Here is a 56518-nt window from a genome sequence, read left to right as displayed (position 1 = left end):
GTGAGACTGGGCAGGGAACGGACCGGCTGGCGCATGCCTTTCTGGAAGCGCATTGGGCGGAGGATGCGGACCTGTCAAAGCGCGAGACGCTGCTCGCCATTGCGGCCTCGGTGGGCATGGATGGGGCGGACCTGTTCGAAACCGCCGGCGCGGAGGAGGTTGCCGCACAGCACCGTGCGAACACCGAGGAGGCTATCGCCCGGGGCTTCTTCGGCTCCCCGACCTATGTGGTCGATGGAGATCCGTTCTATGGCCAGGACCGGCTTGAGCTGGTGGTGCGGGCACTGGAGAAACCATTCGCGAATGACTGGGTTCTGCCGTCTTAGAGGCCGAGACTGGCAGGGAGCCCTGGAGGGACGATGCCGCGATGCATCCGTCAGTCTTTCGCCTGCCCCAACGAAACCGTCGCGTGACCATTTCCATTCTTCGCACCGTCGAGTTGCACCGAGAAACATTTCAAGCTGCCCGGTTTAGTGTTTCCAGCACTTGTCGGCGGGAGTAAAAACCGCCGGGGGCGTTCCTGATTCTTAAAGGACCGGTCCGGGAACATCCCCAACACCGTGAGTGGAGTATCGCTCCGACCATCCGGTCCGGCTTCACGAACCGAGATCTTTCCGCCTCCCGGTATTGGCTCGTAGGCGGTCACCGACAAGACATATCTGTCGTGGCGGCTCTGGACCTCGATGCAAATCTGCTGGGCTACACCCGGCGCAAGCTTGAAGCCCGCGTTTTCGAGGGGGGCTGTCTTGGCTGTAGGGGGGGACGCGGCAAGGCCTGCAACAACCAGGAGGCTCAAGGCCCTGAAGCGCATTTCATACCTCTTCAAAACGCCTTTCGGAAGCGGGATGCGGCCTTTGGCTGGTTCAGATAATAGCGACCTCAATGGAGCGTGGCGTAATCGGCGATACCGTTTTATCGGATCGACTTTCCATTGGTACAGGCTGGACCTGGATCACGAGCTCATCTTTCCGAATTTGACCGAGCCGGGTAAGGCGCTGGAGCGTACCGGTCAGATTGATCAGGAAGGAGGGTGGTTTTCGATCGCCATGCCCTCCGTGACCCTGATGCATTGTCGACGTTCCGAAGAAACCGAGAGTCCCGACATAGTGAGGGTCCGATGTCGGAACGTCCGGGGAGAGATAATCGCAATTCACGAACACCCGGTATTCCGAGGACGTATTTTCCGGAGGTGTCACCTCCCGCAGGATGGCAACGATCTGCTTTTGTGCGCCGGGCCGCTGTCCGGTAACAACGAATGGCAAACTGGAAGTCGCGCCGGACTCGCCCAGCGCGGCTGCAATCTCACTGGACGTGATCTGTAACGGTAGATCGAGTGGCGCCAGAACCTGCGCACTAGCCGCGTTTTCTGTTCTGACGGAGCGAATCTGCGTGTCGCCTGATCTGCCGTCAAAGAGTGCGGCATAGTCGCCTTTATGCCGAGTTTCGGACGTGAGGCTGGAGAAGGCAAGTGCGGACATCTCGGACGGCAGATCGTAGGTGTAGCCCAGAGGCTCTGTCTCCAGCAGATCCCTGACCGAGAAGCTGTAGGCGGTTCCATCGGGATTCACGAAATTGTTCCTGAACACCATGTCGAGCCATAGCGGGTCTGTTCCGTTCGCATTGCCCATCGCGTTCCAGACAGCCCAGACATGGTCGACATTCCCGTGATGCATCATGAAGAGCGGGTCCTGAGCGGTCTGTGGTTGTCGCAACGTGCCGCCGACCTGTGCATGAACAAGATTGTGCGGCGTAGCTTCCAGTATCCCGGATATGCCGACCCCGTTGGTCACCCAGCTTTCGTCGAGACTGTCCTGCTCCGGGTCCCGGGAGGTGCCAAATGCTTCGAAATCTGTCTCGGCATAGATAGATGCCATCACTTCAACGCCGACGGATTCATCCGATAGACTGTCTGTGGGCGTCATTTCGCGGGTCGGGTCGTAAAGGGGGTTCTCCTTTCCGTTATAGGTGGCATCGGAATAGGCCCGTGGGATCTGACGGTCGAAGGTCCAGTCCCAATAGGGAAGCGCAAAGCCGTCATATTGCATCTCCGCCCGGACAAGCCTTTCGAACATTTCCAGATAACCGCGATGCCATGGCAGGAAATACCAATTGTCGTGTGCGCAGCGGTTGAACTGCACTTCGTCGCCGTGAATGTTCGCAAGGGAAATCCAGTTTGTCGGGTCGCTGTCCGGTTTGGATTTCGAGATCCCGACAAAATCGCGCCACGCTTCAAGGTCGGGATGGTCGAGGTCCATACCGCCGAGGCTGCGGCGGACGGGAAGAGCATTTGCGGCGGCCGCTGTGAGCCCCGGCAAGGAGACGGCGGCCTGAAAGAGGGTGGTTGCCAGAATTCCACGCGTCATAAGCTCTCGGCGTGTCAGCATTCTTCCCTCCCTGATTATTCCGAGCGCGGTCTAGTTTTTTGTCTCCTAAAAGAGCATATTTTCCCGTTTAATGCAATTATAAGGTGTTGTTTTGCAGGCGTTGGCCGCGCGAAATTCCGGCGTAGTCATCCGATGCCAAGAATGTGAAACTTGCACTCGGTCCGGGATCTTTTGATGTATGTCAAAGGCCCGTAACGGGAGGTCTGTACACTCCCGGGTCATGACGAAATATCTGTTCGAGCAGAATCTGAATTTCCCGGACGGGCATCATCACGCCGACAGGCAGGTGAAGATGCAATGCCGGGATGTAAGCTTCTGGTACGGTAAAAAGCAGGCGCTGGACCGGGTCAATCTCGATCTTTACGACCGTGAGGTGACGGCTTTCATCGGGCCTTCGGGATGCGGCAAGTCGACCATGCTGCGGTGTCTGAACCGGACGAACGAAATCCTGCCGGGGACCCGTCTCGAAGGCACCATCACCCTGGACGGTCAGGATATCTACGATCCTGCACTGGATCCGACGGAGGTGCGCCGGCGTTTCGGCTGGGTGGCGCAGAAGCCGAACCCGTTCCCATCCTCGATCTTCGATAATATCGCCTATGGCCCCCGGATCCGCGGCATGGCCCGGGATGGTGACGAACTTCGCGACGGCGTGCGGAGTTGCCTGGAGCGGGTGGGCATGTGGGAGGAAGTGAAGGACCGGCTGTCGGAGCCCGGAACCGATCTCTCCGGCGGGCAGCAGCAGCGGCTCTGCATCGCCCGGGCAATCGCCTATGAGCCGGATGTCATCCTGATGGATGAGCCCTGTTCCGCGCTGGACCCCCATGCGACGGACCTGATCGAGCAGTTGATCGGGGAGCTGAAGACCGATTTCACCATCGTCATCATCACCCACAATTTGCGGCAGGCGGCCCAGGTCGCCCAGCGCACCGGATTTTTCCATCTCGGTGAGCTGGTAGAGATTGGCGACACGGAAACGCTGTTCAACGCGCCGGACGACCGCCGTTGCGGGGATTATATTGGCGGCCGCTACGGCTGATTGCTTCGGCTCGCTGTCGCCGGATCACCGCTGCGATTGCTATGGCAAGGCCAGTACCCAGCACCCACCAGGCAGGTCGAATGCCAATCCCAAGATCGAATTGCGACTGAAGCATGACCGAGAGCGGGACGTTATGTTTGAGCGAAATGCCGATACTCTCGCCAATGCCTGTCAGCAGGGCAGCACCGACGGCCAAAAGCACCAGTCCCTTGAGTGCCGGATCGCCCAGACGCCAGCGCCATAGCCGATACAGCATCAGCCAGACAAACAAACCGCTGAACAGGATCGGCTCGGTCACATCGTTCTTGGATTGCAGAAAGAAATGCACCAGAGCGAGCAGGCCGATCGGATAGACCAGCTTGTGCAATGCCTGCCAGCGCTTGCCGCCGAGACGCCGGATCATGCTGTCCGTCGATGTCACGGCGAGGGCGGCGAGGCCGAGCAGGGCAACGAAGCCGATGGTCAGATAAAACCGGACTGCAATCTCGGTGCCGACCTTGAGCAGGTCCCAGGATTGCTGGCCCGCATACAGTGCGAGATGCAGGAGCACTGCGAGGAAGACGGAAACGCCGATCATCCGGCGCACGACGATCAGTCCGCTCCAACGCAGCGTGCGGCGCAGTGGTGTGACGGCCAGCGATGCCAGCAGGAAGACCACGGACCACCAGCCGACCCGGTGGATGGCGACCTCCCACGGGCGCGGGCCAAGGGTGCCGGACAGACTGTCGAAAATCAGCAGCAGGGCCGGTGCCAGCAGGGCGAGGAAGGCGGCAAGCCTCGGCGGACAGATCCGCCCGGCCCGGTTCGTCCAAGGGAGATAGGCCGTAAGGGAACGGTTCAGTCCAGGGCTGCCGGTAACAACACTCATGCGGTACTCTCTTCTTGCCTGCGCCGGAAATTCGCCGGTCCGGTCAAGCTGGGCAGTTTCCGCACAGCCGCAACCCACTATTGCGTGACCGGGCTTCCCGGAGTGGCTGTTTCAGAGACGAAATCGCGCACGGCAGAGATGGTTTCGGCAAGACGGAACACCTCCTCACCCTCATGCCCGATTGGCAGGGTGGCGATGCAATTGTCGTAGAGAGTCCGGAGGCCCGCGCCCAGATCGGCGACCGGGATGCGGCGTCTGTGCACGGCCCAGCAGGCCACGGCGATTTCGAGCCCGATGATTTTCCAGCAGGCATCGATCTGCCGCGCCAGCTCGTGCACGGCGTGGACGGCATTGCTGGCGGTATCCTCGACCCCGTCCGCCACCTGTCCGGACGGATGCAGCAGATGCGGCTGCGCCCAGATCTTGACCGACGTGATCAGCGAGGCGGTGATGTGCCCGAGATTGAGGAACTGGACGCCGCCGACAGCCGAGTCTGCTTCCGCCAGCCCGATTGGCAGGCCGGAGAAGGCGGGCCATTGCTGTTTGTGAACCCGCTCGCCCGCCAGATCGGCCATCTTGGCCAGCGCCTGCCGCATGCCGTCGAGGGCGAGGGTCATCCGGGTGGTGTCCATGTTGCCGTGCGAATAGGCGGGGTTCGGCCCGATATTGACCAAGGGGTTGATCACCGTGCCGGCCAGCTCGTCATTCCAGACCTGTTCCAGCCAGGTCGCGCATTCCAGCCCGGCACCGTTCACCTGGCTGGCATCGCGGAAGCTGAGGGGATCCTGCAGGAAGCGGGCGGCGCCCGGCTGCCAGAGAACACTGTCCGCCAAAGCCTCGCGCATGCGGGCGGCGGAGCGGGACTGGCCTTGACGGCGATGCACGGAATTCACCGGCTCGGAGATCGCATCGAGGTTGCAGCGGAAGCCTTCCATGGTCATCGCGGCGGCGAGATCGAAGCCGCGCATCAGCTCGGAAAGCTCGGTGATGCAAAGCGCGCCGCTTGCCAGGCTGAGCGCGTTGCAATTGATCATCGCAAGCGCGTCCTTGGGGAAGGGAAGCCCCTGCTCGACCGCTTTCGGATGGGACAGCGCCCAGTCCGCGATCTGTGACAGCGGCACAAGGTCGGAGGCACCGATCGACCCGCTGGTATCGATGTTCGGCATCTCGTGCGCGGAGGCCATTTCCGCCATCAGCTCGATCAGCTCCAGAGAAGCACCGGAGGATCCCGAGGCCAGTTCATGCAGCAGCACGATGATCGTTGCCCGAACCACGTCCGGCTCGGCCGTCGGGCCCGGCACGCGGGTGCCGTGCCCCCGTATCAGCCGCCGATTATAGGCGGCGGCCTCGTCCGCGCTGACCTTGTGCTCTTTCTGCGAGCCGACGCCTGTGTTGATGCCGTAGACCGGGGCGTCCCCGGAGAGAATCCGGTCCACCGCCTGCCGGGCTTCGCGGATACGCTCCTGCACGGCGGGCGCAAGGCTGAAGGATGTGGCATTTCGTGCCGCCGCCACCAGCCGCTCGCAGGTCAGCGGCGCTTCGCCGACGACGAAGCCGGATGTCTCTCTCCCGGCGCTCATCAGCGGATGGAAGGCAGGTTGAGGCCATGCTCCTTCGCGCAGTCCACGGCGATCTCGTAGCCCGCATCCGCATGCCGCATGACGCCGGTCGCCGGATCGTTCCAGAGCACCCTCTCCAGCCGGCGGTCCGCATCCTCGGTGCCGTCGCAGACGATGACCATGCCGGCATGCTGGGAGAAGCCCATGCCGACGCCGCCGCCATGATGCAGCGAGACCCAGGTGGCGCCCGAGGCCGTGTTTAGCAGCGCGTTCAGCAGCGGCCAGTCGGATACCGCATCGGAGCCGTCCTTCATGGACTCGGTTTCCCGGTTCGGGGAGGCAACGGAGCCGCTGTCGAGATGGTCGCGGCCGATCACCACCGGGGCCTTCAACTCGCCGTTCCGGACCATCTCGTTGAAGGCGAGCCCGAGCCGGTGCCGATCACCGAGGCCAACCCAGCAGATCCGCGCCGGAAGTCCCTGGAAGGAAATCCGCTCCCGCGCCATGTCGAGCCAGTTGTGCAGGTGCGTGTCGTCCGGCATCAGCTCCTTCACCTTGGCGTCAGTCTTGTAGATATCCTCCGGATCGCCGGAGAGAGCGACCCAGCGGAACGGGCCGACGCCGCGGCAGAACAGCGGACGGATATAGGCAGGCACGAAGCCGGGGAAGGCGAAGGCGTTCTCCAGCCCTTCCTCAAGTGCGACCTGGCGGATGTTGTTGCCGTAATCGACGGTGGGGACGTCCCGTTCCGAGAACGCGACCATCGCCGCGACATGGGTCTTCATGGAAGCGCGGGCGGCCTTTTCGACGGATTTCGGATCGCTTTCCTGCTTCTCCCGCCACTCCGCGACCGTCCAGCCCTGCGGCAGATAGCCGTGCACCGGGTCATGTGCCGATGTCTGGTCGGTGACGATGTCCGGGCGGATGCCGCGCCGCTCGATCTCCGGCACGATGTCGGCCGCATTGCCGAGCAGGCCGACGGATTTCGCCTCACCCGCCGCTGTCCAGCGCTCGATCATTTCAAGCGCCTCATCGAGGCTGGTGGCCTTCTCGTCGACATAGCCGGTGCGCAGGCGGAAATCGATCCGGGTCTCGTCGCATTCGACGGCAAGGCAGCAGGCGCCCGCAAAGACGGCGGCGAGCGGTTGCGCGCCGCCCATACCGCCGAGACCGGCTGTCAGGATCCATTTGCCCTTCAGGCTGCCGCCATAATGCTGCCGGCCAGCTTCAACGAAGGTTTCATACGTGCCCTGCACGATGCCCTGACTGCCGATATAGATCCAGGAGCCGGCCGTCATCTGGCCGTACATCATCAGGCCCTTGCGATCGAGCTCGTTGAAATGCTCCCAAGTGGCCCAGTGCGGCACCAGGTTGGAATTGGCGATCAGCACGCGCGGCGCGTCCTTGTGCGTGCGGAAGACGCCGACCGGCCGTCCGGACTGCACCAGCAGGGTCTCGTCCTCTTCCAGCGCCTTCAGGCTGGCGACGATCCGGTCGAAATCCTCCCAGGTCCGGGCGGCCCGGCCGATGCCGCCATAGACCACCAGCTCATGCGGGTTCTCGGCCACGTCCGGATGCAGGTTGTTCATCAGCATCCGCATCGGCGCTTCGGTGGTCCAGTGCTTGGCGCTCAGCTCCGGGCCGGTCGGCGGGAAGATGTCGCGGGCATTCTTGCGGGGATTTGTCATGGTTTCGGCTCCGGTTTAGTAGCGGGCGGAAAGGCCCATCAGCGGGCCATGTTCGGTGGCCTCCGCGACGGTTTTGTCGAGGATGCGTTCGGCGACCGCTTCGATATCGACGGCGATCTCGCGGTCTTCCGTCAGGGTTGGCGAGACGGTGCGGATGGCGTCGACGGCGCGCTGCAGGGCTGCGCTGGTTTTCAGCGGGGCGCGGAATTCGACCCCTTGTGCGGCGCAGAGCAGTTCGACGGCGATGATCCGGGTCAAATTGTCGTTCATCCGCATCAGCCGCCGGGCGCCGTGGGCGGCCATGGAAACATGATCTTCCTGATTGGCGCTGGTCGGCGTCGAATCCGTCGAGCAGGGATTGGCGAGATGCTTGTTCTCGCTCATCAGCGCGGCGGTGGTGACCTCCGCGATCATCATGCCGGAATTCAGTCCCGGCTCCGGCGTCAGGAAGGCAGGCAGGTCGAAGGACAGCACCGGATCGACCATCAACGCGACGCGGCGCTGGGCGATGGCACCGATCTCGGCGATGGCGATGGCCATCTGGTCGGCGGCGAAGCCGACCGGCTCGGCGTGGAAGTTGCCGCCGGAAATGATCCGGCCGTCCTCGACCAGCACCAGCGGGTTGTCGGTGACCGCGTTGGCCTCGATCTCCAGCGCGCGGGCGGCGTGGCGCATCATGTCGATAGCGGCGCCGGAAACCTGCGGATGGCAGCGGATGCAATAGGGGTCCTGCACGCGGGTGTCGCCGAGCACATGGCTTTCGCGGATCTCGGAGCCGTCCATCAGCGCCCGCATGGCGGCGGCGACATCGATCTGGCCCGGATGGCCGCGCAACGCGTGGATGGCCGGATGCAGGGGCGCGGTGGAGCCCATGATGGCGTCGGTGGAGAGGGCTGCCGCAACCACACCCGCCTCGACATTTCGCCAGGCATGGGACAGGGCGGCCAGCGCGTAGGCAGTGCAGAACTGGGTGCCGTTGATCAGCGCCAGCCCTTCCTTCGGGCCAAGCTCGATCGGTGTCAGCCCGGCGGCGTCCAGCGCCTCCTTGCCCGGCATGATCTGGCCCTTGTACTCGGCCTTGCCCTCGCCGATCAGCACCGCCGCCATGTGGGCGAGCGGGGCAAGGTCGCCGGAGGCACCGACGGAACCCTGGCTCGGCACGATGGGTGTCACTCGGGCGCGCAACATCGCCTCGATCAGCTCGATGACTTCCCAGCGCACGCCGGAGGCGCCACGTCCGAGAGAGAGTAGTTTCAGGATCATCATCGCCCGCACCACCTGCGTCTCTGTCGGCGCGCCGACACCGGCGCAGTGGGAGCGGATCAGGTTGCGTTGCAGGGTCGAGGTGTCTTCCGGCGCGATGCGTACGGTGGCGAGCTTGCCGAAGCCGGTATTCACACCGTAGACGGCTTCATCTCCGTTGGCTGCCTGGGCGACAAGTGCAGCAGCCGCATCGACGGCGGGCTTCGCCGCCCGGTCGAGCCGGAACCGGTGGCCCTGGCCACGCAGGCCTTCGAGATCAAGCAGCGTGGTGCTGCCCGGCGTCAGGATGATGTCGCTCATGAAGTCCCCGCGAAAATGCGCTTGTGAAGAGGATTGAACCCGATGCGGTAGGCCAGCTCCGCCGGCTCGCTGACATTCCAGATGGCGAGGTCGGACCGCTTGCCGGCTTCGATGGTGCCGGCATCGGCGAGGCCAAGCGCCTGAGCGGCGATCCGGGTGGCGCCTGCCAGCGCCTCCTCCGGTGTCATCCGGAACAGCGTGCAGGCCATGTTCATAGCCAACAGCAGGGAGGTCAGTGGCGAAGAGCCGGGATTGCAGTCCGTCGCAATCGCCATTGGCACGCCCGCATCGCGCAGGGCCTGAACCGGTGGCAGCTGCGTCTCGCGCAACGTGTAGAAGGCGCCTGGCAGCAACACGGCGACGGTGCCGCTTTCGGCCATGGCGGCAATGCCGTCCGCGCCGAGATATTCCAGATGATCCGCCGACAGCGCGCCGTACCGGGCGGCCAGTGCCGTGCCGCCGAGATCGGAAAGCTGCTCCGCATGGAGCTTCACCGGCAGGCCGAGGATTTCGGCCCGTTTGAAAACGCGCTCGATCTGCGCCGGGTTGAAAGCGATGCCTTCGCAGAAACCGTCCACTGCATCGACAAGACCTTCGTCCGCCGCTTCCGTCAGGGCAGGCAGGCAGATCTCGTCGATATAGGCGTCCGCCCGGTTCTTGTATTCCGCCGGTACCGCATGGGCGCCGAGAAAGCTCGTGCGGACCTGGACCGGCCGCTCCCGCCCGATCCGCCGGGCGGCGCGGAGCATGCGCAGCTCGGTCTCGATATCGAGGCCATAGCCCGACTTGATTTCGATTGTGGTGACGCCTTCCGCCAGCAGCGCATCGACGCGGGGCAGGGCATCGGAGACCAGTTCGTCCTCGCTCGCCGCGCGGGTGGCCGTCACGGTGGAGACGATGCCGCCGCCTGCACGGGCCACTTCCTCGTAACTCGCGCCTTCGAGGCGCAGCTCGAACTCTCGGGCTCGGTTGCCGCCAAAGACGATATGAGTGTGACAATCCACCAGTGCGGGGGTGATGAGCCGCCCGCCGAGATCCTCGCGCGGCCAGTCCGCATAGCTGGCCGGAAGATCCGTTTCCGGGCCTGCCCAGGCGATCTTCCCCTCCCTCAGCGCGACAGCGCCGTTCTTCACCAGACCATAGGAAACGGTGCTGGGGAGCATGGTGGCGAGCGTGGTATTGCCGAGGATCTGCATGGCCGTCTGGTCCGAATAGAAGCTTGCCCGGAAGGCTGATTTGAATATTATGTCTATACATAATAATTGCTGTCAACAAGGAGACGCCACCGTGACGACGGTTTTCGCAGAGACACTTCTGATGGAAGACGGCTGGCAGCGGGATGCGCTGGTCACGATCGATGGCTCCGGCCGGATCGGGACTGTCAGGACCGGCGAGGCTTCTGCCGCCGCTGGCGCGGACCATCGCGCCGCCGTGTTGCTGCCCGCCCCGGTTAACCTGCATTCCCATGCTTTCCAGCGTGCCATGGCCGGCTTGACGGAGGGGCGGGGGCCCGATCCGAAGGACAGTTTCTGGACATGGCGGCGGCTGATGTACCGCTTTCTGCAATCCCTGACGCCTTCGCATGTGAGCGCCATCACGGCGCTTGTGCAGATGGAAATGCTGGAAGCGGGCTATGCCGGATCGGTGGAGTTCCACTATCTGCATCATCAGGTTGACGGCACGCCTTATGCCGCTCTTGGAGAGATGAGCGAACGCATCGCAGAGGCGGCGGCGGAGACGGGCATCGGCCTTACCCTGGCGCCGGTTCTGTATCAGGTCGGCGGGTGCGACGGGCGTGCTCTCGGGCCGGGGCAGATCCGCTTCGGCAACGATCCGGACCGCTATGCGCGACTGCTTGAGGAGGCGGAAGTGGCCGTGACGCGGCTGACGTCGGATTGCGGCATCGGGGTTGCGCCGCATTCTTTGCGCGCGGTGACGCGGGAGGCGCTTGCCGGGGCGGTGGCACTCCGTCCAGACCGGCCGATCCATATCCATGTCGCCGAGCAGGTCGCCGAAGTGGAGGAAGTCGAGGCCGCCTGGGGCGCGCGGCCGATGGCTTGGCTCTTGGAAAACCACGCAGTCGACCAGCGCTGGTGCCTGATCCATGCCACCCAGATGGAGCCGTCCGAGACTGAGGCGATGGCAAAAAGCGGTGCGGTCGCCGGGCTGTGCCCGATCACTGAATCCAGTCTTGGTGACGGGATCTTCGATGGTGTGCGGTATCGCGCGGCTGGTGGCAGCTTAGGCGTCGGGTCCGACTCGAATATCCGGATCTCGCTCAGCGAGGAGCTGCGGACGCTGGAATATTCCCAGCGGCTGCGTGACAAGGGCCGCGCCGTTCTGGCCGAGCAGCAACGCTCCGCCGGGCGGGTGCTGTTCGAGGAGGCGGTACGGGGCGGCGCGCAAGCGGCCGGGCGCGACAGCGGGGCCATAGCGCCGGGCCGGATTGCCGATCTCGTGGCACTGGACGGAGCCGCGCTCGACATTGCCGGCCGCACCGGGGACCGTATCCTCGATACCTTCATCTTTGCCGGTGACGACCGTTGGGTCCGTGATGTCTGGTCCGCTGGACGGCATGTGGTAAGAGACGGCTGGCACATTGCCCGAGACCAGATCCGGGCCCGCTACCGTGAAGCTGTTCGCGATCTGGAGGACGCGCTCTGACGCAATCCACGCTCAAGTCATGGCAAGGCATTCAGGCCGAAATCAAACGCCGCATCGCCAACCGCGTCTGGCGGCCGGGTGAGCTGATCCCCGGCGAGATGGAGCTTGCCGCGGAATTCGGCTGTGCCCGGGCGACAGTGAACCGGGCTCTGCAGGGACTGGCTGACAGTGGCCTGCTGGAGCGTCGCCGCAAGGCGGGCACTCGCGTCGCGCTCGACCCGGTGCGCAAGGCAACGCTGGAAATTCCGATCACCCGGATCGAGGTCGAGGCTATGGGCTGCGCCTATCGCTTCGATATCCTGGAACGGAGGCGGGCGCGGTTACCGGCCGGGATCACGGAGATGATGGCGCTGACCGAAGCACCGGATGCGCTTCGCATCAAGGGGCTGCATCTGGCGGACGGTGCGCCTTTCCTCTACGAGGACCGGTGGGTCAATCTGCAGGCGGTGCCAGCATTCGCGGAGGCCGACTTTTCCGCAATCAGTCCGAACGAATGGCTGGTGCGCAACCAGCCCTTCACGCGCGGCGACATCGCATTTTCAGCCGGGAACGCGTCTGAAGAAGAGGCGGAGTGTCTCGCCACGGATGTCGGGGTTGCACTGTTCGTGATTGAACGTGTGACCTGGAGTGCCGAGATCCCGATCACTGTGGTTCGTCTTTCCTACCGACCGGGCTACAGGATGGCGACGACGGTCTAGGTGGCCGCGACCTGTTCCGAGGCGATCAGCGGACAACGGATAGTGAAAGTTGTCCCGTTTCCACGGGACGAACTGCACTGGATCGTGCCTCCAAGAACCTGGGTCACCTGATTGAAGACGATGTGGAGGCCGAGCCCGGTCCCGCCATGCCCGCGGGCGGTAGTGAAGAAGGGATCGAAGATGCGTTTCACAGTATCCCTGTCCATGCCCTTCCCGTTATCCGAAATGGCCAAAACGGCATGGTTGTTTTCCTTGCGGGCCGAGATCTGGATTTTTCCGTCAGCATCGGTGTCGAATGCATGAATGACCGCATTGAGCACGATATTGGTTACGATTTGGGACAGGGATCCGGGGAAGGTATCCATCGATACGCTCTGTTCACAATCAAGCGACAGAGAATGTCCGCTCTGGGCGAGCCGCGGTTTCATGCTCGTTGCAATCTCATCGAGATATTTCGCGAGATCAAAAGTTCTGCGGGCATCGCTGGACTGGTCTGCCGCGACTTGCTTGAAGCTCCGGATCAGCTCTGCGGCACGGAAGAGGTTGCTGGAGGTGATCTGCGCGGTTTCTTCAAGGTCGGACAGTATCTGCTCGAGTTTCTGGCGCGAAACCGGTCCTCCGAGAATAGTTTCCCGGATCTTTCTGGATATCTCGAGCATATGGGAGCTTGCAGTGACCCCGATCCCGATCGGCGTGTTGATTTCGTGGGCGACGCCCGCAACCAGTCCACCAAGCGACGCCATTTTCTCTGACTGGATGAGATCGGCTTCGGCCCTTTTTTGATCAGTGACATCGAAATGCCAGATGATAACTGCCGGGACTCCCTCAAACTCGATTGGGATGCCATCCAGCCACGACCACCAGAGCTTTCCATCAAGGGCGGCTCGTTCAATCACGATGTTGTTGAAACCCTCGCCTCTGGAGATAAGACCCAACACCAAATCTGCGTCTGCGGCATGCCTGTATGTGATCATGAAATCGGTGGTTTCGATCGCCGCATCCGGATCCAGTCCGAACATCTGGAAGAAACGCTGGTTGGCGTACAACCGTTTCAGTGGCTCTTGCTGGACGACCGAGATGCCGGCGGAAGAGCTATCAAGGATGCGACGAAGCCGACCTTCGCTCACTTCAATGGCCGCGCGCGATTCCCTGAGGTCCTCTTCTGCCTGTTTGCGCTCGGAAACTTCCTTGATCAGATCCTTGGTCCGTGCCGAGACCAACTCTTCCAGATGATCCCGGTGATGACGCAATTCCGCCTCACGCTTTTCGACAGCGTCCGCGAGCGCGTTGAAGGAGTTGCCAAGGCTCCCCAGTTCGTCGCCGCGATTTACGGCGATCCGGGTCTCCGGCTTTCCTTCCCGGAGGTCGTTTGCGACTGAAACCATTTGCTGCAGGCTGGCTGTCATGCCGCGAGCCATGAAGAATGCGAACAGCATGCCGACCACTATTGCGGCGAGCGTGTAGAGAATTCCGTCTCTGGTGACGATATCGAGATTGCGGACAACATCATCCCGGGAAATAGCCACCCTGGCCCAGGCGATGTGTTGGCCATTGACCATAACCGGCGCGGCAACGTCGATCAGGTGATTGTTCTGATTGAGAACGAGCGTCGAACGCTCGGCGGCCAAGAGTGACAGGCTCCTTTCATCCTGGAGGAATTGGCCGACATATTGCCGATCGCTATGACCCAGAACGCGTGCCTCGGGACTTATGATCATCGCATAGATGAGGCCTGGATACCTGGACTGGGATGAAACGACTTCCTCCAGTCCAAGCACATCGTTCGCGAGCACCCAGGAAGTGCTGTTCGCTGCCATTGTCTCAGCGAGGCTCCGGGTCTGGGAAACGCCCTGCTCTGCAAGGAAGGCCTGCTGACGGATAACGAGGTCGAAGACAAAGATGGTCATCAGGACGGCATGCACGGCAATGATGCCAAGCATGAGCTGGCGTCGGATTGACGCTGTCCAGAGCCCCGCAATGCGGTGCCATAAACGATAGATCAAAATTCGACCCCTTGATCGATGCTTAGTGCGCCGGCCGCACCGCCGTGTTGAACGTTGCGACGAATTCAACGACGGGCCGGTAGGTTTCGTTGCTGGCAGCCTCAAACTGCGAGAGGTCCATGCGCGAAAGGATTTCTTTGCCTTCGTCGTGAGTGTGCAGGGCGAACAGAACTGCTGCGACTTTGTCGACAACATCGCCCGGCACGTTTTCGTGAACGACCAGACCGTTATTGGGCAATGACTCGGTTTGCCATTTTATCTCCAATTCTTCCGCGAGTTCCGGGCGCTCCGCGGAAAGCAGTCGCCACGGTGGCGGCCATGTGGCGCCGGCGGCCGTATCGCCAAGGAATACATTCATGACCGAAGATTCCTGTGAGCCGACATAGCGGATGTCGATCTCCTTCATGACGTCAAGGCCATGGGATTGCAGGTAGTACTGGGGCATCATCGTTGCCGCGAGGGCGGTTGGCGCTGGAAAACTGACCGCCTTGCTTTTCAGATCGCTGACATTTTCGATACCGGAATCTTTTCGGACAAGAATGATCCCTCTGAAGTTATGGTCGTCGCCCATTTTCCCGAAAACGCGGTAGCCATGTCCCAGTGAGTTGATCGTCTGGAACGGGTTGGGAAGGGAGAACTGGAACTTTCCCTCGTATAGTTTCTGGTCGTAGGCGGCGTAATTTCTGGATGCTTCGACACGAAACCGGGTGTCCGGGATCTGCCTCTCGAGGTGCCGCATCATCGGTCCGAAGATCTCGTGAAGGCGGGCTGGATTATGCAGCGGATGGATCCCGAAACTGTAGGTCGTTTGCTCACTGGAGGCGGCGATTTTTTCACCGAACTCCGGAGCGGAAGTTTGCGGCTGTGGATCGTCGCAGGCAGAGAGTCCGATCACGAGGAAAAGCGATGCGGTTACGCGGGCAAGCAAACAGGGACGTGACCCGTCTCGCGTTTTACGCATCTGTTTCCGTATGAATTTCCCAGAATGTGTGGTGGAAAACTCCCTTGATCCGGACATTTCGCTCCTCCGGTTCGATTGCCGATCGACGGTCCCCGTTGAGTCCGAGAAGGATCATAGGTGGTGAGAAAACAAGAAATTGTTAACGCTGGGTAGAAGCGTTCTGTTTCCGTATTTCTGTCAGACGCTCAATGAGGAGGCTTGCATCCTCTTCCGAGATTGTCCGAAGAAGCCCATTGACCCAGCGTTCGTGCACGTCCGCCATATCGGCGAAAACGGCTTCGCCCTTGTGGGTCAGTCTTACCAGCGTGGCCCGTTTGTCTCCGGGCACTGGAAGCCGTTCCACCAATCCGTCCTGCACCAGCCGCTCGACGATCCCTGTGACATTGCCATTCGAGACCATCAGCTTTTCGGAAAGGGCGCTCATGCGGAGGCCGTTCTCACTGCGCTCCAACATGGCCAGGATTTCGAACCGTGGCAGAGTTTGGTCATAGGAGACTCGCATCTCCTCACGCAGGATGTTCTCAACAGAACGCGTGGTTCGCAGAATGTTCAGCCAAAGCCGGAGCCGAGTCTTGCGTGTCTCTGCATTTTCCGCGAGACGTGTGCTTGGTGCTTGCGCCATTCGTGAATGTTAGGCTTTTGAATTAATTTCGCAGCAAAAAATTGAGTCTTAATTGAAACTGGCCGCCGGTTGGTGCGTCTCCTAGGATCGCGTGTAGACGCTTTGCTGGTAGTTAACGTGAAATGGCGGCGCATGATTGCCGATTGGAACGATGCTTACGCGAACGGTCCGCACATTGCCGGAGCGGAGACCTATCCGCCGATGTGGCAGCAGCGTGCCGCTGAATTTCGACATGAATTGGCTGACCGGGCGGAGCTCGATATCCCTTACGGAGAGGGCGCGCGTAACCGCTACGATCTGTTCCGTCCCGCCGGTCCGGTAACTGGACTGGCGCTGTTCGTTCATGGCGGCTACTGGCGGGCTTTTGACAAGAGTACCTGGTCGCATCTGGCTCGCGGCGCAGTCGATCGTGGCTGGGCCGTCGCCATTCCGAGCTATACCCTGGCGCCGGAAGCGCGCATTGCGGAAATAACGGGCGAGATTGCCCGTGCGATTGCGGCGGCAGCGGAGCGCATCGACGGCCCCGTTCATCTTGCCGGTCACTCAGCCGGAGGCCATCTGGTCAGCCGCATGTTGTGCCGTAACGCGCCGTTGGCCGCCGGACTCCGGGCACGAATCAGGCATGTCGTCTCGATCAGCGGCCTGCACGATCTGCGTCCCCTGCTGAACCTTGAAATGAATGCCGATCTGAAACTTGACGAAGCCGAGGCTGCTTTAGAGAGCCCTGTCTTGCAATATCCAGTGCCCGATGCACGCCTGACCTGCTGGATCGGTTCCGGCGAGCGTCCGGAATTCATCCGGCAGAACGACCTTCTCGCCTCGATCTGGGGTGGACTTGGCGCCGAGACGGCGGCGGTCCATGCAGACGGCAAACATCACTTCGACGTCATCGGGGATCTGGAGGATGCCACCTCTGATCTGACCCGATGCTTCACCAAAGGAGAATATTGATTAATGGCCGCTTTTCAGATGCAGCAGCACGTGCGCTTCCAGCATTGCGACCCCGCGGCGATGGTTTTCTATCCGCGCTATTTCGAAATGATCAATCTCACCGTCGAGGAGTGGTTCCGCACCGGGCTCGATTGGGACTTCCACCAGATGCACGAGGTTGATGACCGGGGGATTCCAACGGCCAAAATTGCTGTTGATTTCAGTGCCCCCAGTAGGCTGGGCGATGTGCTGGACTGGAGCCTCGAAGTCAAGCGGATCGGGACATCGAGCCTCGATGTCGAGATCGTTGCGAGCTGTGAGGGTGAGTTGAGGCTTACCTGCCATTCAACCCTTGTTCAGTTCGTTAAAAGCACCGGCCGGCCGGTTGCCTGGGACGGGCCGATCCGGGACAGGATACGGGCGTTCGAAAGGGAGGTTGCTGCCGATCAATAGTTTTTATGCGGGAGCTTTGGGCATGGATGCCAGCTTCAGGATGTCTTTTTATGCGCATTCTTTTACGTGAGGTTAACCATTCCGGGTAGATAGTATTGGAACCAATTAATACCGATATCCAAGCCATGCGGGCGTGACGGAGAGAGTGATGAGTAACGTTATGGAAAGTCAGGAGTTCTCGATCCTCGTGGTCGACGACGCTCCTGAGAACGTCATGTTGCTCAGTCTTATCCTGAAAGATCTAGGCACTGTTTCCTCTGCCCTGAGCGGGCGTGAGGCGATCGACAAGGCACTCGAAAACCCGCCGGACCTGATCCTGCTCGATATCCAGATGCCGGAGCTGGATGGGTACGACGTGATCAAGGCTTTGAAGAACGACCCGCGGACAGAAAATGTGCCGGTGATTTTCGTCACGGGCCTCTCCGATGATGGTGACGAGGAAAAAGGCCTGAAGCTCGGGGCGATCGATTACATCACCAAGCCGTACAAGCCGACCGTGGTGACAGCCCGGGTTCGGAATCATCTCAGACTGCGTGAATATGCGCTTCGTCTTGAACAGCTGAACGAGGAGCTGGAGCGCCTAGCGACAACGGACGCGCTGACATCGGCTTTCAACAGGCGCTATTTCATGTCCAAGCTGGAGGATGAAGTCGAGCGTGCGCGCCGTTACAAGCATCCATCCTCGTTGCTTATGATTGACGTCGATCACTTCAAACGCATCAACGATAGCTTTGGCCATGATGTTGGCGACACCGTGCTGATCCAGCTGGTCAAGCTTCTGGAAGCCCAGGTCAGGCAGCTTGATACGGTGGCGCGCATTGGCGGCGAGGAGTTCGCAATTCTGCTGCCGGAAACGGGCAAAAAAGAAGCCATGGTTTCTGCGGAGCGTCTGCTTGGCGTCGTACGGGATGCGAGCATCGATGCGGCGGGGAACAAGCTCCAGTTCACGATCAGTATCGGCTGTTCCGAGTTCGGTGCTGATTGCCCAAAAGTGGAAGCTATCCTGAAAGCGGCGGACCTCGCTCTCTATGAAGCCAAGGAGAGTGGCCGGGACCGGGTTGTGGTTGGGGACGCCTCTGAATTGGTGTGAGTTGCATCGGGCATTTGCCCTCGCCTGACATTCCCTCTAAGTGATCTTTGCAAGACCGCGCGATTTCTTTCGCGGCGTGTACGCATGGTTTTGCTGAACCGAAAGGAAGTCATCCGATGGAATTCACCAACCCGAAAGGCGTCGTAGCGCCAGCTTCGCATTATTCCCAGCTTGTGACGGTGCCGGCCAACGCTCGCCGGGCGATTGCGTCGGGCCAGATCGGCATCGCTCCGGATGGAAGCATATGCGAAGGGCTGGAAGCCCAGACGGTCCAGGCTTTCGAGAACCTGTTCAAGGTTATCGAGGGCGCCGGTATGACCAAGACGGATATTGTGAAGATCGTATTTTACTCCACGGTACCGGGTTCGGTCGCGTCTTTCCGGGAGATCCGAGACCGGATGTTCGACGGACACGCTCCAGCCTGCACCTATCTGGAAATCTCCGCCCTGGCGACGCCCGACTTCCTTTGCGAGGTCGAGGGCGAGGCCGTTGCGCTCTGACGGGCGTGACGATCGGGGGGCGATCGAGTGATTGACGACTTTCTGCTGCGGGCACTGGCGGCCGGGATCGGAGCGGCGCTCGCTGCCGGCCCGTTGGGCTGTTTCGTAGTCTGGCGTCGGCTTGCCTATTTCGGCGATACCATGGCCCATTCAGCGCTGCTCGGGCTGGCCCTCGGCTTCCTGATGAATATCGAGCCGGTGCTGGGGATCTTCGCCGTTACCGTCGCCGTGGCCGCGCTCCTGCTGTCGCTTGAGCGTTGGAGCACTGTGCCGACCGACACGCTTCTCGGCATTCTCTCGCACGGGGCATTGGCCATGGGGCTTGTCGCCATCGGGCTGATGAGCTGGCTCAGGGTCGATCTGATGGGCGTGCTGTTCGGTGACGTGCTGTCGGTCTCCATGCAGGACATCATGCTGATCTACGCTGTCGTTGCAGTGGTTCTGGTTTGCCTATGGCGGATCTGGGAGCCGTTGCTGGCAACCACCGTCAGCAGCGATCTGGCCCAGGCCGAGGGGCTGGGCGGCCGCCGGGCCAACCTGATTTTCACTCTGCTGCTTGCCCTGGTCATCGCGGTTGCGATCAAGGTCGTCGGCGTTTTGCTGATCACATCCCTGCTGATCCTGCCCGCCGCCGGGGCGCGGCGCTGGGCCACGAGCCCGGAGGCGATGGTCGCCGGAGCCGTCGCTATCGGGGTGTTCTCCGTGATGATCGGAATGCTGGGCTCTCTGGAGTTCGACACGCCGGCGGGGCCGTCAATCGTGCTGGTTGCCTTTGCCGTTTTCCTGATCGGTCTGCCGCGCTGGCCGGGCCGGCTCTCATCAAGGGAATAGACGGCTTGGTCAGATCGGACTTGAATTCAGATTTTGTTATGTTATAACATTTTTCGAATTCACCTATTGAGATCCCCCATGAGATATCCGTTTCTGAAGATCGGCGGCTTGTTGGCCGCTATTCTGCTTTCCGCCCTGCCTGCAAGAGCCGAGCTTTCGGTCGTCACGTCGATCCCGCCGGTGCACAGCCTCGTTGCGAAGGTCATGGCCGGTGCCGGAGAGCCGCATCTCCTTCTTCGGAACGGACAGTCGCCGCATGAATATGCACTGCGTCCGTCCGATGCCCGGGCGATAGAGAATGCCGACCTGATCATTCTGGTGTCCCACACTATCGAGAGCTTTCTCGGGGCCGCAGTTGACCGCGATGCTGATCATGGCGGCCGCGTTGTCGAATTGAGCGAGGCCAAAGGCGTCACGCATCTGAGCGTTCGCGAAGGCGCCTTGTGGGACTCTCCCGAGCATGGTGAGCACACGGAGCACGGGCATGATAAGGATGCCGAGGGGCACGACGCGCACGACCATGGTGCTGACGATCCGCATGTCTGGCTGAGTCCGTCCAACGCAAAGGCTTTTGTCGCCGCGATTGCAGCATCGCTTGCCGCGCGGGACCCGGATCGGGCTGCGCTCTACAATGCCAATGCGGCGGAGGCAGTGCGGGATCTTGAGACGCTTTCCGAAACCATCCGGCTGAAGCTCGCGCCGGTGCGTGACCGGCCGTTTCTCGTCTTCCACGATGCTTACCAGTATTTCGAAGCCGCGTTCGATTTGACGGCAGCCGGCGCGATCAGCCTCGGCACCGGAGCGCCTCCGGGGGCGGCACGGCTGCGGGCTCTCCGGCAGCGGGTCGCGGATGGCGGTATCCGTTGTATCTTCAAGGAAGTGCAGTTCAGGCCGCGTCTTGCGGAGGTTGTGGCGGAAGGTTCCGGGGCGAAACTCGGCACCCTTGATCCGGTCGGCAGCACCATCCCGTTTGGGCCGGGCGCTTACAATGCTTTGATGCTTGGCCTCGCGGACGGTTTCGAATCCTGCCTGAAGTGACATACTGCACCGGTTGAACTCAATCGAGAGGCCGGCCGTGATCAGTATCGAAGAGGCGCTTGTCGCCTGCCCCATCGTCGCAATTCTGCGTGGCCTCGAACCCGAGCGTGCGGAAGAGATCGGCCAGGCACTGTTCGATGCCGGCATTCGTGTGATCGAGGTGCCGCTCAACTCACCTCAGCCTTTCGAGAGCATTGCCAGCCTGGCCCATTTTCTCGGAGACCGGGCGGTGATCGGTGCCGGGACGGTGCTGACGGACGAGGATGTGCGTTCGGTCGCGGCGGCGGGCGGACGCCTTGTGGTGTCTCCCAACACGCACAGGCGGGTAATCGACGAGACGAAACGGTGCGGTTTGATCTCTATGCCGGGTTTTTTCACGCCGACGGAAGCTTTTCAGGCGCTGGCGGCGGGGGCGGATTATCTGAAGCTGTTCCCGGGAGATGCGATCCAGCCGAAAATCGTCGGTGCGCTGCGCGCGGTGCTGCCGCCGGACAGGGGGATCGTCGTCACCGGCGGCGTCGGGCTCGACAACATCGCGGATTTTTTCGCCGCCGGTGCCCGGGCGGTTGCCGTCGGCTCCTCGATCTTCAAACCGGGCAAACCGGTGGAACAGATCGGCGCCGATGCCGCCGCCCTGATCGCGGCCTGGCGGGACGGTGTGCCGGAATAACAGCCCGGCGGGACAGTTCCCGCACGGACGGAACCAGCCCATTTCGGAAAGCGGACTTGTCAGCGGGCGGCGCGTGCGCAATGTCATAATCCCAACGCCAATTCACAAGCATGCCAAGCGGGAGCGAGCACATGCGGTATCTGCACACGATGGTTCGGATCAGCGACGTCGACGAGAGCCTGAAATTCTACTGTGAAATTCTCGGCCTCAAGGAAGTCCATCGCTATGACAGCGAGAAAGGCCGCTTCACCAATATTTTCCTCTACGCGCCGGGTGACGAGGCGACCGCTGCCTCGGACAAGCGCGCGCCGGTGATCGAGCTGACCCATAACTGGGACCCGGAAGAGTACACGACCGGCCGGGCCTGGGGGCATCTCGCCTTCCGCGTCGAGAACATTTACGAGACCTGCCAGAAGATCATGGATGCCGGTGTCACTATCAACCGCCCGCCGCGTGACGGCTACATGGCTTTCGTGAAGTCGCCGGACGGCATTTCCATCGAGATCCTGCAGGAAGGCGAGGCGCTGGCGCCGGCCGAGCCCTGGGCTTCGATGGAAAATACCGGCAGCTGGTAGGACTGCAATCGCACCGGGATCGCCTTCTCCCCGGCAGTACCTTAATCTCAAGGTGTTTCTAACCGCGCGGCCAGGCCGTGTGGTGATCGTCGATGATAAAGGTATGGCTATGGCGAAGCTTTTGATGCCGGTGCTTTTGTCCTGACGGGTCGCCCTGAACAGGATGTATCGCCTGATGGTGCCCGTCGTCGGGGATAGGGTGCTCATGCACCAGATCCTCATGCTCGTGAGTAAGTTCGACCGGGTCATGTTCCGGCCAGAGTATCAGTGCGGCGATCAGCCCGGTCGCCGCACCGGCTGCGAGTGTCAAGAAGGCCACCCCCATGCCGAAGGACGTCGCGACCCATCCTGCCAGAGGATAGGCGACAAGCCAGCAAGCGTGTGAGAGCGCGAACTGGGCGGCGAACAGATCTGTTCTGTCCTCGGGATGACAAGACTGTCTCAGAAGCAATCCCGACGGGGTCATCACCATGGATGTGCCGATCCCGATTGCACACCATGCCGCGAGAGCTTGCAGATAGGTTTCCGCTACGGTGCCGGCGCAGAGCGAGAGAGACAGGAGCACGCCGCCTGCAAGCATGATCGGTCGCGCCGGCCGGTGCTCCAGCAGTCTCGGCAGGGTCAGGGCGACGAGCATCGATCCCAGCCCCGCACTCGCATAGAACAGCGTGACGTCCCGTTCGCTGCCGCCGAGCACGTCCCGGACGAAAACAACAGTATTGACGATCACCATGGAGCCGGCGGCGGATACCGCAAAGCTCAACGCGAGCAAACCGCGCAGGCGTGGTGTCTTGAGGTAGATCCAGCTTCCGCGTGAGACGCGGTCACGGAAGCTGCGCACAATTGCGTCCGGATTTTGCGCCGGTAGCGATGCTGTGACGATGAGAGCTGCCGAGGCGAGAAAGCCAAGTGCGTTGCCGACAAAGAGCCCGTGGAAGGTCATGACCGACAAAAGCAATCCGGCGAGCGCGGGGCTTGCCAGTTGCTCCAGATCATAAAGCAGGCGCGACAGGGAAAGGGCCCGCGTGTAATCGCGCTCCTCCGGAAGGAGGTCCGGGATCGTTGCCTGGAATGTCGGCGTGAAAGCGGCGGAACAGGCCTGAAAGAGAAAGATCAGAAGATAGATCTGCCAGATTTCCGTCACGAACGGCAGAAGGCAGACGAATCCTGCCCGAACAAGGTCCAGTGCGACGAGAAAGGGACCTCTGCGAAACCGGGAAGAGAGGGCGGCGCCGATCGGGCCGAGCACGACGTAGGCGATCATCTTGATGGCGAGGGCGGTGCCAAGCACCAGCCCGGCATCCGATCCCGCGATCTGATAGGCGAGCAGTCCGAGGGCGACGGTTGTCAGGCCGCTGCCGAGCAGAGACAGCGCCTGTGCGAGAAAAAGATGTCTGTAGGCGGAATGGTTCAGAATGTCGATCATGTCGCCCTGTTACCCGACTTAAGCCGTGTCAGGCTCAGTATAGCGCACAACCATATCCCTGAGAGTCACGATGCCGACCATATCGCCCTGACGGGTGACAAGTGCACGGGTCAGCTTGAACCGGTTCAGCATGCGGATCGCGTATTTGATATCCATGCCGATATCGACAGACAGCACCGGCTTCGACATGATTTCGTAGACGCTGGTGCGTTCCGGCGAGCGGTCCTTGCTGGCGACATGCGCTGCGATATCGCCGACCGTGACGACTCCGTACTCGTCCTTGTCGTCCCGCCGTTCGATGACCAGTGAGCTGACATTGTGTTCACGCATCAGGTCGATGGCGTTCCGCACCGTCGCGAGGCCGTCGATGACGTGCGGGTTAGCGCTCATCACGTCCTCAACCTTCACATAAGGATGGTGGTTCATATTTCTTCCTCGATCTCTTTTTCGATTTCCTTGATTTGCGAGGTCAGCCCGACAGCATCCTCGATGTCGATCTGGAAGGCGACACCGCTGCCAAGGTCCTCGTCGAACCGGGCGGCCCGGCAGATTTCTTCCAGGATATGACGCGACATATGTTCTTCGACAACCAGCAGAACGATGTCCCGCTGACCCTCAAGGGTAAGGCCGAGGAAGGTGGAGGAGGGTTTCAGGCCCTCGCCCCGGACATTGGTAATGACGGTGCTGCCGGTCCCGCCGCACTGCCGTGCGGTGTCGACCACGACTTCGGTCTTGGCATCGCTTACCACGGCAACTATCAGCTTGAACTTCATTGCTGGCTCCCTGGCTGTGGGGTTTCTGTTTCTGAAATGGAAGAGGCGGCCTCGCGCTTTTTGCGGCGCGTGGCCATCCAGGCACCGACCTGGGCATAACTCATGACGCTGAGCATCGGAAACAGGCTGGCGAGGGCGATCAGTCCGAAACCGTCCAGTACGGGGTCCCGTCCGGGGACGGTTGAGGCAAGGCCGAGGCCGAGGGCGGTGACCAGCGGAACGGTGACGGTGGAGGTGGTGACGCCGCCGGAATCATAGGCCAGCGGAATGATCATGCGCGGTGCGTATATCGTCTGCAGCACTACGAGTGCGTAACCAACGATCATGTAGAGATAGAGCGGCGTGCCGGTGACGATCCGGAAGGCGCCGACGGCAATGCTGAGGGCGACACCGATGGCAACGGCGATACGCAGACCTCGACCGTCGATACCGCCGCCGGTGAGGGTGCTGGCCTTGTTGGCGACAGCGATCAGGGACGGCTCGGCGATAGTCGTTGAAAACCCGATGGCCGCGGCAAAGAGATAGACCCAGTAATAATCCGTCCAGTCGAGGCTTTCGATATCGCGGCCGGGGGCGATGAAGGCCGGGTCGGTCAACTGCGTCGCCATCAGCTCGCCAATCGGGAACAGGGCTTCTTCCAGTCCGACCAAGAAGAGTGAGAGGCCGAGGATGACATAGACAAAGCCAAGCAAAACCCGGCTGAGTTGCGGAATGCTCTGGCGCAGTACGACCAGCTGGAAGAAGGCGAGGATCGCGGCGATCGGAAACACGTCGAGCAACGTGCCGAGAAAAGCCTCGTAGAGAGCGGTGACCCATTCCATCGCCATGCTTAGAACACCATCCCGAAAATGAGGACGAAAATCATGGGTGACAGTGACGCAAAGGCGATCAGCCCGAAACCGTCGATTGCCGGATTGCGGCCCTTGATGACCGTCGCCAGCCCGACGCCGAGGGCGGTGACCAGCGGGACGGTCACGGTGGAGGTGGTGACGCCGCCGGAATCATAGGCGATGCCGATGATTTCTTCCGGCGCGACAACAGTCAGCGCCTGCACAACCACATAGCCGCCGATCATGATCCAGTGTAGCGGCCAGCCTTTCAGGATACGGAACACACCTGTGACGATGGCAAGCCCGACCGAAACGGCGACCGTGTAGCGCAGCGCCAGTGCATAGGTATTCATCGCTTCCGGGTCGCTGCCAATAAAGCCGCCCTCCGCCATGACGCGGGCAGCTTCGTCGCCGACCGCGATCAGCGACGGTTCGGCCACCGTCGTGCCGAAACCAAGTCCGAAGGAAAACAGCAAAAGCCAGACGAGGCTGCCCTTACGGGCGAGGGCGCCGGCAAGGAACTCGCCGATCGGAAACAAGGCCATCTCGAGGCCTTGCAGGAACAATGTCAGGCCGAGGACCACGACAACCAGGCCCGCCAAGGTTTGTCCGAGGTTGGGGAAGGGTTGCTGCAGGACGGCCAACTGGAAGAAGGCGACGACCAGCACGATCGGTAACACGTCGCGGGCGGTGCCGAACAAAAGGGAGCCGAACGCGAGGAGCCGATTGACCATAAAGCGCAAGCTAACCTGTTGATCCGCTGACTTCCAGCCCTGCTGTCGCGATGGTGCGGGACAATTTTTGTAAGGCTTATGTCACAGCGTAGAGCGCTGGCTCGACATGTCTGTGAAAGCACATTGCAACGCCACGCAGGAGAAAGACATGGCAGCCACCGGACCAGTGAACCTTTACGCCAACGCAGAGGCCATCCTCGGCAAGCTGGAAGCCGTCGAGACGAGCATCGCCGAAACCGGCTTCAACAAGCTGCTGCACTATCTGGTGAAGCTGCGCGCTTCACAGATCAATCAGTGTGCTTTCTGCGTGAAGATGCATATCGACGAAGCCCGCCAGGACGGTGAGTCGCAGGACCGGATCGACCGGCTGATCGTCTGGCGGCATGTCAGGATATTCTCCGATGCCGAGAAGGCAGCGCTGGCCTGGACCGAGGCCCTCACAGTGCTCGACCCTGTGGCGGATCTTGGCCCCTTGCGGCAAGAGCTCCGGAAGCATTTTTCGGATAAGGAAATTTCGACGCTGACCGCAATCATTGCCATGATCAATCTCTGGAACCGCATTCAGGTCTCGCAGCATTGATGACACAGAACGGGGATCACATTCGGGAGTTCGAACAGGCGCGGCCATTGCTGATCGGCCTCGCCTACCGGCTCCTTGGCTCCCGCGCCGAAGCGGAAGATGTCGTGCAGGACACCTTCCTGGCCTGGAGCGGGACTGACCGTGATGTGATCGAGCATCCTCGCGCTTGGCTGACGTCAGTTTGCACGCGGCGTTCTCTCGATGTGTTGAAATCGGCGCGGCGAAGCCGGACGGATTATGTCGGCTACTGGCTGCCGGAGCCGATGGCAACCGGGGAAAGCGCCACGCCGGAAACGGATCTCATGGTCAGTGAAAGCGTGACCATGGCCTTCCTGCTGGTGCTGGAGAGGCTGACGCCGAAAGAGCGGGCGGCTTTCGTGCTGCACGACGTGTTCGCGATGGAATATGTGGAGATAGCGGGGCAACTCGCGACCTCCGAGGCGGCCTGCCGCAAGCTGGTCTCCCGGGCGCGGGTCAATGTCAGGCAGGCGGGTAATACCAAGCCTGCCCCGAGGGATCTGCAGCAATGCTTGATCGATGCCTTCCAGACCGCGTTGCGGACCGGAGCCGCGGACGACCTCGCCGGGTTGCTGGCGCGCGACGCGGTTTTGACTGCTGACAGCGGCGGCAAGGCCGCGTCCATTCTTGGGCCTGTCAAAGGGGCAGAACGGATACTCACCTTTGTGAGTAGGGCGTTGCCGAAATTCTGGTCCGGCTATTCCATCACTGTGGCGGAGATCAACGCGCAGCTTGCCCTGATTGTCCGGGACGGCCCCGCCGCGCATGCTGTCGTGAGCTTCCGCGTGAATGCTGACCCGTGGGTCTCGGAGATCATGGTCATGCGCAATCCAGACAAGCTGCGCGGCTTCGACCTTCCGGACTGAATTTCCAGAAATTCGCCGGAAAACCGTCGAAACATCATTAATTAGCTAAAAATATACGCAATTTTAAGGAGTTGCAGATATATGTCATAGAATTGGGTCTAAAACGTTTGGGGAATGCGGTATGGTTGTCGCGATGGAGACACAGCCTCGCCTTACCAAGACATACAGGTTGCTGGTTCGGGGAACCAATATCAACGAGACTTCCCTGCTTGCGACCGATTACTTGAACCATTTCAATGAAGTGGTGATGTTGCTTGAGCTCGTCCCGGATATGCCGGAGATGCTCGAGGATGTCGATGAGTGGAAACCGGCGACCTATATCGAGCATTTCGCGGCCAGCGGATTCTCCGACAAGGAATTGGCGATCTGGGCCTATGAAAACGCCCCGCACGAATACATCCAGGCCTTTGAGGATCTGGTGGGATCGGCGAACGATCAGATCTTCGCGACAAGGGATCTTCTGAAGAAACTGAACGGAACGGTGCCCGAGGATGAGTTCCGAAATCAGACTATGGCGAAGGTGCGCGAGGTCAGACTGACGCTGGAGCAGATCTCCGGCGTGATCAATGGCGCGGTGCCGCGCTACGACCAGGCTGAGATCGACGACATCATGGACCAGGGCGCGATCGACAGCCTGTTTGATTGATGGCCATATCCTACACCTCACATTTTACCGGGCGGTGGCGCGGCGTTCTGGGCGTTGCCTTGATCGTCGGCGTCGCAGCCCTTTCGGTTGCTGCTCCGGCCGCGGCCTCTCCGCCGCCCGCCCTGTTTGAAACGGCGACGGGTGAGCCGCTGTCATTGGATCGCCTGGCGAAAGACCTTGTGGACCGGCGCTTCGTGCTGCTTGGCGAGAAGCACGACAACCCGGAGCATCACCAAATCCAGGCCGAGATTCTCCGCCGGATGATCGCCGCCGGGCGCAAGCCAGCCCTGGTCTGGGAGATGATCGGGCGCGGTAAGCAGCCTGCGATTGATGATTTTCTGGAGGCGGGTGGTACCGACGCGGACGCGTTTGCGGATGCCGTCGGTTGGGCTGAGACCGGCTGGCCCGACTGGAAATTCTATCGGCCGATCGCGGAGCAGGCACTGGCAGCGGGTCTGCCGATAATCGCCGGTAATCTGGATTCAGAGACGGTCCGTGCCATCAGCCAGGACGATCTGGCGGAAACCGATCTCGGCAAGACACTCCGGCTGGACGAGCCCGTTCCGGAGCGGGTCATGGAGATGCTTCTGGATGAGGTTTATCGCGGCCATTGCGGGCTCATTCCCAGGACGAAGCTCTCTCCGATGGTCGCCGTTCAGATCGCCCGGGATGCCAGTCTGGCGGAGGCGATGGTGCGATCGGCCGTGATGGCCGATGGTGCTGTGCTGATCGCCGGAGGCCAGCATGCGCGCCGCGATACAGGCGCGGGTTTTCACCTTGAACAGCGGTTCGGCGGCAAAAACATAGCGTCAATTGGTCTGCTGGAAGGCGATCTGGAAATTGTCTGGGCCGGTGAGGAGCATGCGGTTCCGGCCAGCAGGTTCGATTATGTCTGGTACACGGACCCGGCGCAGCCGGACAAGGATTACTGCGCGGATCTGGAAGCCCGGTTCAAAGCCTTCACCAAGAACTGACCGCGCACCTGTTCCCGGTGCGCGGCGCAGTTATCGTGGTCAGGCGTCTTACTTGCTGCTCTCGGCTTTGATGTAGGCGATGACGTTGTCGATATCGTCCTGCTTTTTCAGGCCGACAAATGCCATTTTTGTGCCCTTGAGATATTTTTTCGGAGCCTTCAGAAACTCCGCAAGGCTGGCTTCATCCCACACCAGGCCTTCTGCGGCCTTGGCTTTCAGTGCCTTGGAGTATTTGAATTTTTCCACGCCCGCGGCGGAACGGCCGATGATGCCGACAAGATGCGGGCCGACCCGGTTCTTTTCCTTGTCGACGACATGACAGGCTTTGCATTTCCGGAAGACTTTCTCGCCCTTCGCGGCATCGCCTTCGGCCAGTGCCGGGCTTACGGTCAGGGCGAGGAGGACGGCAGTCATAGCGACTTTACGCAGCATTACTATCTCCAAATTAGTCAGTCGTTCTAGGTCGACGATCTGTTGTTTTTACTTATACCGGGTTGCGAAGATCAGACACAGTCACCGAACTGTCGCACCGGTTGTTGCACCAGGACAGCCTCTATAAAGGCCGTTCCAGTACAGTCATATGGTTGTCGAATGCCAGTCCGGCAAATCGCTGGGGGTTGCCTTCTGTGACATGTGCGGAAGGGTCGGCGATGCGGGAGAGGAGTTTGCCAAAACCGGTGGAGAACCTGAACCCGCCTGGATGAGGCCCGGCCGCAACACCGGCGCTGTCGCGCACGCTGTTGAAAGACACCAGCGTGCCGTCCGGGATCGACCAGATGGCGATGCGGTTACCACGCGGGAAGGTACTGGCCCCGAACCTTCCACTCGGATCTATGGCGACGTCGGCGCAATAGCCCTTGAGCTGCGGTGTCAGGGTTTCCGGGGCATCGAACAGGGTGCTCTTGCCGTCGCGGCCGATCATTCCGACCAGCGGTGGCGCATCGGAGGTGTCTCCCTGATACTGCATGCCGAACAGCACGGTGCCGTCCGGGCCGGTATCGAGGTGGCGGATACTGTTCTTGTGCAGCTCGTGCGGAAGCTCGACCTTGCGGATGAAGCTGCCATCCCGGGCATCGAGGAAAACCAGACTGGGCTTCATGTCGGGGATGTTGAGCTTGGCCCGGCCGCTGTCCGGATGGGTTAGGATGCCGCCATTGGCGATGACGAGGGTCACGCCGTCTGGCATCAGGCTGAGATCATGCGGGCCGATATCGTGGCTGTCCCATTCCCCGACCCGCTCATAACGTGCGCCGACGGTCCAGACGCCGATGGCGCCCTTTGCATTATCGAAATCGTTCTCCGTGGTGAAGAGCACTCGGCCGTCCGGGGAGAACCCGGCGTGACCGTAGAAATGGCGGCCGTCCGGCGCGTTCACCAGATCCTTCAATGTTCCCGTCTCAAGGTCCGCGATCAGCATGAAGCGACCGGGTCGACGGGCCATATGGACCGCAGTTCTGCCGTCCGGCGAGATGGTAGTGGCGTGGCCCCGGCCGGGTAGCTGCAGCTCGAACGGTACAGAGCCATTCTCGGTGACGCCGACCAGAACGAAGCTTCCATCGGGCTTTCGGGCGCAGGACATCAGCAGGCGGTCATCGGCCTGACCGGCGGTGAGCGGGGCGGAGACCAGGGACGTTGCCCCGGAGGCGACGAGGCCCGCAATCAGGGTTCTGCGTGTGATCATGTAATCAGTCTCCGTCCCGGCTGTTGAAACCGGGCGAGATATCGAGGGCAACCGCAAGCTTGGTGCCGAGCAGGCCTGTCAGCGTTTTCAGGTCCGCGCGGAGTGCCCGTAATGCGTCGCGCCGCTCCGGCGCTGTGAAAGCATCATAAAGAGAGCCGTCGAGTGCGGTGGCCTGAGCGACTGTTGTCTGGAAGCCGGCCGTTATCCGGTCGGCAAGCGCGATCTCTCCAACCTCCCGCAGAGCCTGGTCGAACCCGCCGCTCCGATACAAATCCCCCGCGCCTTTCAGAGACTCGACAAGAATGGCTTTGGACAGGCCGCTGCGCCAGGCTTCGGCCAGTTTCGGGCGGGCCTTGTCCATCTCGGAGCCAAGCGGCCGTCCGAGCCGCACGTCGTGGCTTGCTTCCAGCTCACCAAGCAGGCTTTGCAACAGCTCGACCGGTACCTCATAGGCTTCCGAATAGAGGCTGTCCTCCGTGCCTGCCATGGCAACTGTATGCGCGTAGCCGTCGGTCGGGTTCCAGTCGGTGGCAACATGTTTGGCCATGGTGGTGAGATTGCTGGCGATCGTCTCCGTCAGGGTGCATTTGAAAGAGCCTTTGGAGCCGGCAAATCCCGCATGCCCGTCAACCAGCAGCCGCTCAAGAGCCGGGAGGCCCTGAACCGCGATGCTGGTTTTGGCGAAGGTCGTTTTCTCTAGCGCCGCGCTGTTTTCCGCCGCCAGTACCCGGGACAGCTGTTTGCCGACCTTGTTCCGGAAATCAGGCCAGAACTGGATGCGGAATCCCCGGTTCTTGATCTGCACCGGGCCGAACTGGATATGCCGGATGCCTGCCCAGGTGAGCCAGTAGCTCCGGAAAGCGCTGTCGAGGGCAGTGAAGTTCTGCGCCGTACGGCCCTGACAGTAGGCCGTGGCGGCAGCTTCAAGCCCGGCTCCGGCGGTGGCGAGATGTTCATAACGCGGGATGATGTGATCGAAGACGCTCGCTTTCGTGATCGCCCTGAAGGTCTCGTCCGCATCAGCCGCATGCGCCGGTCCGGCTGGCCCCGCGGCTGAAATTGCCAGGAAGGAAACCAACAGGATGAGGATGCGTTGCATGGCGTGTCGCCTAAAGCGAGTTGAGAAAACGAAGAAGGTTCTCGCGATCCCGGGTCGGGAGGGCGATCACCCGGTCGCGCGTGTCGGTCGCTTCGCCGCCGTGCCAGAGAATGGCTTCGAGCAGGTTGCGAGCACGGCCATCGTGCAGAAAGTTCGTGTGTCCGCTGACGGTTTTTGTCAGGCCGATGCCCCAGAGCGGCGGCGTGCGCCATTCCCTGCCATCGGCAGATCCGTCAGGGCGATTGTCAGCGAGACCATCGCCCATATCATGCAGCAACATGTCCGTATAAGGCCAGATCAACTGAAAGGATTGTTCCGGCCGCAGCGGATCGCGCGGGGTGACATATTTCGGACGATGGCAGGCAATGCAGCCCGCTTCGTAGAACACTTTCTTGCCAGCCAGCACGCCGGGATTGCCGACGTCTCGTCGGGCAGGGACTGCGAGGTTACGGCTGTAGAAGGTCACGAGATCCAGCAGGTGATCGTTGATTTCGACATTGCCGCTCTTGGGATCTCCTCCGTCCGGAGCCGACATGCAGGCGGTCTGGGCGAATGTGCAGTCTCCGGCATTTCCCGGATGCAGGCTGGAGGAAATCCCGAGATCGCCGGAAAAGGCGTCGGTGACCTGGTCCTTGAGGGTCGCCTGGTTGGCTTTCCAGCCGAAGCGACCAAGCATCATTTCCTGGGCCAGCTTGCTCTTGATCCGGTTGCCGCGCCCTGAAATGCCGTCACCGTCGCGATCATCGGGGTCGGCCCAGCTCAGGATATCCTCAGCCGCAATAGCCTCGAGCATGCCAAGGCCGATCATCGGAGAGGCAATGCGCGGGGAGATCATCAGGTCGTCCCGGAGGGGGCCGTAGCCCAACGCGCTAAGGGCGATCACAGGCTTGCGAAGGGAGACGACTGTGCCATCAGACAGGGGCACAGGGATTTCCTCGTAACTTACGGTGACGGCTGCTTCCGCCGTTTGGCCCGGTGTTGCGAAGTTTTGCAGCTGTCCGCCGTAGATGGGATCGGGAATGGAAGTCGCCGTACCCGAATCTAGCCTGGTATGATCTTCGTTGTTTTGTGGCCGGATGCTAAGGCGGAGCAGCAGGGAGACCGAGCCGCTTTCGGCCTGCAGGCCGTCCGGCGCTTCACCGCGCCCATCCTTAAGATGGCAGCGCTGGCAGGACCGCGCATTGTAAAGGGGGCCCAATCCGTCCGAGGATTTCGTGCTGGCGGGCGAGCTGACCCACATCTTTTTGAAAATACCGTCCCCGAGCTCGAAATAGAGCCGGCGGTCGAAGGCCATGTTCGCGGAGGGATGGGAGAAGGCGTCGCCGTTGATCCGTTTGCGGTGTGTAGCGGCGCCAGCCTGCATGATCTCGTATTTCTCCGGTTTGGAGAAATCGGACGTCGGCGTGGTGATCCGGGCAATGCGGTCCTGCTCCGTCTCCGCAAAAGCGGAGGACAGGCAGGCACAGTAGATAAGCAGCGCGCAGGACAACAGTCTCGGTCGGTTCAGCATGATCCGGTTCTAGCGCAAAGTGGCCCGACTAGAATAGAAACTCGAACAGAAAAGAGGGGACGGCGTGAGCCGTCCCCTTTGAGTGGGAGAGATATGCTGGTGCCGCACCGGTTACTGAAAAACAGCCCCCGGATTGTCTAGACTGTCAGAGCCTTCAAATTCGAGGGCTGACAGACCGAGCGCTGCGACGACACGCTCGATCGACCTGGTTTGCACGGTAAGGGCATCCACGGCGGCCTGAACGATCTCGTTCCCCCGTGTGTTTCCTTCCGCAAGCATCTGGTCATAACGCTCCCCCTTTTCCGCAGTGTCGGAGAGGGAGGTCATCTTGTTCATGGTGGCATCGAGAGCGGCGCGCAGTTCCTTGTCCGCGCTGCTGTCCTTGCCGGTGACGAAAGCGGAGAGGCTTGCGCCCTTCACGACAGACCCGTCGGTCCGCTTGTATTCGCCGAGATAAACGTTCCGGATACCGAGGGCATCGTTGTAGTGCGAGCGATGGGTGTTATCGCTGAAGCAGTCATGCTCTTCCTCGGGATCATGCAGCATCAGGCCGAGCTTCATCCGCTCGCCGGCCAGCTCGCCGTAAGAGAGGCTGCCCATGCCGGTAAGAATGGTGGCGATGCTCTTGTCCGCATCGCCATCGACAAGGCCGGTGCGCGCGGCGCCACCATCGGCCCACTGTGCCGTCATCCATGCCAGTTCATCGACGAGCATGTCGGTCGCGGTGGTGAGATAGGCAGCTCGACGCGCGCAGTTCCCGTTGGTGCAGTTATTCGTATCGAAATCCGAGGCCGGACGGATGCCGGCGCCAGGCCCGGTGCCGTTGAGATCCTGGCCCCAGAGCAGGAATTCGATGGCGTGATAGCCGGTCGCGACATTGGACTCGATCTCGTCTATCTCATGCAGCGACTGGATGAGCTTGCGGTCGATACTCGTGGCGTCCAGCACCTTGCCGGCGATGGTCGGCTTCGGGTTGGCGATCACATTGGCGGTATAATAGGGGTTACCATCCGACTCGGCGCCGTAGATGTCGGTCTGCACGTAGTCGATCAGGCCTTCGTCCAGCGGCCAGGCATTCACCTTGCCTTCCCAATCGTCGACGATGGCATTGCCGAAGCGATAAGCCTCAGTCTGCTGATAAGGCTCGCGGGCCTCGATCCAGGCGCTGCGGGCAGCACCAAGAGTGGCGTCCGTCGGTGTGGCGACCAGCGCTGCGATCGCGCTCCGGAGTTTCTTGGCGCCTGCCAGGGAGTCCCCATAGGCGGCGGCCGCGATATCGGAATAGGTATTGATGATGTCTTTCTTCGCGCTCATGTCGTCTGCCTGGACCGGCGCGGCGGAAAGACCGCCTGCGATTGCGAAGGCCGCAACCGCCATTTTTGCTAGTGATTTCGTTCGCATATCTGGTTCTCCAAAGACCGTCCGCGAGATCTCCGTCTCGCTGGTTCCGACGTCGATGAAGGGACATTATTGAAAGTCATTCTCAATTGCAACAGCAAAAAAGTGACTAAATTGGTCTTCTTTAAAAATGATATAAATCAGATGTTTGGTTGATGTTTTGAGCTGTTCTTGCTGCGCTGACGCTGAGAAATGCTAGTCCGGAATCGCCCCGAGAACCAAGGATGCATAGAGCTCTGAATGCGTGACCAGTTCAGCCAATTGGAGGTCGTCGAGAGTGACTTTGAGGTGCAATCCTGCCTCGCTCTGCATAATGAAGAAGCCACCGATAGTGACGTCTAAGCCGTCAAGGCGGACATAAAGCGGACCTGGAGGAATTTGCGGTATTTCCCCGGTGAGGAGCATACCTGTCAGTGAGATGTTGGTGACTTTCACCTCCCAGGGTTTGGAGAAATCCGTTGTCAGAGATAGTCGGCCAGACAGAGATGACGCCCGGCGTGTAAACTCGCGCCGGTTGGGGGGCTTGCTGGAAGCAGGTCTGTTTGTGTTTGCCGTCATCTGTCCCGGTCTAACCGAGAATGCCGGTGCAATTCTCGATTTTCGCATGAGTCCAAATCGTTCCGAACTGTATCGAATCGGTGAAGTTAGCGCCAGATATCTTGGCCCGGGAGAAATCGGTGCCCTGCAACACTGCGCCGTTGAATATCACGGGGATTGATTTGCCGGTGCGCTGTTGCTGTGCATTGTAGATTTCAGCGACCTCAAGCCGGGCACCGAGGAACTTGGCTTCGACCAGACTCGCTTTGGCGAAATTCGTTCCGCGCAATGTCGCCCCGACGAAGCTCGCTCGGTTCAGTTCCGCCCCGGCGAAATTCACCAGCATCAATTCGCACTGATTGAATTCCGTACCTTCGAGCTGCGCTTTGGCGAACGTAGCACCGCGCAGATCGCAGCCGGTCAATGCGAGGTTCTTCAGATCCATTCCACCGAAATCGGCCCGTTCACCGATTTCGCCGTCCGAGATAATCCACTGGCTGTGCTGCCGGATGATTTCAGCGATGTCGTCCGGTAGATCGGCGGCGTTTTCTAATGTGATGGCGCCGTCGAGGTTGGTGTTGTGGAGGGTCGCCTTCGACAGGTCCACATTGCGCAGGTTTGCCCCGGAGAGATCGCAGTTGCTCAGATTGGTTCCCTTGACGGATGCGCCGGCAAGCACAGCGCCGCGCAATTTGGAGCCGGACAGGTCGGCGCCATCCAGGATCGCGCCGGCCATGTTTGTTGCGTGCATGTCATCATCGGCAAACATAGTGCCGATCGCACGGACGTTTTTCAGGTTCGCGTCCTCAAGGTCGGCGCCCTTCAGGTTGGCGTCGTTCAGGTTAGCGCTGTCGAGGTTCGTGCTGACGGGACCATCACCGCTATTGCCGGACCAGCGGACGATCTGACCGGGCCGGAGATCGGCGTTCGTCATCGTGGCACCGGTAAGGTCGGCCATGACGAAATTGGAGCCGCGGACATCCGTTTTGTTGAAGATCGCGCCTTGCAGATTTGCCCAGGCGAAGTTTGATCCGTACAGGTCTGCCTCGCTGAAGTCGGTCCCTATGCAGGAACTCTCGGAAAACTCGGCACATGGAAGGATGGTTTGTATCAGGGACATATAGTCGAGACGACAATGAGATGCGTCGAGATCGTCGTTCTTCAGGCGCAAGCCACCTGGACGCCCCGTGAGAAAGGTATGGTGCGATTTAACCGCCGCCATAAACTCTTCGGGAAGCGATTTGAACTCAGTGTTGTCGAATGCCACGGTCATGACTTCATTCAGTGTCCCAGGTCTTTTCCGAGTTTGGCTCGGAGTATTGTTTTTTGATCCGGTGCGGAAACCCTCGGAAAGAGAGACTCAGGATTCGGTAGGACAACCCCAGAGCGTTTGAGTGCAATGGAGTTTCCGCCCAGTAAGCAATGACATAGTGTAATTGTGATTCCTTTACGCAAGGTGAAGATCCATGCACGGCGATACCCAGGGACATCAGGCTTCCGGACGGCGCGACGACCTGCGCCTGTCACTGAACCAGTTGCTGTTCGGGCTGTCCCAGTTCGGCTCGAACGCGGTTGTGGCCTGGCGTCCGTCGGGTAAGGGGCTTGAACTCATCCTGTTGCCGAAGACCCGCTTGTTTGAATTGAAGGATCCAATAAGCCGGGTCTTTGAAGGCCCTCGCCATCTGAACGACGGGGAATTTAAGCAGGTCACGCAGTTCGTCGGCGTTCAGCCGACAGAGATCAGGCTGGATTTCCCGATCGGGGGCGGATCGAACGGGTTGTCCCACGAGGATGTAGAGTCCGTCATGTCGCGCTATTCGATAGGATTCGCGCCGTTCCGTACGGTGTTCCTGATTGACGTGGTCGGGTTTTCGAAACACACCCCCGAAGAGCAGGCGAGCCATCTCTCGACACTGAAGTTCAGTCTGTCCCTCGCCGAGGCGACGTTGCATCGCGCCGGTCTGCCGATGGAGATGGGGCGTTCGACAACAGGTGATGGATATTACGTCTGGAATCTGGAGATGGGGCTGAACCAGGATGTCAGCCTGTTTGTGCTGATGACGCTATTCTCGCTCTACTACAAGAGCCTGCAGCGTGAAATGTCAGAGAAAATGCCTCTGCCGGAACTCCGCATGGCTCTGAGTGGCGGAAGCCATTACGTCTTCTATGAGCCGAGCCCGAAATATGTCGCCAGGCACGAATACATCGTTGGCGATGTAACGATCAATGTGGCACGTCTGATAGGCAAGGCGCGGACGAACCAAATTCTGGTCGGGGACTGCGTGAATCTGGCCGAGGGCCCGGAGCCCTGGACCACGCAACGCTACGTGCTGGCGGCGAACAAGGTCCTGGACGGTTTCAAAAACCTGAAGGTCTTTGGCAATGAAGTCGAAGAGAGCCGGTTCTACCTGACGGGGCCGCGCGACGAAGCGCGCTTTCGCAACCAGAAGATCAAGATCGTCGACAAGCATGGTTTCGAGCACATTTGCTACAATGCCAAGGTGAACACGCATATGAAGGACGGGAGCGCAGTATTCGCGGGCCTGCAGCATAGCGATTTACGCGGCGTTCCGAAGCTCTGAAGCAGCTTCGCGCCGAAGTTACTTCACGATACCGTTCATATCGACGCCTTCGAACTTCACATTATTAAGGTTCGCCGCGCTCATATCGGTCTTGCGCACTTTTCCGGTCCGCTTGCCGTCGGCCCCGAAAATCGGCATTGCGCCAACATGGGCGTTCGACAGGTCCGCGCCGCTCATGAAAGCGCCTTTGAGATTGGTGCCGAACATCAGCGCGCCTGCCAGGTTTGCATTCATCAGGTTGCACTTTTCGAGATCCGCCAGCACCAGATTTGCGAAGGACAGGTCCGCATCGCTCAGATCGCAGGAATACAATGCCACTCCGGTCAGGTTTTGCCGGCGCAGCTTCAGTTTCCGCAGCGACATCGACTTTATGGTCGCGCGGGAACCGCGGACGCCATTCGATTGCAGCCATTCGAAGTGCTGTGCGAGGGCGGTGCGCAGTTCCGGAGGCAGGGACTTGAAGTCGCCAGTGGTATCCAGATCGATGCTGAGTTTCAGGTTGTTGATCTGGTCGAGCGCATCCGAATCAATTTCCGCTTTTGCCAGCGCGTCTTCGCTGACCATGCTGTTTGCCAGGCGGGCACCTTTAAGGATCGTCCGCTCAAGTTTGGCGTTCGTCAGCCGGGTATCGGAAAGATCCGCATCTTCGAGATTGGCGCCGGTCAGATCGACATTCGACAGGTCCGAGCCGAACAGCTCCGCGCCTTTCAGGTTCGCTTCCCGCAGGCTTGCGCCGCTGAGATCGACATTTGAAAGTTTGGCGCGTTGTCCGCGGGCGAAATCCATAAGGCATTCGCTCAGATCGCTTTGCTCCATGCCGAGACGTTCGTCGGGGGAGTTTCCAAGCACCAGCCCACCCCGGAAGTCCGCGTCTTCCAGATCCGCATGAGACAGATCCGCATTCTTCAGATTAACCCCGCGCAGGATTGTACGCTTCAGCTTCGCCCGCCGCAGATTGGCGCCCTGGAGCTTTGCGCCGAACATGTCTGATTCGCTGAGGTCGGCCCCTTCGAGGGTGGCATTCCGCAGATGGGTGCCAACCATAATGGCGCGGGCAAGCATAGCGTTCGTGAGGTCAATGCCGTTTAAATCCAGGCGGGACAGGTCGCACTGCTTGCCTCCGGGCTTTCGCTGGAGCCATTTTTTGTGCTCGGCAAGATAGGCGCCCATGAATTTTTGGGCATCCTCCTGCAGAAGATGCTGATCTAGTGACCCTGAGGTCATAGAGTCCCCCAAACCCGGATGATCTGATGCTGGCCGGGCATTAAGCAAACAGTATGGTTGTTTGCTGGAGATTTTTATATACCAGATCGGGTTTCATATTGAACTAGCCTCTGGACTAGGGTGGCGGGGGCTTTGACATGAGGCTTCCTATTCAGGAAGAAACCGACGAATGCCACTGGGTGAACCTCTGGTGGGGCGTCTCCCGAATTCAATAAAAGCAGGAGGGTTGAACCCGATGGATTTTAAGCAGATCAGCGAAAACTATGCCGCAAAAGGCCAGGTTCTCCCGCAGGAAATGAGTGAGATTGTGGGACTCGGGTTCAAGACGATTATCAACAATCGCCCCGACGGCGAGGAAATGGGGCAGCCGGAAGATGCCGAGCTCAAGGCTGCCGCGGAAGCCGCGGGCCTATCCTATGTTTTCATCCCGATAACCTTGCCGACATTATCTCCGGAACTGGTCACGCAGCACCATGCGGCGATGGAGGCGGCTGGCGGGCCGGTTTTTGCGTTTTGCCGCAGCGGGACCCGCTCGACAATCCTGTGGGCCCTTACGCAGGTGTGTTTTCACGGAAAATCCATCGCTGAAGTGACGTCTGCGGCCGCACGGGAGGGATACGATTTGTCCGGCATGGCGCCGTTGCTGGAGGGCTATAGGGAAGCACTTGCTGGATAGGGGGAAATTCTGGCCGGCAGATCGCAGTAACGCATTCGTGTGAAGCCGGCCAATAAAGTCCATTTTTTTTATAATAACTTTGCAAGAATAAAGTTAAATTATACTTGAGCACTCAATCTAATAAAAATTTTAGACAAAATCGATTTGAATGGTAAGTTGTCGCCTCGACCAGCCTGATTTCATTTCAGGCTTCCTGCGCTTCGGATTTTGGGGCTAGAGGCGTTGCAATTAGAGACGGAAGAGGTTCTGGGCGACGCAACGCTGATTGCGATGTACGCCTACTGGACCGGCATAAAGGGCGGGAATGATATCCCGCTTCGGCGCGATCTTGATCCGGCAGAGATCGGGCCGAAGCTTTTACCTTACAGCCTGTTGACCGACGTGGACACAAGCCTCCGGACGGTGCGTCATCGCGTGGTCGGCACGAATTTCACGGATTTTTTCGGCAGCGATATCACGGGAAAGGATCTTTCCAGTGTTCTCAGCGGGAATTACCTGGATTTCATACTCGGCCTTTACACGCTGGCGTGCGAGCGCCGGGCGCCCGTTGTTGCGCACAGCAAATTCATGTGGGACCAGGGCCGCCTCCTGAAGACGTCTCGGCTTATCATGCCGCTGTCGAAAGACGGCTCCCGCACGGATATGAGCCTCACCTGCCAGATCTTCGAGGCGGGTGAAGGGGCAAACCATCCACGGGTTTTCATCGTCGCAGATGATGCTTGGGAAGATGTCTCCGGGAAATTTTCCTATTTAAGCGTCGATCCGGCCTGACCCCGCACTCGCTTAGATAACTTCTTTGTCATACCTTTGTGCTATCGGCAGGGAACTGATCAACTCGGATGGGCGATATGGGACACAGCTACGATCTGGCGATCGTCGGCGGGGGAATTTGTGGTCTTTCGAGTGCGCTCGCGGCCTCAAAGCGCGGCAAGCGCGTCGTGATCATTGACCGGGACGCGCAATCGAATGGAGCGTCCGTCCGCAATTTCGGCTTTGTGACGGTTACGGGGCAGAAACAGGGCAAGACATGGGAGCGGGCGCACAAATCGGCTTCGATCTGGCGCGATATCGCTCCCAAGGCTGGCATACCGGTACTTCATGACGGATTGCTTGTGACGGCCCAAAGGCCGGAAGCGGTTGGGGTTCTCGAAGAATTCGCCGCCACCGAGATGGGGCGCGACTGCACCCTTCTGACGGCCGAGCAGACCAAGGCAAAGGCGCCAATGCTGGGGCAGAAGATTGTGCTTGGTGGCTTGTGGAGCCCGCATGAAGCGCGGGTCGAGCCGCGTCAGGCTCTGCCGCGTCTGGCGCAGTATCTGGAAGCCAGCTGTGGTGTTGAATTCCGCTGGTCTACGGCGGTGACCGGCGTCTCAGCGGAAACGGTGGAGACCACGACGGGGACGATCCGGGCCGAGTCGGTCATTGTCTGCCCCGGTCCCGACATCGCGACGCTCTATCCGGAGCGGCTGGCATCCTACAATCTCCGGCTCTGCAAGTTGCAGATGCTTCGGGTCGCGCCGCAGCCTCCGGAATGGAAGCTGCCGGGTGCGGTCATGTCGGATCTCAGTCTGGTGCGCTATGAAGGCTATACCGGCTGCGCGGCCTCCAAGGTGCTGCGCGAGCGGCTGGAGCGGGAACAGCCGCAATGGCTGGCGCACGGCATCCACCTGATCGTGGTGCAGGGAGCGGACGGTTCTCTCGTCGTCGGTGATTCCCACCATTACGCACCAACCCCGGATCCATTCGCGCCGGCGGTGGTGGAGGATCTGATCATGGAGGAAGCCAGCCGGATGCTGCAGCTTGCGAACCCCAGGGTGATCGAGCGCTGGACCGGCATCTACCCGTCCGCGCCGGACCGCACTGCTTTCATCGATACACCGGAGGACGGGGTTCGGTTGCTGGTCGTCTCCAGCGGTACCGGCATGAGCACCGCCTTTGCCCTCGGCGAAGAGACCATTGCCTCGCTCTATGGGGCCGCAGCTTAATCGAAAAGGAAATTCAGATGTCCAACGCCGACAATCATGTCAAAGCTGTCATTTTCGATTGGGCCGGAACCATCGTCGATCATGGTAGCCGGGCACCGATGGGAGTATTCCAGCGGGCGTTCGCCGCGTTCGATGTCGAGATCAGCATCGATGAAGCGAGGGCCCCGATGGGCCTGCCGAAATGGGATCACATCAAGGCCGTTGGCACTCAGCCGCGTATCGCTGAAGCTTGGCAACAGGCCCACGGGGCTGCATTCTCCGACAACGATGTCGACCGGATCTACGAGATCTTCGTGCCGATGAATGTCGATGTGGTTCCGGACTTCGCCGATATCATTCCGGGTGCGCTGGATACGGTTGCGGCTTTGCGCGGGAGGGGCATGAAGATCGGCTCCACGACCGGGTACAACCGCGAGATCATGGAACGGCTGGTGCCGATCGCACAGGATCGCGGCTATGCACCTGACAACATCGTTTGCGCCGGTGATCTGGCGCATGGTCGCCCGACTCCGCTGATGATGTACAAATGTTTTCTGGATCTCGATGTCTGGCCCGCCTCGGCCTGCATCAAGGTGGACGACACCGAGCCGGGGATTGCCGAAGGCAACGCGGCGGGCTGCTGGACCGTGGGTGTGACTGTTTCCGGCAATGCCTTTGGATTGTCTCTGGAAGAAACCGAAGCGCTGGACGAAGCGGCGTTCGCGGAGAAAAAGCGCCAGGCAGAAAAGACGCTGCGCAGCTGCAATCCGCACTATCTGATCGACAGCGTCGCATCGCTCCTCGACGTGGTGGACGATATCGAGGCACGGCTGGCCAAAGGCGAGCGTCCCTAGAGAATCCGGGTAAGGGCGTGTAATCGCCGGGCCCGGTCACCAAATATAAAGAGATTCATGAAATCGTCCTGTTGTGGCGTGACGATGCCGTCCCTTGGTTGCTATGGCTGGTCCGTCACGCTGTTTGACACACTCGATACGAATTGAACTGTCCGATGATAACTCCTCTCAGCCGTCTTTTGCGTTACCGGCTCGTCATTCCGATCCTCCGTGGGACGGGGTTGCCGGACTATACGGCGCGGGGTGTCGGTATCGGAGTCGCGGTGTCTCTGACGCCGCTGGTCGGTGTGCAAATGCCGATTGTGGTTGGTATCTGGTCGTTGATCAGGCTGATGCGCCCGTCCTGGACCTTCAATCTGGTCGTGGCGCTCGCCTGGACCTGGGCGACCAACGTCTTCACGGTCCCGATCGTCTATTATGTTTTCTTGCAGACCGGGAACCTGATGCTGGGCCGCTGGGAAAACCTGACGGCATTCGGTCATTTTTCCGAGAGACTGGATGCAATTCTGAGTCTCGACGTCTCAGGAATTACGGCTGTCTGGACCTATCTGACGGCGATGTTGGACGAATGGGGCCTGCCTCTGTTCGTCGGCTGCGTGCCATGGATGATCGTAGGCGGTTGGATCGGGTATCGTTGGAGCCATATCTACATCGAGCGCTTCAAGGTCGCGCGACGCGAACGACAGGATCGGAAGGCCGCACGCAAGCAGGCGGCGGCGCTCAAAGCCGGCCAACCGGCCGCTGACAATCATCATTGATTCAAATACGGAAAGGGTAGCTATGCGGGGGCATATGCTCAAGAGCAGTCCGGAAACGGTGCATTGGGGATTCTTCGATGCGGATCTTACTCCGGCCCTGACGATTTCCTCGGGCGAGGAAGTCACCATACAGTCGATCTCCGGCGACAAGCCGGTCCTGCCGGGAGACGGCTATACGGTTCTCCCTGAGCATCAGGCCGTTATCGACCAAATGCGCCCGGGTTTGCCCGGTCACATTCTGACCGGCCCGGTCTATGTCGAAGGCGCCAAGCCCGGACATGTGCTGCAGGTCGACATTCTCGACGTTAAGGTCCGGCAGGATTGGGGCTTCAATTACAGCGCGCCGCTCAAGGGCGCGTTGCCCGATGACTTCGACGAAATCACCCTTTCCATCATCGCCATCGATACCGAGCGTAATATCGGTCGCCTGCCGTGGGGGCTTGAGCTGCCGCTGCATCCGTTTTTCGGTGTGATGGGTGTTGCGCCGCCGCCGGTCTGGGGCCGCGTCAGCACCATTCAGCCGCGTGCCAATGGCGGCAATCTTGACAACAAGGAACTGGTGGCGGGCACAACCCTCTACCTGCCTGTTTTCGTCGAGGGCGCGCTGTTCTCTGCCGGTGACGGGCACGGCGCCCAGGGTGACGGCGAGGTCTGCGTGACAGCCATCGAAACCGCTCTTGAGGGCCGCTTCCGCCTGACGGTGCGGGATGACATGAGCCTGACCCTGCCGCGCGCCGAAACGCCGGATCATTTCATTACCATGGCCTTCAACGAGGACCTGGACGAAGCGGGCCGGGACGCGTTGCGTCAGATGCTTGATCTGATCACGGCTCGTACGAACCGCACCCGAGCTGAAGCTTACATGCTGTGCAGCCTGGCCGCGGACCTCCGGGTCACGCAAATGGTCAATGGAAACAAGGGGATCCATGTTATGTTGGCAAAACACCTGCTGGCGGATGCCAGCTGAACGGAACGATGAACGGGTGATGAAATGAAGAACCCCATTCGATTTGTTCGTACGGCGTGCTTGCTGGCTGCACTTGTGGCCGGTGGCACTGTGCCGGTCTCATCGTCCGTGGCGGAACGCATGTCGCCGGAGCGCACCAACCCGCGCCACCTGTCACGGGTGGCGGAGAAGCCGAAATGGCGGATGAAACGTGTCTCGGTGGTTAAAAAAACGATTTACGAAACCCCCCGGAAAGCCGGCCTGCTTTTCATGGATAGCAGGCCGATGAGGCAAGTCGTCGAGCTGGATCAAACGGCGACGGATGCATGCCGGGTTGGTCAGTTTCGGCGCTTTGGCGGTGGTTTCGTCCGGATCGGAGGCGAAGTCTACCGTGCCGCACGCGCTCGGGACATACGGGGGCCGAGAAATGTCGGGGCTCAGGACGGCATTTATGTATTCAAGCGCGAGGGCTCGACTCGCTGCACTGTATATCTGGCAGATAAGCGTTAGGGCGGATGCGGGTGCTTCCTTATTTCTTCTTCGGTACCCTGATGGATCAGGACGTGCTCTCCCTTGTCCTAGGTCGTGATCCGGGGCAGCTCTCGACGGTGGCAACCCTGTCCGGCTTTGCCCGTGTCCGGGTTGAAGGCGAGCCTTACCCAGCCTTGGTCGAAGATCCCGACGGGCAGGTCGAAGGCCTTCTCTTGCGTGAGTATGGGCCTGAGGACGATCAGCGGATCCGGTTCTTCGAGGATTTCGATTTCGCCATTGAGCAATGTTCAGTCGACACCGCATCGGGTCCGGCGAGGGCTCTCTATTGCGGCGCCGTGCGGAATATCGCGCCGATGGATATCACCTGGTCCTATGCGGATTGGGTCCGTGACGAGAAGCACCGGTTTTTGAAGGTCGCCGGGATCTATATGGCCAGCTTCGGCGTGCTTGATCCGGAAGAGGCGGATCGTCTCTGGCTCGATACGGTCCGGGAGATTTACGGGAGCTGAGAGTTGGGATGCCGGGAGAATGGTCTCAGTCGAAGTGCTCGTGCGGCAAGGCGCCGAGACCGAACCGCTCCCGCCAGGCCAGAAACAGGCGGGCCGTATCGATAGCGTCGCCGAGAGCTCGATGCGCCGTTCCGGCCCGCTCCAGCTTCATCACTTTCAATGCTTCGTCGAGCGAAATCCGGCGTCCGCCGGCCAGGACATATTCCTGGACCTGACAGAGATCGAGGTAGCAGTGCGAGGCGGGATCGACGGCGCCCTTTGCCTGAACCTCGGTATCGAGCAGCGCATCGTCGCTGCCCCAACCGACCCAGAGTTTTGACGTCGACCCGTAGGTCTTGCGCAACTGCCGGCAGGCATCCTCGAAAGGAATTCCATCAGCCTGCATCATTTCATCCGTAATGCCTGTGAAATCGTTGCAGAACGGGGAAATGCGGGAGGCGGTGGGGCTGGTCAGCATGGAAACGGTACGGCTGATCTCGTCCCGCTTCAGGTCAATCTCGGCAACACCGATCTCAATGATCTCCGGACGCTCACCGTCGGGCGGCAGCCCATCCCAGCAGGTCAGCTCAAGATCGACGACCAGCACCCGGTCATGGCGCAGGTTTTTATGCATTGCAGGGGCTATCCGTGATTCCCAGGCTCGTTCTCAGTTGACGCGGGATAAGAGGGACTGAAATGCAAAGCCCCACCGCGCATGAGCGTCGAGTGGGGCATAGCATGATTACATGCTTCTTGCATAAAACAGACTATCGAGCGTTTAGCTCTCAAAAACTTGGTATGTCTGCGGACTTGAAGCGTCAGCTGCCGCTTGTTGCCGTCGCGTTCCGTTCTCAGGAACGCGTTACCTGATTCGGTGGCTCCATCGCGATATACGACCTCCCTGTTGTGGATTCCGTGTGTCCGGATGGGACATGAAAAGAGTGCCTCCGAATCGGATGAGGGTCAATGGATACACAGGGTTTTCCCTCGCATAGGTCACGGTTGAGCCTTGCGGGGAATGCATGCCGGTGATATCTGAAATTGCTGATGAGGCAGCCTCCGGATCCGCGGAAAGCGTTAAGCACCTTGATACAAACCTGATATTTCCGGTTTTCCTCCGGCGCCCGACATAGCGGATCCATGGGCGCGCAAACGGGAGAAAACGGATGTCCTCCGATCTCGAAAAATTGCGCCGTACGGCGAAACTGCTGAAGAAGGCCTGCATGCGTGGCGATGCCGACGCGCTTCGCCGTCTGCGATCTGTCGTGCCTGCACCGAAAAAGCCGCTTCACGCCGATTTCCTGCATGTCATCGCCGTCGAGGAGGGCCACGAGTGCTGGCCCAAGCTGAAGCTTGCTCTGGAGACGGCGGGTATGACCCGCTCGGGCCGGGCAAAACGTCTCCGGTCCGCTCTCTATCACGGCCAGACCTGGGTGACAGAGAGGCTGCTGGGGGCGGATCCGGCGCTTGCTCATTTCGATCTCGCGATCGAGCTGGCTCTGTATGATCTGGAAGCGGTCGAGGTCCGGATCGGGGCGGACCCGTCCCTCGCCATCGCCGAAACTCATGGCCGGACACCGCTGCTCCATCTCTGTTTCTCGAAATATCACACATCCGCAGACGTTCCGGCGGACCGTATCCTCGCGATTGCGGAGCTGCTCCGGCAACACGGTGCGAACCCGAACGAGAGCTATGCGGAGGAGCCCGGAAGCGAACATCGTTTGTCGGCGCTTTATGGCGCTGTCGGGCATGCGGACAATATGCCGGTTGCAGAATGGTTGCTGCGGCATGGCGCCAATCCGGATGACAATGAGAGCCTCTATCATGCGGTGGAACTAAACCATACCGAGGGGCTGAAACTGCTCTGCCGGCATGGCGTCAATCCAGCGCGCACCAATGCGCTGGCCCGGGCACTCGATTTCGACCGGATTGAGCCGGTGCGAATTCTGCTGGAGCACGGTGCCGATCCGAATGAAGGGCTGCACCATCACCATCCGGGCGGCCAGCCGCCGGTGACGTTCACGACGCTTCATCAGGCGGCCCGGCGTGGGCGGTCCGGCGCATTTGCGGAGCTGCTGCTGTCTTTTGGCGCGGATGCGACTGCCCTATGGCGTGGGCGCAGTGCCTACGCGCTGGCATGTCTTTACGGCAATCGGGATTTCGCACGGGTTCTGGAAGAGGCCGGTTTCGGCGAGGAACTTGATCCCGGAGCAGCGATTCTGGCTTCCTGTGCCGATGGGGCACAGCCGCAGCGCAGCGTCCGGGGTATGGAGCTCGGCAGTGAAGACAGAAAGCTCGTGGTCCGCATCGCCGGGACCCAGGATGCGCTGCCCCAGATAAAATCCCTGATCGAGGCCGGACTGAATCCGGACGAAGCAGACGAGATGAAGCTGACGGCCCTGCATGTCGCGGGCTGGAATGGCCGGGTGGATCAGGTCGACTATCTGATGGCGCAGGGCGCGGATCTGACACACCGCAACCGCCATGGCGGTGATGCCATCGGGACGGTCATTCACGGCGCGGAATTCGCTCCCCGGTCGGACGGGGCGGATCATGTTGCCTGCGCCCGGTTGCTTCTGGAGGCCGGGGCGCGATTCCCCGCCGAAGATATGGAAGCGACAGGCTCGGAGGAAATGGCTGATTTCCTTTCCGACTGGCGAGAGGAGCATGGCGCCGCGCCTTTATCCTCCTGATACTGACCGAAAGCCGGATCGGAGCGACATGATCGCTCCGATCCGCAGCAGGGAGGATCGAGATGGATTTAGGACTTGAAGGTAAAAGCGTTCTGATCACCGGCGCATCGAAGGGAATTGGTCTCGGCTGCGCGAAGGTGTTCGCGGCTGAGGGGTGCGGGGTGCATCTGGTTGCCCGTGATGGAGAGCGGCTGGAGCAGGCGCGGGACGAGTTGGTCTCGGCCGGCGCCACCTGCACAATTCATCCAGTGGATCTGTCCGCCCCGGGTGCGGTGGAAGCGCTCGGTGGCGCACTGCCGGTGCCGGATATTGTCGTGAACAATGCGGGCGCCATTCCGGGCGGTGATTTGCAGGCCATCGATGAGGCCACCTGGCGTGCTGCCTGGGATCTCAAGGTGTTCGGCTATATCAACATGACCCGCACCTTCTATGCCCTGATGAAAGAGAAGGGCGGGGGTGTGATCTTCAATGTCATCGGTCTTGCGGGCGTGAAGCTGGATCCGAAATACATCGCCGGCACCGCGGGCAATGCCTCGCTCAATGCCTTCACCAAGGCGATGGGCTCGAACGCGCTGGCGGATGGCATGCGCGTGCTCGGCGTCAATCCGGGACTGGTTGCGACAGACCGTCTCGTCACACTGCTGAAGACCAAGGCTGCTGACGAGAAGGGTGATGCGGACCGGTGGCAGGATTTTCTGGCTGGCCAGCCTCTGGGCCGGGCCGCCACTGTGGAGGAGATCGCCGACGTGGTGACGTTCCTCTGCTCGCCGCGTGCGGGCTGGGCGACAGGGATCGTGGTCGATCTCGATGGCGGGCAAACCTACCGCTGAGCGGCGGTCTGTAGAGCTACGGTCCAGCCACAAACAAAAACGGCCTCCGAAGAGGCCGTTTTTTCGTCAGGTTCCGATGCGTCACACGCCGGCGCGATAGAGCCGGCCGTTGGCCAGTGACGTCTTGGAAGCGCTCACGCTTACAGTTGCGGGGGCCGTCACGGCTCGGGCCCCTTTTGGATCGTCCCTTCCATGTTCCCTCTTAGTCCACAGGCTTTGCCTGCTAAGGAACCAGTATCATCATCACGGATCTAGAAAGCGGGCCGGATGAGCAACGGGTTTTTTGGCCCTCTGTCGCACTCACTCAAAATGGAGGCGCGGAATCGCCCGGGACCGCAGCCCTATAGCGGCAATTTGTTTCCGTGCAACGGGAGACGATGTATTTCTCCTCATAACCGAATCTGTTTTCCTGGCGATCAATGACTTCATCGACATCCGATTACACGCCGATCACCCACCCGATAGAGATGCCGGATTGCCCGTATCTGATCTACGGCACGGATGCGCTGACCCACGGGCTCATCAACCTGATCAAGCTGATCCGGCCTGGAGCCTTGTTTTCAGGAGTGGTTGAAGAGGGAACTGTCCCGGCACCAACCGGTGACAATGTCGTCCTCATTTCCGAGCCTGACTGGCTTCGCCGTGCTGTTGAACTCGGTGCAGCAGGGTGGACGGCGGACCGTATTCTAGTGTTTCCCTTCGCGACGGATTGCCCATCGAACGGGCTCGCGGTTTTCATGACCAGGTATGCCCAGATGGTTGGCCTCGATCCGGCGGCAGACCGTACGGACGTTATCCAGCTGTCATCGAACGTTGCCACGGATATGTTGCTGCGGGACGGGCATGCCAAGGCCGAGGATGGCAAGATCAGCATCGCGCCCCGCTTGTTTCCGTCTCTGAACGATCCAAACCGGATCAAGGCGCATGTAGGGCAGATCAATGCTGTAGGATCTGCGCTCGCTGATGAGTGCAGCAAGAATGCCTACCGGTCCGTGCTTCTCGGCACTCCGGCGAATAGGGCGGAATGTTTCGTCAATACAATGCTCCGGGGTCAGCAGTATTTCGAATACGCGCGGGTTTTTCCGGGCGATACAGTCCTGAACTTCGGTGTTTTCGACGGGTTTGAGCTCCCGGTCTTCGCCGCGCTGATGAAGGGACGCGGCCGGCTCATCAATATCGATCCGCTGGGCTACCGTTTCCTGTCACGCTCCGTTCGCACGGCAATGGAGCAATTCGAGGGCGTCGCTGAAATCTGGCCTTACTGCGTCACGAACGAAGATGGTGTGGCCGATTTCCTCGCATATGACGACGGGCAGGCGGCATCCCACGAGTATTCAATGACGCAGGAGGCGAAGGAGCGAAGCCCCGACAAGCTCCAAACCTTCCCGACCCGGAAAATCACGTCGCTGGTCGAGGAAATGGCTCCAGACCGCATCGACCTCATGAAGTTCGACGTGGAGGGGGCTGAGGAGATGATCCTCAAGGACATCGCGCCGATCATCTCCCGATACCGCCCCAAGCTCGCTTTCAGCGTCTATCATGCAACACGGCATCTCTGGGAAATGCCGCTTGCGCTGATGGAGATGTGCGAGGGGTATGATTTCTATTTTGGCAGCTATTCGATGACCCGGTACGAGTCGATTTTTTATTGTCTCCCGCGTGATTGAACCGAAAGGTACCGAGGCGCTCAAATCTTCAGCTTGAAGCCCTCATGACTCGCCTTGAAACCGAGGCTCTCATAGAACCGGATGGCATCTGACCGGCTCTTGTCGCTGGTCAGCTGTATGATCGCGCATCCGTGCTCCTTGCAGGTGGCGACGGCCCATTCCAGTAATTGCCGCCCGATCCCGCCGCCCCGCGCGGTCGAGGATATCCGCACGGATTCGATCTGGCCGCGCCAGAGGCCCTGGTGCGAAAGGCCGGGCAGGAAGGTGAGTTGGAGGGTACCGATGACGGCGCCGTCTTTCTCCGCGACCGCAAGAAGCTGGTTCTCGTCCGCTGAGATTGCTTTGAAGGCATCGCGGTAACAGTCGGCAACGGGCACGCTGGTATCCTCGCGCTGCCGTCCGAGCTCGTCGTCGGCGAGCATGGCGATGATGGCGGGAAGGTCGGCCTCGTCGGCACGGCGGAAGATAAGGGACATGGAACTGATCCGGTTGGTCTTCGGAGCGATTTCTATAGCGCCGGGGCATGCCGGGCGCGAGATATAAACTCCGCCATGCGGTTATCCAGCTCTCCGAAACCGGGCGAGCATGTCATGCGATTGCGGCCTTGGCTGGGGCAGCTTAAACTGCTGCTGTAAATCCTTTCAGGACCGGTGCGATCAATGCCGGAACGCGCTGCCGACCGGCGGCAAAACAAAGCAAAAAACGGGAATGGGAAACAGTCATGAAGATGCGTGCGGCCGTATTGCGGCAGTCGGGGGCAACGGCGCCTTTTGAAAAATCGCGGCCGATCTCCGTCGAAGAAGTGGAGCTGTCGAAGCCGGAAGCGGGCGAGATTCTCGTCCGGGTAATCGGCGCCGGATTGTGCCATTCCGATCTTTCCGTGATCAACGGTAACCGGCCGCGCCCGGTGCCTTTGGTGCTTGGCCATGAAGGCGCCGGCGAGGTGGTTGAGGTTGGCCCCGGCATCCGCGATTTGAAAGCGGGCGATCCGGTTGTCTTCCAGTTCAGCGCCAATTGCGGCCGCTGCCGCCGGTGCCTTGAAGGCCGCCCGCAGATCTGTGAGGTCAATGCCGTGGCCAGGGCCAAGGGTGACCTGATGGGCGGCGGACGCCGCCTGAAATCCGCTTCCGGCGAATCTCTGGCACACCATTCGGGTGTCTCCTGTTTCGCCGAATACGCGGTGATTGATCGGGGCAGTTGCGTCAAGGTCGACGACAGCATTCCACTGGAGAAAGCTGCGATTTTCGGTTGTGCGGTGATGACCGGTGTCGGCGCTGTGTTGAACACGGCCCGCATCCGGCCGGGAGACAGCGTGGCGGTGATCGGGCTCGGCGGAGTCGGGCTGAACGGGTTGCTCGGCGCCAAGGTGGCCGGCGCGGGCGCCATCATTGCCATCGACCTGAATGACGACCGTCTCGGCCTCGCGCGTCAGCTTGGCGCGACACACACGTTTAACGCCAAGGATCCCACCCTGGCCGAACAGGTCCGGGACATTACGCACGGCGGGGTCGATTTCGCGTTCGATTTCGCCGGAGCAATCCCGGCGATGGAGACCGGATACGGCGTGCTGCGTGCTGGCGGTGAGCTTGTGGTCGCCGGTCTGGCGCCGGCCGACAGCACCTTTACCTTCACGCCGCCGGCGATGGTATCGGACGAAAAGGCGATCCGGGGCAGCTATATGGGCGGGTGTGTCCCGGTGCGGGATATCCCGCGCTATATCGATCTCTATCAGCAAGGCCGGTTGCCGATCGACGCTCTGATCAGCCGGTCGGTCGGGTTTGACGATATCAATGAAGGCTTTGACCGGCTTGCCGACGGCTCGGCCATCCGGCAGATCCTGATGCCGCACGCGGCTTGAGGGTGGTTTGTTCTTCCGGTGCCCTGGGGCGGGCGCCGGAAGAACGGGCAAAAGAGAACAGGCATCAGTGCGTGAGATGACAGCCATTTCTACAATCGCGTATGATCCATGGCATGGTGTCTTGTCCGACCGCCCCGGAGATGGATCGTGAGCCGTACCGATAACGAACGCAGTGCGCGCCGTAAGGCGCGGATCCGCGCCAAGGCTTTCTCCGGTGGGGAACGGCGCAGCGACAGACTGCTCCGCCAGATGGTCGATGCCGCCGAGGAGGACGAAGCCGTAATCGGGATGGGGCTGTCCGACCGGATCTCACGGAAGCTTGGCCCGAAGGGGCGCTTCCTTGCGGCAGCAACGCTGATCGGCGCGCTTATCACGGCCGCTTCTATCTATTATGAGCGCAGGATGGTGGATACGGCGGTCCATGCGGATTGGCAGGACGAGGCCCTGGTCGCGCAGGGACATAAACTCTACCGGGATAATTGTGCCTTCTGCCACGGCGATTCTCTGGAAGGGCAGGCCGGCTGGGATGGCGATTTTCCGTCCGGAAACCGCCCGGGGTTACCGCTGGATGGAACCGCGCCGATCTGGCGCCTCAGCGATGACGATATATTCGATGTGATCAAATATGGCGGCCAGCCATTCTCGCCACGCAGCTACAAGAACAATATGCCGGGGTTTGAAATTCAACTCGCCGACCCGGGCATATGGGCTCTCGTGGCGTTTCTGAAAAGTCGCTGGCCGGAGGACGTCCGACAGCGGCAGGCCAAACTCGAAAGTGAACGGGGTGGTGGCGGATAGCCTTCTTGCCGGGCGGTCCGGTCACGCGAGCCCGGCTGATTTCAGTCGGCGTTCCAGGTCCTGCATGCGGGCTCTCTTGCTCTGTGTGGCATCGCTATCCGCGAGATAGCTTTCCAGAAAATCGGCCTTCTTCATAAAATCGTGCGCCGATTTGCGTGCCGTTTTCAGGGTCGCGGCTCCGATCAGGGATCCTTCGCCGATCAGGTCGATCACGATGAGGGCTTTTTTAGCGGTGGATCCCGGGCGTGTTTCCAGCTTCTTGAAGTAGTCGTTATTCTCCAACAGTTCCTCCTGAAGCTCTTCCAAAGTCCGGCAGATCCGGTCCTCGATGCGTGGGGGAAGATTGTTGGCCTTGGTCTCCTTGTGAACCTTGCCAAGGAAGCCTAGCTTTTCCTCAATCGATCCTTCCTTGCCCGACACGGCCCGGGAGAAGTCCGGCTGACCGACGATCGAGGTGACGTATTTCGAGAGATAATCCGCGCCTCTCTCGCTGATCGCCTGCTTGCGTATCTGGAGAGCCAGGTAGACCTTCTCGCCGACATCGATGCGGCCGCCAAGCAGGAGATCGATGGTCTCGTCGCTCAGCAGGGACGCTTCGCGTTTCTGCAGCCCAATCTCACAATCCTCGCCGCCAAGGAAGCCGTTGGGCGTTGACAGGCGCTTGAAGATCGCACGTACCCGTTCCAGCTCCGTGCGAAGATCCCCGCGCGTCAGCCTGCCACTTGAATTCAGTGCCAGCGTCAGCATGCGCAGCAGGACATCCCGTGTTTCTGGGATGTAGCCGGTTTTTGCGAGGGTGTAGAATTTCTTCGCATTCGCCGGCTTGCCAGGAGCGTGGGACGGCTCGACGTCTCCATCGTAGAGAGCAAGCAGGCGGTCTATTTCTTCTCCGGCGGTGGGCAGTTCGCCGAAAATCTCCTTGCTGATATTCGGTGCGCGAAGGATTTCCGCGATGAAGGAATCGAAATGCCCGAATGCCTCGAGACCGGCAATGTCATGGCCGAGCTCGTAGAGGGTTTCGAACTTCTTGATCCAGTCATTGATGCCGTCAAGTGTCGCCGTCAGCGCGGCCCGAATCCGAAAAGCCTGTTCAGAGGGGCTTTCGCCATCCCGAAGTGCGATGACATCCGGAATCATGCTTTTAACGAGTTTTTCCGGCGGTTCCTTTTCGTGCTTCTCCAACGCTTCCTTATACAGGCTGTCGGTAATCTCATAGAGGCGGCGCACCCGTTCACTGACCGGGATGTTGGTGCCTTTGACCTGCGCGATGGCGGCCTTCTGGACCGCTTGCATAAGGGTGGTTCCGGCATCGCTGAAAGCGCGTTGATGCCGGCTCGAATGCAGTAATTCCATCGGGGTAAGGCGCACGGATTGCAGATACCGACCGGCAGCGCGGCCGATAGCATCACGCGACTTCCGCGAATAGAAGTCGGATACGTCTTCGCAGACGGCATCCTTGAAACTTTGCGCTTCTGCTTTTTGCGGGTCCATCACTCTTTCTGCACGACTTAACTGAAAGAAAGCTTAATTCGATTGGTTTTTTTCTTGTTAACCATGGAATTAGAACATGAATAACGGGAGTGTTCTATAACGGGCAACAGGATATACATGTGACATATTTCACTCATGCGGTCTTCCGGCTCAATCATGATTTTGCCGAGCGTATTCGTATAGGGCGACTGCTGTCGCGGCCGATACATTCAGGGTCGCTACAGGGCCCGAGGTCGGCAGGCGCGCGAGCAGATCGCATTTCTCACGTGTCAGGCGCCTGAGACCGCTGCCCTCCGCGCCCATGACGATCGCGATCCGGCCCTTCAAGTCGGCCCGATCAAGCGTGCCGTCCGTCTCGCCGTCGAGCCCGATGCACCAGAACCCGGCATCTCTCAGCTGTTCCATGGTGCGACTCAGATTCGTGATGTGCACAAGATCAATCGCGTCCAGTGCGCCGGAAGCAGATTTTGCCAGAACGCCCGTTGTCGGCGCGGCATTGCGGTCCGGTGCGATCACCGCACGGGCCCCGAAGGCAGAAGCCGAGCGTAGTATCGCGCCCACATTATGCGGGTCTGTCACCTGATCGAGCAGAACCAGAAGGCACCGCTCGCCCGCATCTTCCAGAATGTCCTCAATCGCCACGTCCGGCAGGGGCAGAACTTCAGCAGCGATCCCCTGATGCACGGCATCGGGTCCGGCAAGCGTATCGAGTGTATCTTTCTCGACAATCTTCGGCTCGGGGATTTCGTCGCGCCGCGAGTCGGTCAAAGCACTCAGGCGCTGGCCGAGCTCTTCCTCGTTCCGTGACGTACAAAGCAGTCCGGTGATCCGGCGCTTTTCATTCTGCAGAGCCATGGCGACGGCGTGCCAGCCCCATAATATATCGCGGCCTCTAGGTTTCGGGGCAGGCTTGCCGTGCCGTCTGGCGTTGCTGGGCTTGCGGGACTGGGGTTTTGCCATGGTGACTACCTGATGCCCGGATTGCTCCGGAATGTTGCGGGAGGAAACAGGGGCCAATCGATGAATTGCCCTCGTTGCCGCTTTTGCCATGTTTTTCACGTTGACAAACAGAGTCTATTTCTCATATTTCGCACTCCCTTCCAACGCGGAAGCCTGTTGAGCCATTTCGGTGGCCTTCAAAATCGGCGTTTGGGGAAATAGGTGGGGTGCCCGAGTGGCTAAAGGGGACGGGCTGTAAACCCGTTGGCTATGCCTACGTTGGTTCGAATCCAACCCCCACCACCATCCTGCTTCCGGCGCCGGTTTCCGGTATTGGGGCAGGGACGAGATATAGAGGTTGGTTGGTGTTCGGGATGAGAGTCGCGGGCACCGCCGTGGTGTGCGATGTGCTGGGCGGGTGTAGCTCAATGGTAGAGCAGCAGCCTTCCAAGCTGAATACGTGGGTTCGATTCCCATCACCCGCTCCATCGCGCGGACGCCACGGACAGGCCAAGCACAGGGATCAATTCTGGTCATTCCCGGCGCAATGTCGGTTTGGCCGCCTAATCAAGCAGGAACACGTGCGCGATGGCGAAGGAAAAGTTTGAGCGGAATAAGCCGCACTGCAACATTGGCACGATCGGCCATGTTGATCACGGCAAGACGTCTTTGACGGCAGCGATCACGAAGGTCCTGGCGGAAGCCGGCGGCGCAAGCTTCACGGCTTACGACCAGATCGACAAAGCCCCGGAAGAGCGTGCTCGTGGTATCACGATCTCGACGGCCCATGTTGAGTATGAGACGGAAGCGCGTCATTACGCGCACGTCGATTGCCCGGGCCACGCCGATTATGTGAAGAACATGATCACGGGCGCTGCGCAGATGGACGGCGCGATCCTGGTTGTGTCGGCCGCTGACGGCCCGATGCCGCAGACCCGCGAGCACATCCTTCTGGCACGCCAGGTTGGTGTTCCGGCGCTTGTTGTGTTCCTGAACAAGGTCGATCAGGTTGACGACGAAGAGCTTCTTGAGCTTGTTGAGCTCGAAGTT

At 60.3% G+C, this 56518-nt stretch carries 57 protein-coding genes and 2 tRNA genes (1 of these 59 cut by a window edge); 33 read left to right on the top strand and 26 right to left on the bottom strand.

The features are described from left to right. On the top strand, positions 1-326 hold the 3' portion of the coding sequence (locus K328_RS0113335) for a 2-hydroxychromene-2-carboxylate isomerase (protein ID WP_028466397.1). It extends 301 nt beyond the left edge of the window; the window shows 326 of its 627 coding nt (coding positions 302-627); its start codon lies off the left edge, out of view; its stop codon occupies positions 324-326. A 537-nt stretch (positions 327-863) separates the two neighbouring features. On the opposite strand, the gene K328_RS0113325 is transcribed toward K328_RS0113335, so the two are convergent. Next, entirely contained in the window at positions 864-2384 is a 1521-nt protein-coding gene (locus tag K328_RS0113325; protein ID WP_028466395.1) for a tyrosinase family protein, read from the bottom strand. A gap of 178 nt (positions 2385-2562) precedes the next feature. Between K328_RS0113325 and pstB the strand changes: the two genes are divergently transcribed. Continuing rightward, positions 2563-3423, top strand: coding sequence for a phosphate ABC transporter ATP-binding protein PstB (gene pstB / locus K328_RS0113320; RefSeq protein ID WP_425411520.1), 861 nt, complete (start codon positions 2563-2565; stop codon positions 3421-3423). Here pstB and K328_RS23990 read toward each other — a convergent pair. The 5 genes from K328_RS23990 to hutI form a co-directional block, all read right to left on the bottom strand. After that, positions 3368-4291 (bottom strand): protein-methionine-sulfoxide reductase heme-binding subunit MsrQ, encoded by a 924-nt coding sequence (locus K328_RS23990; protein ID WP_156901342.1) that lies wholly within the window; start codon positions 4289-4291, stop codon positions 3368-3370. The two genes, pstB and K328_RS23990, sit on opposite strands and share 56 nt — an antisense overlap. Before the next feature lie 77 nt (positions 4292-4368). Beyond that, on the bottom strand, positions 4369-5871 hold the full coding sequence (locus K328_RS0113310) for an aromatic amino acid ammonia-lyase (RefSeq protein WP_028466393.1): 1503 nt from the start codon (positions 5869-5871) through the stop codon (positions 4369-4371). Further along, on the bottom strand, positions 5871-7538 hold the full coding sequence (gene hutU / locus K328_RS0113305) for a urocanate hydratase (protein WP_028466392.1): 1668 nt from the start codon (positions 7536-7538) through the stop codon (positions 5871-5873). The genes K328_RS0113310 and hutU overlap by 1 nt, the downstream gene beginning before the upstream one ends. A gap of 15 nt (positions 7539-7553) precedes the next feature. Next, positions 7554-9101: a histidine ammonia-lyase gene (hutH, locus tag K328_RS23985; RefSeq protein WP_036554276.1), complete on the bottom strand. Its 1548-nt coding sequence runs from the start codon at positions 9099-9101 to the stop codon at positions 7554-7556. Further along, positions 9098-10297 carry an imidazolonepropionase gene (gene hutI / locus K328_RS0113295; RefSeq protein ID WP_028466391.1) on the bottom strand — a complete coding sequence of 400 codons (1200 nt, stop codon included), beginning with the start codon at positions 10295-10297 and terminating at the stop codon, positions 9098-9100. The genes hutH and hutI overlap by 4 nt, the downstream gene beginning before the upstream one ends. A gap of 91 nt (positions 10298-10388) precedes the next feature. On the opposite strand from hutI, the gene K328_RS0113290 reads away from it, so the two are divergent. Together K328_RS0113290 and K328_RS0113285 are read left to right on the top strand one after the other, a co-directional pair. Next, positions 10389-11765 carry a formimidoylglutamate deiminase gene (locus K328_RS0113290; RefSeq protein ID WP_028466390.1) on the top strand — a complete coding sequence of 459 codons (1377 nt, stop codon included), beginning with the start codon at positions 10389-10391 and terminating at the stop codon, positions 11763-11765. Then, positions 11762-12463, top strand: coding sequence for a histidine utilization transcriptional repressor HutC (locus K328_RS0113285; protein WP_028466389.1), 702 nt, complete (start codon positions 11762-11764; stop codon positions 12461-12463). The genes K328_RS0113290 and K328_RS0113285 overlap by 4 nt, the downstream gene beginning before the upstream one ends. Here the strand turns inward: K328_RS0113285 and K328_RS25865 are convergent. The 3 genes from K328_RS25865 to K328_RS23975 form a co-directional block, all read right to left on the bottom strand. Beyond that, positions 12460-14466, bottom strand: a complete 2007-nt coding sequence (locus tag K328_RS25865) for an ATP-binding protein (RefSeq protein ID WP_205620662.1) — start codon at positions 14464-14466, stop codon at positions 12460-12462. The genes K328_RS0113285 and K328_RS25865 overlap by 4 nt on opposite strands. A 22-nt stretch (positions 14467-14488) precedes the next feature. Next, positions 14489-15427, bottom strand: coding sequence for a phosphate/phosphite/phosphonate ABC transporter substrate-binding protein (locus K328_RS26925; protein ID WP_051284890.1), 939 nt, complete (start codon positions 15425-15427; stop codon positions 14489-14491). 139 nt (positions 15428-15566) lie between these two features. Next, a complete protein-coding gene (locus K328_RS23975) occupies positions 15567-16049 on the bottom strand; it encodes a MarR family winged helix-turn-helix transcriptional regulator (protein ID WP_051284889.1) in 483 nt (160 codons plus the stop codon). Positions 16050-16181: 132 nt separating this feature from the next. On the opposite strand from K328_RS23975, the gene K328_RS0113265 reads away from it, so the two are divergent. The 8 genes from K328_RS0113265 to gloA all read left to right on the top strand — a co-directional run bounded on the left by K328_RS0113265 (position 16182) and on the right by gloA (position 22136). Next, the gene (locus K328_RS0113265; RefSeq protein WP_028466387.1) at positions 16182-17000 is read left to right on the top strand and encodes an alpha/beta hydrolase; all 819 of its coding nucleotides are present in this window, start codon (positions 16182-16184) and stop codon (positions 16998-17000) included. 3 nt (positions 17001-17003) lie between these two features. After that, on the top strand, positions 17004-17432 hold the full coding sequence (locus tag K328_RS0113260; RefSeq protein WP_028466386.1) for an acyl-CoA thioesterase: 429 nt from the start codon (positions 17004-17006) through the stop codon (positions 17430-17432). Positions 17433-17580: 148 nt separating this feature from the next. Then, the gene (locus K328_RS0113255; RefSeq protein WP_084608298.1) at positions 17581-18522 is read left to right on the top strand and encodes a diguanylate cyclase; all 942 of its coding nucleotides are present in this window, start codon (positions 17581-17583) and stop codon (positions 18520-18522) included. Between the two features lie 116 nt (positions 18523-18638). Further along, complete coding sequence (locus K328_RS0113250; RefSeq protein ID WP_028466384.1) at positions 18639-19022, top strand: RidA family protein; 384 nt, start codon at positions 18639-18641, stop codon at positions 19020-19022. Positions 19023-19049: 27 nt separating this feature from the next. Continuing rightward, positions 19050-19853: a metal ABC transporter permease gene (locus K328_RS0113245; RefSeq protein WP_028466383.1), complete on the top strand. Its 804-nt coding sequence runs from the start codon at positions 19050-19052 to the stop codon at positions 19851-19853. Positions 19854-19931: 78 nt separating this feature from the next. Beyond that, entirely contained in the window at positions 19932-20891 is a 960-nt protein-coding gene (locus K328_RS0113240; RefSeq protein ID WP_036554274.1) for a zinc ABC transporter substrate-binding protein, read from the top strand. Positions 20892-20928: 37 nt separating this feature from the next. Then, positions 20929-21561, top strand: a complete 633-nt coding sequence (locus tag K328_RS0113235) for a 2-dehydro-3-deoxy-6-phosphogalactonate aldolase (protein ID WP_028466381.1) — start codon at positions 20929-20931, stop codon at positions 21559-21561. A 131-nt stretch (positions 21562-21692) separates the two neighbouring features. Then, complete coding sequence (gloA, locus tag K328_RS0113230) at positions 21693-22136, top strand: lactoylglutathione lyase (RefSeq protein ID WP_028466380.1); 444 nt, start codon at positions 21693-21695, stop codon at positions 22134-22136. Between the two features lie 58 nt (positions 22137-22194). Here gloA and K328_RS0113225 read toward each other — a convergent pair whose 3' ends face one another. The 5 genes from K328_RS0113225 to K328_RS0113205 are packed head-to-tail and all read right to left on the bottom strand — an operon-like array spanning position 22195 to position 25899. Continuing rightward, positions 22195-23562, bottom strand: a complete 1368-nt coding sequence (locus tag K328_RS0113225) for an MFS transporter (protein ID WP_028466379.1) — start codon at positions 23560-23562, stop codon at positions 22195-22197. Between the two features lie 18 nt (positions 23563-23580). Beyond that, positions 23581-23988, bottom strand: coding sequence for a CBS domain-containing protein (locus K328_RS0113220; protein ID WP_028466378.1), 408 nt, complete (start codon positions 23986-23988; stop codon positions 23581-23583). Further along, a complete protein-coding gene (locus tag K328_RS0113215) occupies positions 23985-24335 on the bottom strand; it encodes a P-II family nitrogen regulator (protein ID WP_028466377.1) in 351 nt (116 codons plus the stop codon). The genes K328_RS0113220 and K328_RS0113215 overlap by 4 nt, the downstream gene beginning before the upstream one ends. Next, positions 24332-25162, bottom strand: coding sequence for a DUF1538 domain-containing protein (locus K328_RS23970; RefSeq protein ID WP_205620661.1), 831 nt, complete (start codon positions 25160-25162; stop codon positions 24332-24334). Before K328_RS23970 ends, K328_RS0113215 begins: the two co-directional genes overlap by 4 nt. 2 nt (positions 25163-25164) lie before the next feature. Continuing rightward, positions 25165-25899 (bottom strand): DUF1538 domain-containing protein, encoded by a 735-nt coding sequence (locus tag K328_RS0113205; RefSeq protein ID WP_036554273.1) that lies wholly within the window; start codon positions 25897-25899, stop codon positions 25165-25167. A gap of 148 nt (positions 25900-26047) precedes the next feature. Between K328_RS0113205 and K328_RS0113200 the strand changes: the two genes are divergently transcribed. From K328_RS0113200 to K328_RS23960, 4 genes are all read left to right on the top strand, one after another. Continuing rightward, the gene (locus tag K328_RS0113200) at positions 26048-26479 is read left to right on the top strand and encodes a carboxymuconolactone decarboxylase family protein (RefSeq protein WP_028466375.1); all 432 of its coding nucleotides are present in this window, start codon (positions 26048-26050) and stop codon (positions 26477-26479) included. Continuing rightward, a complete protein-coding gene (gene sigJ / locus K328_RS0113195) occupies positions 26479-27363 on the top strand; it encodes an RNA polymerase sigma factor SigJ (RefSeq protein ID WP_028466374.1) in 885 nt (294 codons plus the stop codon). The genes K328_RS0113200 and sigJ overlap by 1 nt, the downstream gene beginning before the upstream one ends. A 121-nt stretch (positions 27364-27484) precedes the next feature. Continuing rightward, a complete protein-coding gene (locus K328_RS23965; RefSeq protein ID WP_051284888.1) occupies positions 27485-28009 on the top strand; it encodes a hypothetical protein in 525 nt (174 codons plus the stop codon). Beyond that, positions 28009-28983, top strand: coding sequence for a ChaN family lipoprotein (locus K328_RS23960; RefSeq protein WP_051284887.1), 975 nt, complete (start codon positions 28009-28011; stop codon positions 28981-28983). The genes K328_RS23965 and K328_RS23960 overlap by 1 nt, the downstream gene beginning before the upstream one ends. 48 nt (positions 28984-29031) lie before the next feature. Here K328_RS23960 and K328_RS0113180 read toward each other — a convergent pair whose 3' ends face one another. From K328_RS0113180 to K328_RS0113150, 7 genes are all read right to left on the bottom strand, one after another. Next, complete coding sequence (locus K328_RS0113180) at positions 29032-29415, bottom strand: c-type cytochrome (RefSeq protein ID WP_156901338.1); 384 nt, start codon at positions 29413-29415, stop codon at positions 29032-29034. 121 nt (positions 29416-29536) lie between these two features. Then, complete coding sequence (locus K328_RS0113175) at positions 29537-30664, bottom strand: DUF1513 domain-containing protein (RefSeq protein ID WP_028466372.1); 1128 nt, start codon at positions 30662-30664, stop codon at positions 29537-29539. 4 nt (positions 30665-30668) lie between these two features. Continuing rightward, a complete protein-coding gene (locus K328_RS0113170; protein WP_028466371.1) occupies positions 30669-31763 on the bottom strand; it encodes an imelysin family protein in 1095 nt (364 codons plus the stop codon). A gap of 10 nt (positions 31764-31773) precedes the next feature. Further along, positions 31774-33273 carry a di-heme oxidoreductase family protein gene (locus K328_RS0113165; protein WP_084608297.1) on the bottom strand — a complete coding sequence of 500 codons (1500 nt, stop codon included), beginning with the start codon at positions 33271-33273 and terminating at the stop codon, positions 31774-31776. Between the two features lie 111 nt (positions 33274-33384). Beyond that, positions 33385-34674 (bottom strand): imelysin family protein, encoded by a 1290-nt coding sequence (locus tag K328_RS0113160; RefSeq protein WP_028466369.1) that lies wholly within the window; start codon positions 34672-34674, stop codon positions 33385-33387. Between the two features lie 192 nt (positions 34675-34866). Further along, positions 34867-35229 (bottom strand): PilZ domain-containing protein, encoded by a 363-nt coding sequence (locus K328_RS26690; protein WP_156901336.1) that lies wholly within the window; start codon positions 35227-35229, stop codon positions 34867-34869. 10 nt (positions 35230-35239) lie between these two features. Continuing rightward, positions 35240-36481 (bottom strand): pentapeptide repeat-containing protein, encoded by a 1242-nt coding sequence (locus tag K328_RS0113150; protein WP_028466367.1) that lies wholly within the window; start codon positions 36479-36481, stop codon positions 35240-35242. 193 nt (positions 36482-36674) lie between these two features. Here K328_RS0113150 and K328_RS0113145 point away from each other — a divergent pair, with 193 nt between their 5' ends. Further along, positions 36675-37790 (top strand): hypothetical protein, encoded by a 1116-nt coding sequence (locus tag K328_RS0113145; RefSeq protein WP_028466366.1) that lies wholly within the window; start codon positions 36675-36677, stop codon positions 37788-37790. An 18-nt stretch (positions 37791-37808) separates the two neighbouring features. On the opposite strand, the gene K328_RS0113140 is transcribed toward K328_RS0113145, so the two are convergent. Next, complete coding sequence (locus K328_RS0113140) at positions 37809-39014, bottom strand: pentapeptide repeat-containing protein (RefSeq protein ID WP_084608296.1); 1206 nt, start codon at positions 39012-39014, stop codon at positions 37809-37811. A gap of 169 nt (positions 39015-39183) precedes the next feature. On the opposite strand from K328_RS0113140, the gene K328_RS0113135 reads away from it, so the two are divergent. The 8 genes from K328_RS0113135 (at position 39184) to K328_RS25860 (ending at position 45213) form a co-directional block, all read left to right on the top strand. Continuing rightward, positions 39184-39690, top strand: a complete 507-nt coding sequence (locus K328_RS0113135; RefSeq protein WP_156901334.1) for a protein tyrosine phosphatase family protein — start codon at positions 39184-39186, stop codon at positions 39688-39690. Between the two features lie 222 nt (positions 39691-39912). Then, positions 39913-40461: a PAS domain-containing protein gene (locus K328_RS0113130; RefSeq protein ID WP_156901332.1), complete on the top strand. Its 549-nt coding sequence runs from the start codon at positions 39913-39915 to the stop codon at positions 40459-40461. A 77-nt stretch (positions 40462-40538) separates the two neighbouring features. Next, positions 40539-41675: a TIGR03364 family FAD-dependent oxidoreductase gene (locus K328_RS0113125; protein WP_028466362.1), complete on the top strand. Its 1137-nt coding sequence runs from the start codon at positions 40539-40541 to the stop codon at positions 41673-41675. 17 nt (positions 41676-41692) lie between these two features. Continuing rightward, positions 41693-42508, top strand: a complete 816-nt coding sequence (gene phnX / locus K328_RS0113120) for a phosphonoacetaldehyde hydrolase (protein WP_028466361.1) — start codon at positions 41693-41695, stop codon at positions 42506-42508. 155 nt (positions 42509-42663) lie between these two features. Beyond that, positions 42664-43266, top strand: a complete 603-nt coding sequence (locus tag K328_RS0113115) for a DUF2062 domain-containing protein (RefSeq protein WP_028466360.1) — start codon at positions 42664-42666, stop codon at positions 43264-43266. Between the two features lie 22 nt (positions 43267-43288). Beyond that, positions 43289-44233, top strand: a complete 945-nt coding sequence (locus K328_RS0113110) for an acetamidase/formamidase family protein (protein ID WP_028466359.1) — start codon at positions 43289-43291, stop codon at positions 44231-44233. Between the two features lie 24 nt (positions 44234-44257). After that, positions 44258-44722 carry a hypothetical protein gene (locus K328_RS0113105; protein ID WP_169721210.1) on the top strand — a complete coding sequence of 155 codons (465 nt, stop codon included), beginning with the start codon at positions 44258-44260 and terminating at the stop codon, positions 44720-44722. 11 nt (positions 44723-44733) lie between these two features. Further along, positions 44734-45213, top strand: coding sequence for a gamma-glutamylcyclotransferase family protein (locus K328_RS25860; RefSeq protein ID WP_169721209.1), 480 nt, complete (start codon positions 44734-44736; stop codon positions 45211-45213). Between the two features lie 25 nt (positions 45214-45238). Here the strand turns inward: K328_RS25860 and K328_RS23950 are convergent, their stop codons facing one another. Further along, complete coding sequence (locus K328_RS23950; RefSeq protein WP_036554271.1) at positions 45239-45826, bottom strand: 3'-5' exonuclease; 588 nt, start codon at positions 45824-45826, stop codon at positions 45239-45241. Positions 45827-46358: 532 nt separating this feature from the next. Here K328_RS23950 and K328_RS0113090 point away from each other — a divergent pair. From K328_RS0113090 to K328_RS0113080, 3 genes are all read left to right on the top strand, one after another. Next, a complete protein-coding gene (locus tag K328_RS0113090; RefSeq protein ID WP_028466357.1) occupies positions 46359-47885 on the top strand; it encodes an ankyrin repeat domain-containing protein in 1527 nt (508 codons plus the stop codon). 62 nt (positions 47886-47947) lie between these two features. Next, entirely contained in the window at positions 47948-48715 is a 768-nt protein-coding gene (locus K328_RS0113085; protein WP_028466356.1) for an SDR family oxidoreductase, read from the top strand. A gap of 419 nt (positions 48716-49134) precedes the next feature. Next, positions 49135-50382, top strand: a complete 1248-nt coding sequence (locus K328_RS0113080; RefSeq protein ID WP_028466355.1) for an FkbM family methyltransferase — start codon at positions 49135-49137, stop codon at positions 50380-50382. Positions 50383-50402: 20 nt separating this feature from the next. Here K328_RS0113080 and K328_RS0113075 read toward each other — a convergent pair whose 3' ends face one another. Beyond that, positions 50403-50858: a GNAT family N-acetyltransferase gene (locus tag K328_RS0113075; RefSeq protein WP_036554270.1), complete on the bottom strand. Its 456-nt coding sequence runs from the start codon at positions 50856-50858 to the stop codon at positions 50403-50405. A 245-nt stretch (positions 50859-51103) separates the two neighbouring features. On the opposite strand from K328_RS0113075, the gene K328_RS0113070 reads away from it, so the two are divergent. Together K328_RS0113070 and K328_RS25855 are read left to right on the top strand one after the other, a co-directional pair. Continuing rightward, positions 51104-52240 carry a zinc-dependent alcohol dehydrogenase family protein gene (locus K328_RS0113070; RefSeq protein WP_028466353.1) on the top strand — a complete coding sequence of 379 codons (1137 nt, stop codon included), beginning with the start codon at positions 51104-51106 and terminating at the stop codon, positions 52238-52240. A 147-nt stretch (positions 52241-52387) separates the two neighbouring features. Next, positions 52388-53038, top strand: coding sequence for a c-type cytochrome (locus tag K328_RS25855; protein ID WP_051284885.1), 651 nt, complete (start codon positions 52388-52390; stop codon positions 53036-53038). A 21-nt stretch (positions 53039-53059) separates the two neighbouring features. Here the strand turns inward: K328_RS25855 and K328_RS0113060 are convergent, their stop codons facing one another. Then, on the bottom strand, positions 53060-54529 hold the full coding sequence (locus tag K328_RS0113060; RefSeq protein WP_028466352.1) for a hypothetical protein: 1470 nt from the start codon (positions 54527-54529) through the stop codon (positions 53060-53062). A gap of 150 nt (positions 54530-54679) precedes the next feature. Then, a complete protein-coding gene (gene rlmB / locus K328_RS0113055; RefSeq protein WP_084608294.1) occupies positions 54680-55489 on the bottom strand; it encodes a 23S rRNA (guanosine(2251)-2'-O)-methyltransferase RlmB in 810 nt (269 codons plus the stop codon). A gap of 200 nt (positions 55490-55689) precedes the next feature. On the opposite strand from rlmB, the gene K328_RS0113050 reads away from it, so the two are divergent. From K328_RS0113050 to K328_RS0113040, 3 genes are all read left to right on the top strand, one after another. After that, positions 55690-55774: transfer RNA gene (locus K328_RS0113050), tRNA-Tyr, on the top strand. 108 nt (positions 55775-55882) lie between these two features. Further along, a tRNA-Gly gene (locus tag K328_RS0113045) sits at positions 55883-55956 on the top strand. A gap of 100 nt (positions 55957-56056) precedes the next feature. Further along, the coding region (locus K328_RS0113040; protein ID WP_028466350.1) for a GTP-binding protein at positions 56057-56518 on the top strand (462 nt) is incomplete at its 3' end.

This window comes from Nisaea denitrificans DSM 18348, from assembly GCF_000426505.1.
GTDB classification, from domain to species: Bacteria; Pseudomonadota; Alphaproteobacteria; order Thalassobaculales; family Thalassobaculaceae; genus Nisaea; species Nisaea denitrificans.
The sequence above is the reverse complement of the archived record's forward strand: the minus strand, read 5'-3'. Positions and strand labels throughout refer to the sequence as shown.

Coding starts and splice junctions, on each gene's coding strand:
- K328_RS0113080 (WP_028466355.1), top strand. CDS start 49,135: ATGACTTCATCGACATCCGATTACACGCCGATCACCCACCCGATAGAG.
- K328_RS0113215 (WP_028466377.1), bottom strand. CDS start 24,335: ATGAAGTTCAAGCTGATAGTTGCCGTGGTAAGCGATGCCAAGACCGAA.
- K328_RS0113145 (WP_028466366.1), top strand. CDS start 36,675: ATGCACGGCGATACCCAGGGACATCAGGCTTCCGGACGGCGCGACGAC.
- K328_RS0113250 (WP_028466384.1), top strand. CDS start 18,639: ATGGAATTCACCAACCCGAAAGGCGTCGTAGCGCCAGCTTCGCATTAT.
- K328_RS0113180 (WP_156901338.1), bottom strand. CDS start 29,415: ATGCTGCGTAAAGTCGCTATGACTGCCGTCCTCCTCGCCCTGACCGTA.
- K328_RS26690 (WP_156901336.1), bottom strand. CDS start 35,229: ATGACGGCAAACACAAACAGACCTGCTTCCAGCAAGCCCCCCAACCGG.
- K328_RS0113105 (WP_169721210.1), top strand. CDS start 44,258: ATGAAGAACCCCATTCGATTTGTTCGTACGGCGTGCTTGCTGGCTGCA.
- K328_RS0113175 (WP_028466372.1), bottom strand. CDS start 30,664: ATGATCACACGCAGAACCCTGATTGCGGGCCTCGTCGCCTCCGGGGCA.
- K328_RS0113255 (WP_084608298.1), top strand. CDS start 17,581: ATGAGTAACGTTATGGAAAGTCAGGAGTTCTCGATCCTCGTGGTCGAC.
- K328_RS0113125 (WP_028466362.1), top strand. CDS start 40,539: ATGGGACACAGCTACGATCTGGCGATCGTCGGCGGGGGAATTTGTGGT.
- K328_RS0113135 (WP_156901334.1), top strand. CDS start 39,184: ATGCCACTGGGTGAACCTCTGGTGGGGCGTCTCCCGAATTCAATAAAA.
- K328_RS0113225 (WP_028466379.1), bottom strand. CDS start 23,562: ATGATCGACATTCTGAACCATTCCGCCTACAGACATCTTTTTCTCGCA.
- K328_RS0113160 (WP_028466369.1), bottom strand. CDS start 34,674: ATGCGAACGAAATCACTAGCAAAAATGGCGGTTGCGGCCTTCGCAATC.
- K328_RS0113140 (WP_084608296.1), bottom strand. CDS start 39,014: ATGACCTCAGGGTCACTAGATCAGCATCTTCTGCAGGAGGATGCCCAA.
- K328_RS0113090 (WP_028466357.1), top strand. CDS start 46,359: ATGTCCTCCGATCTCGAAAAATTGCGCCGTACGGCGAAACTGCTGAAG.
- K328_RS0113165 (WP_084608297.1), bottom strand. CDS start 33,273: ATGCTGAACCGACCGAGACTGTTGTCCTGCGCGCTGCTTATCTACTGT.
- K328_RS0113060 (WP_028466352.1), bottom strand. CDS start 54,529: ATGGACCCGCAAAAAGCAGAAGCGCAAAGTTTCAAGGATGCCGTCTGC.
- K328_RS0113265 (WP_028466387.1), top strand. CDS start 16,182: ATGATTGCCGATTGGAACGATGCTTACGCGAACGGTCCGCACATTGCC.
- hutU (WP_028466392.1), bottom strand. CDS start 7,538: ATGACAAATCCCCGCAAGAATGCCCGCGACATCTTCCCGCCGACCGGC.
- K328_RS23970 (WP_205620661.1), bottom strand. CDS start 25,162: ATGGCGATGGAATGGGTCACCGCTCTCTACGAGGCTTTTCTCGGCACG.
- K328_RS0113070 (WP_028466353.1), top strand. CDS start 51,104: ATGAAGATGCGTGCGGCCGTATTGCGGCAGTCGGGGGCAACGGCGCCT.
- K328_RS0113150 (WP_028466367.1), bottom strand. CDS start 36,481: ATGACCGTGGCATTCGACAACACTGAGTTCAAATCGCTTCCCGAAGAG.
- K328_RS0113085 (WP_028466356.1), top strand. CDS start 47,948: ATGGATTTAGGACTTGAAGGTAAAAGCGTTCTGATCACCGGCGCATCG.
- K328_RS0113170 (WP_028466371.1), bottom strand. CDS start 31,763: ATGCAACGCATCCTCATCCTGTTGGTTTCCTTCCTGGCAATTTCAGCC.
- hutH (WP_036554276.1), bottom strand. CDS start 9,101: ATGAGCGACATCATCCTGACGCCGGGCAGCACCACGCTGCTTGATCTC.
- K328_RS23990 (WP_156901342.1), bottom strand. CDS start 4,291: ATGAGTGTTGTTACCGGCAGCCCTGGACTGAACCGTTCCCTTACGGCC.
- hutI (WP_028466391.1), bottom strand. CDS start 10,297: ATGCAGATCCTCGGCAATACCACGCTCGCCACCATGCTCCCCAGCACC.
- K328_RS0113325 (WP_028466395.1), bottom strand. CDS start 2,384: ATGCTGACACGCCGAGAGCTTATGACGCGTGGAATTCTGGCAACCACC.
- K328_RS0113220 (WP_028466378.1), bottom strand. CDS start 23,988: ATGAACCACCATCCTTATGTGAAGGTTGAGGACGTGATGAGCGCTAAC.
- K328_RS23965 (WP_051284888.1), top strand. CDS start 27,485: ATGGTTGTCGCGATGGAGACACAGCCTCGCCTTACCAAGACATACAGG.
- K328_RS23950 (WP_036554271.1), bottom strand. CDS start 45,826: ATGCATAAAAACCTGCGCCATGACCGGGTGCTGGTCGTCGATCTTGAG.
- K328_RS0113115 (WP_028466360.1), top strand. CDS start 42,664: ATGATAACTCCTCTCAGCCGTCTTTTGCGTTACCGGCTCGTCATTCCG.
- K328_RS0113200 (WP_028466375.1), top strand. CDS start 26,048: ATGGCAGCCACCGGACCAGTGAACCTTTACGCCAACGCAGAGGCCATC.
- K328_RS0113260 (WP_028466386.1), top strand. CDS start 17,004: ATGGCCGCTTTTCAGATGCAGCAGCACGTGCGCTTCCAGCATTGCGAC.
- gloA (WP_028466380.1), top strand. CDS start 21,693: ATGCGGTATCTGCACACGATGGTTCGGATCAGCGACGTCGACGAGAGC.
- pstB (WP_425411520.1), top strand. CDS start 2,563: ATGTCAAAGGCCCGTAACGGGAGGTCTGTACACTCCCGGGTCATGACG.
- K328_RS0113240 (WP_036554274.1), top strand. CDS start 19,932: ATGAGATATCCGTTTCTGAAGATCGGCGGCTTGTTGGCCGCTATTCTG.
- K328_RS23960 (WP_051284887.1), top strand. CDS start 28,009: ATGGCCATATCCTACACCTCACATTTTACCGGGCGGTGGCGCGGCGTT.
- K328_RS26925 (WP_051284890.1), bottom strand. CDS start 15,427: ATGCGTAAAACGCGAGACGGGTCACGTCCCTGTTTGCTTGCCCGCGTA.
- K328_RS23975 (WP_051284889.1), bottom strand. CDS start 16,049: ATGGCGCAAGCACCAAGCACACGTCTCGCGGAAAATGCAGAGACACGC.
- K328_RS0113110 (WP_028466359.1), top strand. CDS start 43,289: ATGCGGGGGCATATGCTCAAGAGCAGTCCGGAAACGGTGCATTGGGGA.
- rlmB (WP_084608294.1), bottom strand. CDS start 55,489: ATGGCAAAACCCCAGTCCCGCAAGCCCAGCAACGCCAGACGGCACGGC.
- phnX (WP_028466361.1), top strand. CDS start 41,693: ATGTCCAACGCCGACAATCATGTCAAAGCTGTCATTTTCGATTGGGCC.
- K328_RS0113075 (WP_036554270.1), bottom strand. CDS start 50,858: ATGTCCCTTATCTTCCGCCGTGCCGACGAGGCCGACCTTCCCGCCATC.
- sigJ (WP_028466374.1), top strand. CDS start 26,479: ATGACACAGAACGGGGATCACATTCGGGAGTTCGAACAGGCGCGGCCA.
- K328_RS0113310 (WP_028466393.1), bottom strand. CDS start 5,871: ATGAGCGCCGGGAGAGAGACATCCGGCTTCGTCGTCGGCGAAGCGCCG.
- K328_RS0113205 (WP_036554273.1), bottom strand. CDS start 25,899: ATGGTCAATCGGCTCCTCGCGTTCGGCTCCCTTTTGTTCGGCACCGCC.